General features: G+C 62.7%; 40 protein-coding genes and 2 pseudogenes. 27 read left to right on the top strand and 15 right to left on the bottom strand.

Translation table 11 applies throughout. The features are described from left to right. From WBB07_RS08520 to WBB07_RS08505, 4 genes and pseudogenes are all read right to left on the bottom strand, one after another. Nucleotides 1-196 (bottom strand): annotated as a pseudogene (locus tag WBB07_RS08520) (DUF732 domain-containing protein); the annotation flags it as partial. Nucleotides 197-434: 238 nt separating this feature from the next. After that, nucleotides 435-887, bottom strand: coding sequence for a nitroreductase family deazaflavin-dependent oxidoreductase (locus WBB07_RS08515; RefSeq protein WP_526306611.1), 453 nt, complete (start codon nt 885-887; stop codon nt 435-437). Nucleotides 888-898: 11 nt separating this feature from the next. Next, the gene (locus tag WBB07_RS08510) at nt 899-1,288 is read right to left on the bottom strand and encodes a DUF8021 domain-containing protein (protein WP_526306609.1); all 390 of its coding nucleotides are present in this window, start codon (nt 1,286-1,288) and stop codon (nt 899-901) included. Beyond that, complete coding sequence (locus tag WBB07_RS08505; RefSeq protein WP_526306607.1) at nt 1,288-2,451, bottom strand: steroid 3-ketoacyl-CoA thiolase; 1,164 nt, start codon at nt 2,449-2,451, stop codon at nt 1,288-1,290. Before WBB07_RS08505 ends, WBB07_RS08510 begins: the two co-directional genes overlap by 1 nt. Before the next feature lie 118 nt (nt 2,452-2,569). On the opposite strand from WBB07_RS08505, the gene WBB07_RS08500 reads away from it, so the two are divergent. From WBB07_RS08500 to asnB, 10 genes are all read left to right on the top strand, one after another. Beyond that, the gene (locus WBB07_RS08500) at nt 2,570-3,805 is read left to right on the top strand and encodes a cytochrome P450 (protein ID WP_526306605.1); all 1,236 of its coding nucleotides are present in this window, start codon (nt 2,570-2,572) and stop codon (nt 3,803-3,805) included. Then, the gene (locus tag WBB07_RS08495; protein WP_526306603.1) at nt 3,806-4,810 is read left to right on the top strand and encodes an acyl-CoA dehydrogenase family protein; all 1,005 of its coding nucleotides are present in this window, start codon (nt 3,806-3,808) and stop codon (nt 4,808-4,810) included. It abuts the gene before it with no gap. Further along, nucleotides 4,810-5,973, top strand: coding sequence for an acyl-CoA dehydrogenase FadE29 (gene fadE29, locus WBB07_RS08490; protein ID WP_526306601.1), 1,164 nt, complete (start codon nt 4,810-4,812; stop codon nt 5,971-5,973). The genes WBB07_RS08495 and fadE29 overlap by 1 nt, the downstream gene beginning before the upstream one ends. Next, complete coding sequence (locus WBB07_RS08485; protein ID WP_526306599.1) at nt 5,970-6,953, top strand: OB-fold domain-containing protein; 984 nt, start codon at nt 5,970-5,972, stop codon at nt 6,951-6,953. The genes fadE29 and WBB07_RS08485 overlap by 4 nt, the downstream gene beginning before the upstream one ends. Continuing rightward, nucleotides 6,950-7,354, top strand: coding sequence for a MaoC family dehydratase (locus WBB07_RS08480; protein WP_526306597.1), 405 nt, complete (start codon nt 6,950-6,952; stop codon nt 7,352-7,354). Before WBB07_RS08485 ends, WBB07_RS08480 begins: the two co-directional genes overlap by 4 nt. Then, nucleotides 7,351-8,514 carry a 17-hydroxy-3-oxo-4-pregnene-20-carboxyl-CoA lyase gene (ltp2, locus tag WBB07_RS08475; protein ID WP_526306595.1) on the top strand — a complete coding sequence of 388 codons (1,164 nt, stop codon included), beginning with the start codon at nt 7,351-7,353 and terminating at the stop codon, nt 8,512-8,514. Before WBB07_RS08480 ends, ltp2 begins: the two co-directional genes overlap by 4 nt. A gap of 429 nt (nt 8,515-8,943) precedes the next feature. Beyond that, the gene (locus WBB07_RS08470; protein ID WP_526306593.1) at nt 8,944-9,768 is read left to right on the top strand and encodes a response regulator transcription factor; all 825 of its coding nucleotides are present in this window, start codon (nt 8,944-8,946) and stop codon (nt 9,766-9,768) included. Between the two features lie 194 nt (nt 9,769-9,962). Next, nucleotides 9,963-10,634, top strand: a complete 672-nt coding sequence (locus WBB07_RS08465; protein ID WP_526306591.1) for a helix-turn-helix transcriptional regulator — start codon at nt 9,963-9,965, stop codon at nt 10,632-10,634. A 213-nt stretch (nt 10,635-10,847) separates the two neighbouring features. Continuing rightward, a complete protein-coding gene (locus WBB07_RS08460; protein ID WP_526306589.1) occupies nt 10,848-12,455 on the top strand; it encodes a sugar transferase in 1,608 nt (535 codons plus the stop codon). A gap of 170 nt (nt 12,456-12,625) precedes the next feature. After that, nucleotides 12,626-14,527 (top strand): asparagine synthase (glutamine-hydrolyzing), encoded by a 1,902-nt coding sequence (asnB, locus tag WBB07_RS08455; protein ID WP_526306588.1) that lies wholly within the window; start codon nt 12,626-12,628, stop codon nt 14,525-14,527. Here the strand turns inward: asnB and WBB07_RS08450 are convergent. From WBB07_RS08450 to WBB07_RS08425, 6 genes are read right to left on the bottom strand one after another with little or no spacing between them, the layout of a single operon-like run. Further along, nucleotides 14,516-15,583: a glycosyltransferase family 4 protein gene (locus WBB07_RS08450; protein WP_526306586.1), complete on the bottom strand. Its 1,068-nt coding sequence runs from the start codon at nt 15,581-15,583 to the stop codon at nt 14,516-14,518. The genes asnB and WBB07_RS08450 overlap by 12 nt on opposite strands. Further along, nucleotides 15,583-17,745 (bottom strand): heparinase II/III domain-containing protein, encoded by a 2,163-nt coding sequence (locus WBB07_RS08445; RefSeq protein ID WP_526306584.1) that lies wholly within the window; start codon nt 17,743-17,745, stop codon nt 15,583-15,585. The genes WBB07_RS08450 and WBB07_RS08445 overlap by 1 nt, the downstream gene beginning before the upstream one ends. Further along, a complete protein-coding gene (locus tag WBB07_RS08440) occupies nt 17,733-18,797 on the bottom strand; it encodes a glycosyltransferase family 4 protein (RefSeq protein WP_526306615.1) in 1,065 nt (354 codons plus the stop codon). Before WBB07_RS08440 ends, WBB07_RS08445 begins: the two co-directional genes overlap by 13 nt. Nucleotides 18,798-18,802: 5 nt before the next feature. After that, entirely contained in the window at nt 18,803-20,080 is a 1,278-nt protein-coding gene (locus tag WBB07_RS08435) for a hypothetical protein (RefSeq protein WP_526306582.1), read from the bottom strand. Nucleotides 20,081-20,122: 42 nt separating this feature from the next. Further along, nucleotides 20,123-21,496 carry a nucleotide sugar dehydrogenase gene (locus WBB07_RS08430; protein WP_526306580.1) on the bottom strand — a complete coding sequence of 458 codons (1,374 nt, stop codon included), beginning with the start codon at nt 21,494-21,496 and terminating at the stop codon, nt 20,123-20,125. A gap of 26 nt (nt 21,497-21,522) precedes the next feature. Further along, a complete protein-coding gene (locus tag WBB07_RS08425) occupies nt 21,523-23,064 on the bottom strand; it encodes a lipopolysaccharide biosynthesis protein (RefSeq protein ID WP_526306578.1) in 1,542 nt (513 codons plus the stop codon). Nucleotides 23,065-23,687: 623 nt separating this feature from the next. Between WBB07_RS08425 and rfbA the strand changes: the two genes are divergently transcribed. The 8 genes from rfbA (at nt 23,688) to WBB07_RS08385 (ending at nt 33,048) form a co-directional block, all read left to right on the top strand. Continuing rightward, the gene (gene rfbA / locus WBB07_RS08420) at nt 23,688-24,566 is read left to right on the top strand and encodes a glucose-1-phosphate thymidylyltransferase RfbA (RefSeq protein WP_526306613.1); all 879 of its coding nucleotides are present in this window, start codon (nt 23,688-23,690) and stop codon (nt 24,564-24,566) included. Further along, entirely contained in the window at nt 24,563-25,843 is a 1,281-nt protein-coding gene (locus tag WBB07_RS08415; RefSeq protein ID WP_526306576.1) for a glycosyltransferase family 4 protein, read from the top strand. Before rfbA ends, WBB07_RS08415 begins: the two co-directional genes overlap by 4 nt. A gap of 29 nt (nt 25,844-25,872) precedes the next feature. Continuing rightward, nucleotides 25,873-26,646 (top strand): hypothetical protein, encoded by a 774-nt coding sequence (locus WBB07_RS08410; RefSeq protein ID WP_526306574.1) that lies wholly within the window; start codon nt 25,873-25,875, stop codon nt 26,644-26,646. A 1-nt stretch (nt 26,647) separates the two neighbouring features. Beyond that, nucleotides 26,648-28,024, top strand: coding sequence for an O-antigen ligase family protein (locus WBB07_RS08405; RefSeq protein ID WP_526306572.1), 1,377 nt, complete (start codon nt 26,648-26,650; stop codon nt 28,022-28,024). Next, on the top strand, nt 28,021-28,980 hold the full coding sequence (locus WBB07_RS08400) for a hypothetical protein (protein WP_526306570.1): 960 nt from the start codon (nt 28,021-28,023) through the stop codon (nt 28,978-28,980). The genes WBB07_RS08405 and WBB07_RS08400 overlap by 4 nt, the downstream gene beginning before the upstream one ends. Before the next feature lie 118 nt (nt 28,981-29,098). Beyond that, complete coding sequence (locus tag WBB07_RS08395) at nt 29,099-30,382, top strand: hypothetical protein (protein WP_526306568.1); 1,284 nt, start codon at nt 29,099-29,101, stop codon at nt 30,380-30,382. 74 nt (nt 30,383-30,456) lie between these two features. Continuing rightward, nucleotides 30,457-31,329 (top strand): heparin lyase I family protein, encoded by an 873-nt coding sequence (locus WBB07_RS08390; protein WP_526306566.1) that lies wholly within the window; start codon nt 30,457-30,459, stop codon nt 31,327-31,329. A 96-nt stretch (nt 31,330-31,425) separates the two neighbouring features. Then, a complete protein-coding gene (locus WBB07_RS08385; protein ID WP_526306564.1) occupies nt 31,426-33,048 on the top strand; it encodes a glycosyltransferase family protein in 1,623 nt (540 codons plus the stop codon). Here the strand turns inward: WBB07_RS08385 and WBB07_RS08380 are convergent. Both WBB07_RS08380 and WBB07_RS08375 read right to left on the bottom strand, forming a co-directional pair. After that, nucleotides 32,990-33,850, bottom strand: a complete 861-nt coding sequence (locus WBB07_RS08380; RefSeq protein WP_526306562.1) for a class I SAM-dependent methyltransferase — start codon at nt 33,848-33,850, stop codon at nt 32,990-32,992. The two genes, WBB07_RS08385 and WBB07_RS08380, sit on opposite strands and share 59 nt — an antisense overlap. Before the next feature lie 106 nt (nt 33,851-33,956). Continuing rightward, complete coding sequence (locus tag WBB07_RS08375; protein WP_526306560.1) at nt 33,957-34,364, bottom strand: acyltransferase; 408 nt, start codon at nt 34,362-34,364, stop codon at nt 33,957-33,959. 253 nt (nt 34,365-34,617) lie between these two features. On the opposite strand from WBB07_RS08375, the gene WBB07_RS08370 reads away from it, so the two are divergent. The 6 genes from WBB07_RS08370 (at nt 34,618) to WBB07_RS08345 (ending at nt 41,582) form a co-directional block, all read left to right on the top strand. Continuing rightward, entirely contained in the window at nt 34,618-35,784 is a 1,167-nt protein-coding gene (locus WBB07_RS08370) for a Gfo/Idh/MocA family protein (RefSeq protein WP_526306558.1), read from the top strand. Then, on the top strand, nt 35,781-36,773 hold the full coding sequence (locus WBB07_RS08365; protein ID WP_526306556.1) for an NAD-dependent epimerase/dehydratase family protein: 993 nt from the start codon (nt 35,781-35,783) through the stop codon (nt 36,771-36,773). Before WBB07_RS08370 ends, WBB07_RS08365 begins: the two co-directional genes overlap by 4 nt. Then, nucleotides 36,770-37,900 carry a DegT/DnrJ/EryC1/StrS family aminotransferase gene (locus WBB07_RS08360; RefSeq protein ID WP_526306554.1) on the top strand — a complete coding sequence of 377 codons (1,131 nt, stop codon included), beginning with the start codon at nt 36,770-36,772 and terminating at the stop codon, nt 37,898-37,900. Before WBB07_RS08365 ends, WBB07_RS08360 begins: the two co-directional genes overlap by 4 nt. Further along, entirely contained in the window at nt 37,900-39,021 is a 1,122-nt protein-coding gene (locus tag WBB07_RS08355; RefSeq protein WP_526306552.1) for a DegT/DnrJ/EryC1/StrS family aminotransferase, read from the top strand. The genes WBB07_RS08360 and WBB07_RS08355 overlap by 1 nt, the downstream gene beginning before the upstream one ends. A 158-nt stretch (nt 39,022-39,179) precedes the next feature. Beyond that, nucleotides 39,180-39,818, top strand: a complete 639-nt coding sequence (locus WBB07_RS08350; protein ID WP_526306550.1) for a polysaccharide deacetylase family protein — start codon at nt 39,180-39,182, stop codon at nt 39,816-39,818. Nucleotides 39,819-40,574: 756 nt separating this feature from the next. Further along, nucleotides 40,575-41,582, top strand: coding sequence for a hypothetical protein (locus tag WBB07_RS08345; protein ID WP_526306548.1), 1,008 nt, complete (start codon nt 40,575-40,577; stop codon nt 41,580-41,582). A gap of 15 nt (nt 41,583-41,597) precedes the next feature. On the opposite strand, the gene chsH3 is transcribed toward WBB07_RS08345, so the two are convergent. Together chsH3 and kstD are read right to left on the bottom strand one after the other, a co-directional pair. After that, nucleotides 41,598-42,458, bottom strand: a complete 861-nt coding sequence (gene chsH3 / locus WBB07_RS08340) for an enoyl-CoA hydratase ChsH3 (protein ID WP_526306546.1) — start codon at nt 42,456-42,458, stop codon at nt 41,598-41,600. A gap of 2 nt (nt 42,459-42,460) precedes the next feature. After that, a complete protein-coding gene (kstD, locus tag WBB07_RS08335; protein ID WP_526306544.1) occupies nt 42,461-44,164 on the bottom strand; it encodes a 3-oxosteroid 1-dehydrogenase in 1,704 nt (567 codons plus the stop codon). 72 nt (nt 44,165-44,236) lie between these two features. On the opposite strand from kstD, the gene WBB07_RS08330 reads away from it, so the two are divergent. Genes WBB07_RS08330 through dmpG form a run of 3 tightly spaced genes read left to right on the top strand, consistent with a single transcriptional unit; the run spans nt 44,237 to nt 47,014 of the window. Next, nucleotides 44,237-45,022: a 2-keto-4-pentenoate hydratase gene (locus WBB07_RS08330; RefSeq protein WP_526306542.1), complete on the top strand. Its 786-nt coding sequence runs from the start codon at nt 44,237-44,239 to the stop codon at nt 45,020-45,022. 10 nt (nt 45,023-45,032) lie between these two features. Next, complete coding sequence (locus WBB07_RS08325; protein ID WP_526306540.1) at nt 45,033-45,968, top strand: acetaldehyde dehydrogenase (acetylating); 936 nt, start codon at nt 45,033-45,035, stop codon at nt 45,966-45,968. Continuing rightward, a complete protein-coding gene (gene dmpG, locus WBB07_RS08320; protein WP_526306538.1) occupies nt 45,965-47,014 on the top strand; it encodes a 4-hydroxy-2-oxovalerate aldolase in 1,050 nt (349 codons plus the stop codon). Before WBB07_RS08325 ends, dmpG begins: the two co-directional genes overlap by 4 nt. Here dmpG and WBB07_RS08315 read toward each other — a convergent pair. Continuing rightward, a pseudogene (locus tag WBB07_RS08315) lies at nt 47,011-47,346 on the bottom strand (HNH endonuclease signature motif containing protein); the annotation flags it as partial. The gene dmpG and the pseudogene WBB07_RS08315 sit on opposite strands and share 4 nt — an antisense overlap.

Genomic DNA, 47,346 nt, shown 5'->3' with positions numbered 1-47,346 from the left:
CGTCCGGGTCTTGGCCGTTGCGTAGCCGTTTGCACATGATCTTGCCGATCCAGGCGTTGTAATCCTTCTGCCCGTAGATCCCGAAACCGTGCAGCTGCTCGGCAAACGCCTCATCGGGATCGGCATGAGCCGCCGGGGCCAGGGCCAGGGAGAGGGCCGCGCCCGCGGTGAACACTCCGATCCGTACTCCACGCATCAGCGAATCCTAACGTAAACGAGCTAAGTATTCAGTGGGTCCCCAGACTCCGCCAGGGAGCTCAGGAAAGACGGCCATGGCGATGCCAAGCACGATCGCAGTTGTATGCAAGCCACCCCGACTTGTGTTCAGGCGCTGTGCATCTCGTCGCCTGTGCGGGTCGCAGCATATGCTGCCGGCGACGGGTGCGGAGCAGATTCCGGCAAGCGGTGTCGTGAATCGGAGTTGGGCGGCCAGTCTACGGGTCGCAGAGAACGATCGGGATCTTGCGGTCGGTGTAGGACCGGTAGGTCACAAAATCGGGATACATCGCGTCCAGTTTCGGCCAGTACTCGTCACGCTCGGCATCGGTGGCGTCCCGTGCCGTCAGCTCGAGGACCTCGTGTTTGGTCTGGAATTTCATTCGCGGGTCGGTCCGCAGGTTCAGATACCACATCGGGTGGGTGGCGCGACCGCCCTGGGATGCGACCAGGATGATCCGCCGTCCCTCCTGCAGGAACAGCAACGGACTCTCGCGGGCTTGGCCGGTTTTCCGGCCGGTAGTGGTCAGGATGCCGACCGGTGCGCCACGGAGAAACTTGTCACCGAGCTTGCCGCCGGTCTTCTTGAAGATCCAGGTGTTGGCCCTCGACATCCATTTGATGATGGTGCCGGTCTGCTTGGAGTTCAATGCCCGAGGTGGGGAGGCCATACTGTTCTCCGTCAACTAGTCAGGAACGGCCGGATACCGGCCCGGATGTGTTGGATCTCCGGATGCTCGGTGGTGCCGGTGGCCGGGATGCGAAACGTCTCGTCGATGTGCGCACCGACTCGCCGGCCGGCGATCCTGGGTTTGGTGACCAGGTCGAACCGGGCCCTCAGATGGTCTCCTGCCACCGTGAACTCGGGCACCGTGGTCGACTCGATCACCCGGTACTGCAGACCGCGGTTGAGGCTGCGGCGCAGGTGATTTCCGGAAAACCCAGTTTTCAGGCCGAGCTCGACACGAGTGCAGGTGGGGGCAAACGGCACGGCATCGGCCCGGTGGCTCACCAAGGCGTCGATGTATGCCTGGGCTGCGGCGATGCGCTGGGCCTCGGTGTACGAGGCCACTAGATCCGCTCGATGATGGTGCCTGTGGACAGTGCGCCGCCGGCGCACATGGTGATCAACGCCGTGCTCTTGTCGGTGCGCTCCAACTCGTGCAGGGCGGTGGTGATCAGCCGGCTGCCGGTACTGCCGACCGGATGACCCAGTGCGATGGCGCCACCGTTGACGTTCACCCGGTCCATATCGGCACCATGTACCTGCGCCCAGGACAGCACCACCGACGCAAACGCCTCGTTGATCTCCACGAGGTCGATATCGCCGATCTTCATGCCCGCCTTCTCCAGTACCCGTGCCGTGGACTGCACCGGCCCGTCGAGATGGTAGTAGGTCTCCGCGCCGACGAGTGCCTGGCTGACGATCCGGGCGCGGGGCTTGAGCCCACGGGCCTTGGCTACCTCTTCGTCCATCAGCAGCACCGCCGCTGCGCCGTCGGAGATCTGCGAGGACGTTCCCGCGGTGTGGATTCCGCCCTCGATCACCGGCTTCAGCGAAGCCAGTCCTTCGGCGGTGGTTTCGCGCAGGCCCTGGTCGCGGGTCACGATGTGGCGATCGGCGGTCGGTTGCTTCTGGTCGTCGAGCACCGGCGCCTCGATGCCGCTGATCTCCCGATCGAAGCGGCCTTCGGCCCAGGCCTGCTTGGCCTTCTGCTGTGAGGCCAAGCCGAATGCGTCGATATCGGCGCGGGTGATCCCCCGACGCTGCGCGATGCGCTCGGCCGCATCGAACTGGTTGGGCATGTCGATATCCCAGGAAGCGGCCCGGATGGCGGCGCGGTCGGGGCCGGCATTGGCGCCCAGTCCGACGCGACTCATGGCTTCCACGCCGCAGGCGATGCCGATGTCGATGGCGCCGGCGGCGATCAGCCCGGCGACCATGTGGTTGGCCTGTTGCGAGCTGCCGCATTGGCAATCGACGGTGGTTGCGCCGACCCCCTCGGGCAGGCCGGCGGTCAGCCAGGCGACCCGGGTGACGTTGTTGGACTGCTCGCCGTACTGGGTGACACAGCCACCGATCAGCTGCTCCACATCAGCCGGATCGATACCGGCCTTGTCGACCAGCGATTTCTGCACCGCGCCCAGCAGTTCGGTGGCGTGGAGCCCCGAAAGCCAGCCGTTGCGCTTTCCGATCGGGCTACGGGTGGCTTCGACGATCACAGGATTGCCCATACGATGAAGGCTAGAACACGTTTCATTAGTCTGACAAGCGAGGATGCTGCACTGCCTTTTGTCTGCGGTGAGAGCATGTTTTACTGACACTAGAGAACGTCATATTGAGGAGCCCACCGTGACGAGCATTGCCGCTGACTTCGACTTCCTGGACCCCGACGTCAACCTCGAGAGTCTTCCAGTCGAACAGCTTGCCGAGCTACGAAAAGCAGAACCAGTTCACTGGGTCGATGTACCGGGAGGTACCGGCGGTTTCGGTGACAAGGGGTACTGGTTGGTCACCAAGCACTCCGACGTCAAGGAGGTGTCCAAGCGAAACGACATCTTCGGCAGCTCGCCGGACGGCGCCATCCCGGTGTGGCCGCAGGAGATGACTCGCGACGCCATCGATCTGCAGAAGCATGTGCTCCTCAACATGGACGCACCGCTACACACCCGGCTGCGCAAGATCATCTCGCGGGGATTCACCCCGCGTGCGGTCGGCCGTCTCGAGGACGAACTGCGCACCCGTGCCCAGAACATCGCCAAGAACGCCGCTGCCGAAGGTACCGGCGACTTCGTGGAGCAGGTGTCGTGTGAACTGCCGCTGCAGGCCATCGCCGGCCTGCTCGGTGTCCCGCAGGACGACCGCGACAAGCTCTTCCGCTGGTCCAACGAGATGACCGGCGGCGAGGACCCCGAGTACGCCGACATCGATCCGGCGATGTCCTCGTTCGAGCTGATCACCTACGCCATGAAGATGGCCGAGGAGCGAGCCAAGAATCCGACCGATGACATCGTCACGACGCTGATCGAGGCCGATGTCGAGGGCGAGAAGCTCTCCGACGACGAGTTCGGGTTCTTTGTCATCATGTTGGCGGTCGCCGGTAACGAGACCACCCGCAACTCGATCACGCACGGCATGATCGCGTTCTCCGAAAACCCTGATCAGTGGGAGCTCTACAAGAAGGAGCGTCTGGAGACGGCGGCCGACGAGATCGTCCGCTGGGCCACCCCGGTGTCGGCATTCCAGCGCACTGCACTCGAGGACACCGAGCTCGGTGGGGTACAGATCAAGAAGGGGCAGCGGGTGGTGATGTCCTACCGCTCGGCGAACTTCGACGAGGAGGTGTTCGAGAATCCGCACACCTTCGACATCACCCGCAGTCCCAACCCGCACGTCGGATTCGGCGGCACCGGTGCGCACTACTGCATCGGCGCGAATCTGGCGCGGATGACCATCAATCTGATCTTCAACGCCGTCGCAGACAACATGCCCGAGCTGCGGTCCGTTGGTGAGCCGGAACGGTTGCGGTCGGGATGGCTCAACGGCATCAAACACTGGCAGGTCGACTACACCGGTAAGGGTGCCTGAATGGATTTCACGCCGGCCCCGGAGCAGTTGGCTGTCGCCGATGTGGTGACGTCGGTGCTGACGCGGGACAACACGTGGGAAGCTTTGGTGGCGGGTGGCGTTGTGGCCCTGGGTGTTCCGGATCGTCTCGGGGGTGACGGGGTCGGTTTACCTGAGATCGGGACGGCCTTGACCGAGATCGGCCGGCACGGCACCATCGGCCCGGCGCTGGCGACACTCGGGCTGGCGCTGCTACCGATTCTCGACCTGGCGTCGCAGGAACAGCAGGACCGCTATCTCAACGGTGTCGCCGACGGCGCGGTGCTCACGGCGGCCCTGAACGAACCTGGCGCGGCCCTACCCGAGCGGCCTTCGGTGAGCCTGGCCGGTGGCAGGCTCAACGGCACCAAAGTTGGTGTGCCATCTGCCGAGTCCGCCGACTGGATCCTTGTCACCGCCGACAGTGGCGTGGTTGTGGTGCCCGCCGGGGCCGCCGGGGTCGCCATCACCCGGACGCCGACCTCCATCGGCACCGAAGAGTTCGCAGTGACCTTCGCCGATGTGGTGGTGCCGGAGTCTGACGTGCTTGTCGGTGCGCAGGCGCATCGGGTGAACCAGCTGGCGTTGGCCGCGACGGGCGCGTTTGCCGCGGGCCTGGTCGCCGGCGCGCTGCGCCTCACCGCGGACTACGTGGCCAACCGTGAGCAGTTCGGGCGGCCGTTGTCGACCTTCCAGACCGTCGCGGCCCAGCTGGCTGAGGTTTACATCGTGTCCCGCACATTGGATTTGGCGTCGGTGTCGGTGATCTGGCGCTTGTCCGAGGGACTGGACGCCGACGACGACCTCGAGGTGCTGGGCTACTGGCTGACCGCGCAGGCACCGCCGATGATGCAGACGTGTCACCATCTGCACGGCGGTATGGGGATGGACATCACCTACCCGATGAATCGCTACTACTCGACTATCAAGGACCTGACCCGGCTATTGGGTGGGCCGTCACACCGTCTGGACCTGGTGGGAGCCTGATGTTCATCGACTTGACCTCCGAGCAGCGTCAGTTGCAAGCTGAGCTGCGAGAGTACTTCTCGACATTGGTGTCGGCCGACGAGGCGAAGGCCATGGAGTCGGATCGGCACAACGAGGCCTATCGCGCCATCATCAAGCGCATGGGTTCCGACGGCAAGCTCGGTGTCGGCTGGCCGAAGGAGTTCGGTGGCTTGGGATTCGGCCCCGTCGAACAGTCCATTTTTGTCAATGAAGCCGCCCGCGCGGATATCCCGCTGCCCGCGGTCACGTTGCAGACCGTGGGTCCGACGCTGCAGCTGTACGGGAACGAAGCGCAGAAGAAGAAGTTCCTGCCCGCGATCCTGGCCGGCGAGGTGCACTTCGCGATCGGCTACTCAGAACCCGAGGCCGGTACCGATCTGGCGGCGCTGCGCACCTCCGCCGTTCGTCACGGCGACGAATATGTCGTCAACGGTCAGAAAATTTGGACGACGGGCGCCCACGATGCGGACTACATCTGGTTGGCTGTGCGCACTGACCCGGAAGCTGCCAAGCACAAGGGTATTTCGATTCTGATCGTCGACACCAAAGATCCGGGCTATTCATGGACGCCCATCATCTTGTCCGACGGGGCCCACCACACCAATGCCAGTTACTACAACGATGTTCGGGTGCCCGCCGACATGTTGGTCGGTGAAGAGAACGCCGGTTGGCGGTTGATCACCACTCAGCTCAACCACGAGCGGGTGATGCTCGGTCCGGCGGGCAAGGTGGCCGGGGTGTATGACCGGGTGCTGGCCTGGGCTTCGAAGCCGGGCAGTGACGGGTCGAGGCCGATCGAGAACGGCAATGTGCGGCGGGCTCTGGGGGAGATCCATGCGATCTATCGGATCAATGAACTGCTGAACTGGCAGGTTGCCGCCGGGGGCGAGACGATCGCCGTGGCGGATGCTGCTGCCACCAAGGTATTTTCCACCGAACGCATTCAGCGAGTCGGCCGGCTGGCCGAGGAGATCGTCGGTGGCTACGGAAATCCGGCCGACCCCGGCACCGCAGAATTGTTGACCTGGTTGGACGGCCAGACCAAACGCAATCTGGTGATCACCTTCGGCGGTGGCGTCAACGAGGTGATGCGCGAGATGATCGCCGCCTCTGGTCTCAAGGTTCCGAGGGTGCCCCGGTGAATGTCGAAGACATCAGAGCTGCGGCCGAACGTGTCAAGGCCGAGGGTAAGAGCAAGCCGCGGCTGGGACGTCACCCGGTCAACCAACCGATGGTCGATCACTGGCTCGACGCGATGGGTGACAAGAACCCGATCTATGTGGATGAAGCCGAGGCCATAGCGGCCGGTCACCCGGGAGTCGTGGCGCCACCGGCGATGATCCAGGTGTGGACCATGATGGGTCTGGGCGGGGTACGCCCCGATGATGACCCGCTCGGCAAGATCCTCGGGCTGTTCGACGAGGCCGGCTACATCGGCGTCGTCGCCACCAACTGCGAGCAGACCTATCACCGCTACTTGACCCCGGGTGAACAGGTCAGTGTCGCAGCCGAACTCACCGATGTCGTCGGGCCGAAGCAGACCGCACTCGGCGAGGGCTTCTTCATCACCCAGAAGATCACCTGGTACTGCGGTGATGACCGGGAACAGCCAGTGGCTGAGATGATCTGGCGCATCATGAAATTCCGGCCGTCGGAAAAAGAAGAGATCCGAGATCCCGGGGTCCCTGAGGACCTTGATCCCGACAAGCTGATGCGGCCGTCCTCGTCGAGGGACACCAAGTTCTTCTGGGACGGCGTAGGCGCTCACGAGCTACGCATCCAGAAGCGACCCGACGGCAGTCTGCAGCATCCGCCGGTGCCTGCGGTCTGGGCGGACAAAGACCAACCCGTCGACTACGTGGTGGCCTCGGGCCGGGGCACGGTATTCAGCTACGTTGTCCACCACGCCCCGAAGGTGCCCGGCCGGACTCTGCCGTTTGTCATTGCGCTTGTCGAGCTCGAAGAGGGCGTGCGGATGCTGGGAGAGCTCCGTGGTGTCGACCCGGCCGCCGTGACGATCGGTATGCCGGTTCAGGCAACATATCTCGATTTCCCAGACAGTGAGATCAGCCCGGCTTGGACGCTGTACGCGTGGGAGCCCAGCGAGAGGGCCACGTCATGAGCGCACCCGTCGTCGAAGTCGGTACCGTCCTGCCGGAGCTCGAACTCTACGGCGATCCGACGTTCATCGTGTCGACGGCGATCGCCACCCGTGATTACCAAGATGTGCATCACGACCGGGACAAGGCGGTGGCCAAGGGTTCCAAGGACATCTTTGTCAACATCCTCACCGATACGGGTCTGGTCGGGCGGTACGTCACCGACTGGGCGGGGCCGACCGCTGTCATCAAATCGATCGGTTTGCGGCTCGGGGTGCCCTGGTATGCCTATGACACGGTGACTTTTCGGGGTGAGGTGACGGCCGTCGAAGAAGGGCTGATCACATTGAAGGTGGTGGGTAGCAACAGCCTTGGTGATCACGTCATTGCCACCGCGACATTGACCATCGGAGCAGCAGCGTGAGTGGACTGTCAGGCAAAGCGGCGATAGTCGGTATCGGCGCAACCGATTTCTCGAAGAACTCCGGTCGCAGCGAGCTGCGGCTGGCGGCCGAGGCGGTACTCGACGCGCTCGACGATGCCGGGCTAGCCCCAACCGATGTGGATGGTCTGGTGACCTTCACCATGGACTCGAATCTGGAGACCGCCGTCGCACGGGCCACTGGCGTCGGAGACTTGAAGTTCTTCAGCCAGATCGGATACGGCGGCGGTGCGGCGGCGGCGACTGTTCAGCAGGCCGCCCTGGCGGTGGCGACCGGGGTCGCTGAAGTCGTCGTCGCCTACCGTGCCTTCAACGAGCGCTCGGAGTTCCGTTTTGGTCAGGTGATGACCGGTCTGACCGTCAATGCCGACTCCCGCGGGGTGGAGTACAGCTGGTCCTATCCACACGGACTGAGCACGCCGGCTGCTTCGGTGGCGATGATCGCGCAGCGGTACATGCACGAATACGGCGCGACCAGTGCAGATTTCGGTGCGGTGTCGGTCGCTGACCGCAAGCATGCCGCAACCAACCCGAAGGCGCATTTCTACGGTAAACCGATCACCATCGAGGATCATCAGAACTCGCGGTGGATCGCCGAGCCGTTGCGACTGCTGGACTGCTGCCAAGAGACCGACGGGGGTGTGGCGATTGTTGTCACCACTGCCGAGCGTGCCAAGGACCTGAAGCACCGTCCGGCGATCATCGAGGCGGCGGCGCAGGCTGCCGGCGCCGATCAGTTCACGATGTACTCGTACTATCGCGACGAGATCGGATTGCCGGAGATGGGCCTGGTGGGGCGGCAGCTCTGGGGGCAATCGGGACTGAAGCCGACCGATATCCAAACCGCCGTCCTGTACGACCACTTCACTCCGTACACGCTGATCCAGCTCGAGGAGCTGGGATTCTGTGGGAAGGGCGAGGCCAAGGACTTCATCGCGGGGGGAGCGTTGGAGCTCGGCGGCCGACTGCCCATCAACACTCACGGCGGTCAGCTCGGAGAGGCGTACATCCACGGTATGAACGGAATCGCCGAGGGCGTGCGTCAGCTGCGCGGTAGCTCGGTGAACCAGGTCGACGGAGTTGAGCACGTGCTCGTCACCGCCGGCACCGGGGTGCCCACCTCGGGGCTGATTCTCGGCTGAGGCCGTACCGCGCAGGCCATTGCCGTACGCGTTAAATGTACCTGCACATGCAAGTACAGCAAATTTTCATCGGAAGCTGTCCAACCTGCGATGGATACCGGTGGCGGTTAGCCCAAAGGCGGACCTAGCGGTCGACGGCCACCGGTCAATCAGCCTTCCAGGTGCGTAGACAGTCTGATTTGTGAAATCCGACCAGCCGCCTAAGTAGTTTGCTTGCAGTTTGAACTCTGTTCCCCACTCGCAGTTTCGTCATCAAGTGCAGTCCTGGCAAAGATGTACAGATGTGCTGATTGTTGGCATTATGCGTGACAACGGGTCAGTGTCGTGCGCACAATGGGGTCGCATGTCTGCCACCGCATGTACGACGCGGAACTCAGGGGAGGGTGGTGAATCGAACATGCTGCGGTTCGAAAAAAACCGGAGGGTGCCATGACTGGGTACCGGTCGATGACGTCTTCGGGCGTCCAGATGCTGCCGGTGGCTGTCGGGGGATCAGCCGCCGCCCCCGAGCCGGCGAGTCCTCGATCCCATCTCGGTGCGGCAGGGGGGCCGCTGTATTCAACCGCATTGCCGGTGAATACCGAGATAGGCAATGCGGGGAACGTCGACCGGGGATTGTTACACGGTGTCAGGGTGCTGATCGTCGATGACTGCACCCTGCACCGGGACAACCTTGCGGCACTGATTGCGGCCAATGGGGCCGAGGATGTCGTGGTGGCAGGCGATCTCGAGTCCCTGACCGAAGCCCTCCGCGGCAGTGCGGTGGGCATCGTTCTGTTGAATGTCGCCACTGCCGGCAGCGCCCTTCTGCTACGAGCCGCCAAGGAGATCGCACCGCACCTCAGGGTCGTTGTCATCGGCGTCTCCGAGGACGATGAGGTGGGCATCGTCGCGTGCGCGGAGGCGGGAGCCGCGGGCTATCACACCCGCAACGAGTCGATCGAGGAACTGCTGATCCTGATATCGAAGGTCGACGCCGGTGAGTCTGCCTGTTCACCCAGGGTCTCGGGGATACTCCTTCGCAGATTGTCGACCTTGGCGGCTCAACGTCCTTTGGTGCCAGAAGAACTCGGCCTGACGGCACGGGAGACCGAGATTCTCCGGATGCTCGAGCGGGGTCTTTCGAACCGCGAGATCGCTGAACGACTCTGTATCGCGGTGCACACGGTCAAGAACCATGTGCACAGCTTGTTGAACAAGTTGGGGGTGAGCACTCGGGGGCAAGCGGCCGCGCTCGCTGATTCGTTCCGATGATTTCGGTTCATTGAACCGGCGAGAGTCCAGTCCCGCTGGGCGAAGAGTGGATGAGATGCCGAAACGACGGGATGTCACACAGCCGTTGCAGGCAAATCTGACGACGAGGGGCCCGTGCGTTGCTGATCCGATGATCCTCGGCATTGTCGGGATGTCGGGCTTGGTGCCGGTTCGTCGGTGGCGGGCAGCCTGACGTGCCGCGGCTGAGCGGTGAGCAGATCGTCATCATCGACGATTGCACCCTGTTCCGCGAGAGCCTCATCGCTGTCCTTGTGCTGAACGGCTTTCCACCACCTCGCGGCACTTGGGACCTGCCCTCTTTGGTGCAGGCGTTGGCCGATGGCGAGACCCGCATCGTGCTGGTCAACATGGCCACGCGGGGGCGGGATCTGCTTTTGAGGGCCGCGCTCGAAATGAATCGCAACCTTCGCGCGATCGTCCTCGGCGCCTCCGAACGGGACGAAAGCGCCATGATCGCTTGCGCTGAAGCCGGTGTGTTCGGGTACCACCTACGCACCGATTCGATTGTGGCCCTCATCGATCTGATTCACGCCGTAGCTGAGGGACCTCCCTCGTGTCCCCCGGGGGTTGCGGCGACCTTGCTCCGCCGGCTGCCGGCGCTCGCCGCCAAACCGCGGCAGCCCGAATCGGACCTGGCTCTCACCAATCGGGAGATCCAGATCATGAGATTGTTGGAACTAGGCCGATCCAACCGAGATATCGCAGCCCAGTTGGGTATTGCGGTCCATACGGTCAAGAATCACATCCACAATCTGCTGGCCAAGCTGGGGGTGGGTAGCCGCCGCGAAGCGGCGGCCCTGGCGAAGGCGATCCACCTGGATCACACATCCTTGCGGAAGAACTAGACCGCGGATTGGCCAAACTTGACTCTGATGGTCCATGTACGCCGAGGGTTGCGGGGGCCGATAGTAAAAGGGTGCTCCAAGAGTTAGCTCTCGATGAGGCCTATCGCCACATGGCAAACCATTCGGAGTCTTGCTGTACATCAGCTGGATGTGTTGCTGAGCACTGACTTTGGAAGTTTTGCCACTTGCGAATCTCGACCGGGGGACAGGCACATGGAGCAGAACATCCGCGTGGGCGGGGACGATGGTCCGGTGGCTCCCTTATGGGTGGTCCCGGCGGATGAGAAATTGCAGGCCGCCGCAACTGCCGGCTCTCTCGGCGCTTCGCCGACTCGCGGTCTTGAACCGTCGCCGGCGGCATCGCTTCTTAAACTGCTGCCGAACCAGGTCTTTCGAAGGAACCAGTGGCAGCGCCGATATGCGGCAAAGGTGCGATGCATCGATGTGCTGGTGGTGTTCGGCGCGGTGGGCTTGGCGCAGTACGTCAGGTTCGGGCCGGAACTGACCCTGCCCGGAACTCCTACCTATTACGCAACGGCCTTCTCTGGTGCTTTTGCCGTCGGTTGGCTGGTGGCACTCACCCTGCTGCACACCAGGTCTCCGCAAGTCATCGGATCTGGGATCGAAGAGTATCGGCGGGTGGTCGCTGCGTCGTTCTGGACATTCGGGGCGATCGCGATCATCACCCTGCTGTTGAAACTCGATATCGCCCGCGGCTACCTTGCGGTGGCGCTACCGGTCGGGACCGTTCTTCTGGTGCTGAACCGGTCGATCTGGCGAGCAGCGCTCACGCGGCACAGGGTGCAGGGCGGTTGTCAGACTGCGGTATTGGCCTTCGGGGACCGTGACGTGGTCCGGGATCTTGCCATCGAGCTCGGTCGTCATGTCACCGACGGATACCATGTCGTCGGAATCGGAATTCCTGGTTACGGTCCTCCGCGGGACGAATTCATGGATCTCAGCGGCCGCCGGGTGCCGATTGTCGGCGAAGAGACACACATGATGGCAGCAATCCGTTCCTGCGGTGCGGACACCGTCGCAATCGCCGGCACCGAGCACTTCGGGATACGTGGAATTCGTAGGCTCATCTGGGATCTGGAGTCGCTCGGTGTCGACTTGGTGGTGTCGACCGGAGCAATGGACGTCGCGTTGTCGCGGCTACGGATGTTGCCGCTGACCGGCCTGCCGTTACTGCACATCGAGAAGCCGCAGTATCGGGGCGCGATTCGTCTGCAGAAGCGGATTTTCGACATCCTGTTCGCGCTTGCCGCGCTCATGGCCACCATGCCGGTTCTGCTTCTCGCGGCGCTGGCGATAAAGCTGACCAGCCGCGGACCGCTTCTCTATTGCTCTGAGCGAATCGGAATCGACGGCCAGCCGTTCTCGATGCTGAAATTTCGCACAATGGTTGCCGATGCCGACAGGCGGCTCTCGGATCTCCTCGAGGCGAACGAGACCGACGGGCTGCTGTTCAAGATCCGTGATGATCCGCGTGTCACGCCGGTCGGTCGTGTGCTGCGGCGGTACAGCATCGACGAACTTCCGCAATTCATCAATGTTTTGAGGAACGAGATGAGTGTGGTGGGGCCGCGACCTCCGTTGCGGCGAGAAGTCGAGGCCTACGATTGTGACGTCCTGAGGCGGCTGCTTGTCAAACCGGGTGTCACTGGTTTGTGGCAGGTCAGTGGACGCTCTGACCTGTCCTGGGATGAAGCGGTGCGGCTCGACCTCTCCTATGTCGAGAACTGGTCCATGACCACCGACATCTTGATCATCGCCAAGACTGTGGGTGCGGTCCTGCGCCGCAGCGGCGCCTACTGAGTGCCGATGTCTCGGCCAGACCTGCCGACCCGGGGATGAGTGTTTGCCGCGCGTCTGCGTGGATCCGCACTTTGAATGCGTCTCGCCTCTGTGACCTCTAGTTTGGCGACTTCTGGTCGAAACGTTCAGTCCCGCTGCGGGTTTACTGTGGAAGGGCTAACCTCATGTAGGTGTGCGGGATCTGTGGTGTGGTTCAGGTCGGTGGGCAACCTCGCGAGGTGGTCCAACCCGACGTGCTCGACCGTATGACGGACGCAATGACGCACCGGGGTCCAAACGACCGCGGTACGTATCAAGCACCCGGAGTTGCGCTGGGTGCGCGTCGCCTGAGCATTGTCGACGTCGATTGCGGCCACCAGCCGTTCTCGAACGAAGATGAATCCGTCTGGGCAGTTCAGAATGGAGAACTATACAACCACAACGAGATTCGAAACCACCTCGTGCGTCGGGGGCATCGTTTTGCGAGCCGCTGTGACACGGAGATCCTCCCTCATCTGTATGAGGACGTGGGCGTGCGGTTCGCGGAGCGGCTACGCGGCAAGTTCGGCATCGCAGTCTGGGATGAACGTCGCCGCCGTGCCGTGATCGCACGTGATCGTCTCGGCGTGAAGCCGCTTTACTATGCGCATGTTGGTGACGTGGTGGTATTCGCTTCGGAGCTGAAAAGTGTTCTTGCGAGCGGCCTCATCGACATGGAACTCGACTTCGAGGCGATCGAGGCCTATCTGACGCTGGGATTCGTGCCCGCACCGATGACACCATTTGCGCATGTCAGGAAGGTGGGTGCCGGCGAGCGTTTGATCGTCGACCCCGACGGGGTTTGCGTCGATCGATACTGGAGCTTCCCGAAGCCCGTTGCGGACACGAGCTCGAGCGCAGCTGATCTGGCAGAGGGGCTGCTCGAGCAGCTCGATGAGGCAGTGCGCCTGCGGCTGATGAGCGACGTGCCTCTGGGCGCGATGCTCAGTGGCGGTCTCGATTCGAGCCTCATCGTGGCACTGATGTCCCGCCACATGACGTCGCCGGTGCGCACCTTCTCGGTCGGTTTTGCTGAGTCGGGACGCAACAATGAACTCGCCGATGCGAGGTTTGTCTCCTCGTTCTATGGGACCGAGCATCAAGAGCTCGAACTCTCCTACCGGCAGCAGGAGGTCGAGCTCAGTGACCTGGTGTGGTCATTGGACGAACCGATCGCCGACCTTTCGACGTTGGGGTTCATGGCCATCTCTCGCCTTGCCGCCCAGCACGTCACCGTCGCGCTGTCCGGGCAAGGAGCAGACGAGCTTCTCGGCGGTTACACCAAGCACCGCGCCGCGGCGCTGGCGGAGAGCTGGCAGCGCTTGCCATGCTCTGTCCGTGGCGCGGGAGAGCGGACGTTGCTTGCCGGCTCCGGACGGCTGCACCGGTTCGCGAAGACACTGGGTGCGGTGGATTCCAGCTCCCGGCTGCTCGCAATGAGTGGTTGCGTCGATGACGAGCTCCGGACGTCGCTCTACCGTGGCCCACTGGCCGAATCGGATGGCCGGGCCGCTCTGCGTGCGGTGATGGAGATTGCGAAACACACCGAGGCCCCGGCGCTCGCGGCCACTCTGCACATCGATGGTCAGCTCGCACTGCCCGATGCCCTGCTGCACTATTTTGATCGCACTTCGATGCGGCAGTCACTCGAGGTGCGCGTCCCGTTTCTCGACCATCACGTTGTCGAATACTGCGCGCGAATTCCGTCCTCGCTCAAAGTGCATCGACTACGAACGAAGCATCTCCTCAAGGAGGCGGCGCGCGGGATCGTGCCGCAGAGGATCATCGACAAGCGCAAGATCGGCTTCTTTCGCGGCGCAACGACCAGTTGGCTGCAGTCTCAAATGGACTACGCAATCTCTGACTACCTGCTGGCCCCGAACCCCCGCTACGGAGAGTTTCTCGATCGGAAAGCTGTCGAGCGGCTGGTTACCACACACCGGGACGGCAGCGCCGACGATACGAATCTCCTGGTGGCGATCCTCATGCTCGAGGTATGGCTCAACACGTTCCTGACGAGTGGGACCAATACCCGAGTGAGCTCATTCGGTTAGTTGACGGTACAACTCGGCGAACCGACACGATATGAGTTCGATATCGAACTGCTCTCGGACTCGGCGCAGCGCATTGGCTCCGTGTCGAGCTCTGGAGGCCGGGTCGGTCACGACGGCGATGAGTGCGTCGGCGAGTTCGTTCACCTCATCTGGGCGGACCAGGACTCCGCAAGCCCCATCCAGCAGTTCCGGAATACCGCCGACGTTGCTGGCGACGACACAGATGCCCTTGGCCATCGACTCGAGAATCGCCATGGGCTGACCCTCGCTTTGTGAGGGCAGTACAAGGATCTGGGCTTCGGACAACAGGTCTGGTACCACCGAACTGTCGATCCAACCGCGGATGTCGACGCTGTCCCCGATGCCGAGGGCAGCTACTGCTCTTCGCGCGCGCTCGACTTCTCCGTCGCCTGCGATTGTCAATCGGGCATGGCTGCCGCCTGCGGCAGCCATGACCTTCGCCCATGCTTCGAGCAGGGTGAACGTACCTTTGCGATCACCGACCTCTCCGAGAAATAGCACGCCTACCGGTCCAGTGGTGTAGTGGTCTACCGGTGAGTCCGGGCGTATCGCGTTCGGTACGACGACGATGTAGGCGCCTGGGGCGATTCCACGCAGTCGCTCTGCCCAGGCCTTTCCGAGTGCAATCACAATATCGGCTCGTTCCAATGTCTTTCGGATGATCACCTGAACGGGTCGGGGTGCGTTCATGAAGAACGTTTGGAATTCGGAACCGTGTACATGTAGGACGACGGGAATTCGGAACGCCGACGAGATCCAGGTCAGGATGCACTTTCGGAAGAAGCTGCCGTATGACGAGGAATGTATGTGAACTATGTCGGGGCGCCGAAGGATCAACTCGGACATGAAGCGAAGAAAGCCGAACCCGAAGGCGACGATGCGGGTCGCCACCGCACCGTTGCGATGGGTGGCGACATGGTGAATATCCCATTGCTGCCAGAGCGGGGTTTCGCGAACCTCCCGGACAAAGCTCGAAATGCCGCCTCTGGTGGCCAAACTGGTCGATACCCACAGTGCTCGCCGTTGGTCTGTCATCAGGAGCGCCCCGAAGCCGACGTGTCCATGCGGTGGAGTCGCACCGCCGCCGACTCTGCGGTGTCGATCGTGGCACTGCGGATGGTGTTCGCTTCGGTCCAGCTGGCTTCGATGCAGCCGCCCGAAGACCTGACTTGCAGATCGGATGCTTGGACACCGTCGGCGAGTGTGAGCAGGGTGGCGATCACCAGGGGTGTCTCGTCCACGCATGATGCGCCCAGCCACCAGGCGGGGGTGCGCGATTCGAGACGATCGGACCACCAACCGATGTTCTGTGCGGAGTCCGCCCTGGTCTCATCGTGGACGGTGGCCTTCGTGCCCGCGTACCGGAGTTGAAGCACTTGCCGATCACCCCGGTGAACAGTGTGTCCCCCGTCGATCCGTCTCACGTCCAGTTCCGGATGTAGCGGCCAGCACACGCGTACGTCGTGGACGCCGTCGCCGCTGACCGAGTCGATGACAAGTATCGTTCGGTCACCAGGCGCTGCTATCAGCCAACGCCGATGGATCACCTCACCATTGAGTCTTGTGTAGCCGTCGTGTTCGGCATCGACGATTCCGGCTGCGAGGTCAACTCCTCTGACCCTGGTATGTGCGTGTTTGGTCCAGAGAAACAGCCCGCCAGAGACTGATTGATCCTCGCCGTCGACGCAGACGGTTGGATGCGCGCTGGTCCCGCGCATGACCGATCTCCACTGTGAGTTGCCGTAGTAGCTCCCGGTACCGGGGTCGGAGATGAGGTCTGCTCCGTCTGAACTGATGGTGATGGCAAGAGCATCTGCGTGGCCGTGGGCTGCGACGGAGAGATACCCGAGCGGACCGACGTTCATCGTCACCCGATGCGATCCGGTACGCAACACCACAAAACCCCCGTCGGGGGCGAAGTGGTTTGTTGCGGTGGTGGTAGCCGACCCCGGGTTGGTCCGAGGCGAGTTCGTGTCCGGTGGTCGTGCTACCGCATGAAACCAATTGGCGTCCAGGTTGGCGCCCGCTGTGCCCGCTTCGAAGCGGCACCGGTCGTACTGCGAAACGATGCTGAGATGATCTCGAACCGATCGGGTCCGTTCGGGCCCGAGCCGTAACGCGAAGCCGTCGTCGCCATCGCCGTATCGAGGATCAGGATCACCTTCTCCGACAACCGCGGTCAAGTAGGTGCAGCTTCTGGAGATCGCAGCGGTGATCGGCGTCGGCGCCTGCCCGTCTCGTTGGGTCAGCATCGATGCAACGAGGTGGAGAAGCTCGGCGGTGAAGAGCTGATAGCTCAGGGATCGTTCGGCACTCGAGCCATCCGGCAGGATCTGCTTGTCCGCCTCCACGCACAGAACGCGTACTGCATCGCTTTCCCACTGCGGGGCACACGCGAGTTCCGGCAGCATCATCGCCACGGTGGCAAGGCCGGCCATCTCTCCGATGAGGTGATTGTTGGCTGAGCTGAACCGGGAACGATCTCGCCAGCACCGCCCTGCGCTGCTGGCGAGCACGCGGACGATGCGCTGGTAGCGCCGGGCCGTGAGCTCAGCCGCGTCGCGCAGCCCTTGGAGCGCGACCGCAATCGAGATGGCGCGGATTCCCGCTTCGAAGGCGCCACGCCAGGCAATGCCGCGGCCGACGGGATTCTGTTCGATCCAACTGTCGAGCTGCTCGAATGCGGCTGCACTGTAGCGACTGTCATTGGTGAAGAGCCAGGATTGGGCGAGCCAGGGCAGATGCTGCAGCCGATTGAGTTCCCATATCCATTTGACGTCGCCCGAGGCGGCGCGGTGATTGATCCGGGCTGCGGTCGCGTCGGGCCAGCGCACGTTCGCGATGGGGTCGAAGTTCCAGTCCACGGGAAGCGGTAAGCGCACCTCCGGATAGCCGAAATAGGTAAAGGCATAATTCATTACCTGATCTGCCGATCTGGTCAGTGCAAGAACTGATGCAGGCACGCGAGCTGCGATACCCGACGCGCACCGTCGGTCGAGGAGGATCGGCCGATCGATGCCTGCACGAAAACGAGCGAGTGCATGTTCCCAGTCCGACGAACCGATCGAGGACGACAGTTCGCCGAATCGGTCGTCGCCCGCGGGCACCAATCCCCGCGCCGCGTTCTCCACGCGCCACGGAAGCTCGCGCATCGGCATGGAACGCAACCGCCGCACATACCAACTCAGCTCAGCCATCTGCGCCTCGTTGCGCGGACCGGAGATGACCGGCAGACGTCGTCGAAGATGTCGAGAAGCCGGCTGGACGCCATATGAGAGTCGAAATGCGCAGCGAAGTGTTGCGCCGCCGTCTTCCCTTGGAGCTCCGCTTCGTTCGGATCAGCCAACCGGTTCAATGCATCCGAGAGTCCGGCAATGTCGTCGATTCCTGTGGTACTGGATCCGGGCGGCTGGTACTCCGGCAGAGCTCCGGCTGTCGAGGCGAGCGTCGTGACGCCGAGCTGCATGGACAGCACCTGTACCCCGCTCTGGGAAGCGCTTCGGCAGTGCACGATCGAGCCTTTGGCACACGCAAGCTCATCGATGACCTGTCGGTACTGAAAGGTCTTCTGGTCCCAGCGGGCGTGGGAGGGCAGGGGGTGGGGAATCTCTCCCGCGCCGATCACCACCAGTTCGTCGCCCTGCCACGCACTGCTTTGGGTGTGCGCTTCCCATGCGGCAAAGACCACGCGGTGGTTCTTGTACGGTCGCTGCCTGCCGACCAAGGTGAAGTTCTTCCTCTGCTCGGCGGGGACGAATTCCGGCACGAGAGCGGCGTCGAGATCACTGATCAGCGGAGCCACGTAGACCGGGGACACTGTTCCCGCGGAGAGCAATGTGTCCGCGACGTAGCTGCTGAAGACGACTGTGGCGTCGGCGTGCGCATCCCACCTGTCGAAGAACAGCCTGTTCCACCAAGGGGCGGTGTGCGTTCCATCGTGTGGCTTGTCGTCGTGGATCATCCTGACGCGCGGCGCAAGCTCAGCCAGCGGACGCCACCTCGGGTCACGCAGGAGTTCGGTGACGACGACGTCGGGGCGGAAGGATCGGGCGCGTCGGTAGGCGCCGAGCGCAGGCAGCCAGCCGGCAGTGGGGACCGGGCGACCCAGGAGTACCGTCTCGTACGGGCGGGCTCGGTCGGACTCTGGGAAAAGGTCAGACGTGACGAGCATGACCTCGGCGCCGAGCTTCCTCAGGTTCTCGGCGTGCACACGTGCGATTGGCCGAAACCACGGCGACAGCCACAGGATCCGCATCAGGTGCTACCCACCGGCGAGGTGCGGAGCAGGTCGTCCACGGATGCCCTCGTTGTGAGGAGGGTTCTTCTGCGCTGAAGGTTGAAAAGTCGTGCAAAAGCCTTTTCGCGCTGTGTCATTCCGGGAATCAAGATCGTTGGCGTCTTCTCGGGCAGGCTCGAAGGCCACCACCATGGCCGCCGGAGCAACCGGATCGATGCGGGTAACGCAATCGGTAAGGCGCCTAGTGGCTGCAATGACATGACGGTCACCGCGAAACCGTTTCTGGCCAGCGCCGATGCAATGCTGATCCTCTCGGCGACCATGGCAGAGTCGCAGCCGCCGTCGACCGTCAGGAGCACACCGGGCGCGGTAGCCGTTCGGGAGCGGCTGCGCAGGAAACGCTTGATTCCTTCGCTCAGCGACACGATCGCGAGGTAGCACTCGGCGGAACGCCTTCCGTACCGGTACTCCAGTTGCAAAGCCACGCTGGCGCGAAGTAGATCATCGGATCGACTCCTGGCCACTGGGTCCCCGGCCACCGTGCCGTTTGCGCTGTGGACAACCGCCACTTCGTTGGCGAGCCGCACTCGCCATCCTGATTCGATTGCGCGTCTTTGCCAATCGGCTTCCTCTCCGTACAAATAGAACTCTTCGTCGAAGCACCCCAGTGAGTCCCAAGCTTGCCGGCTGATCGCCAGACATGCTCCGGTCAGATACCCCTGCACATCCGTTGGCTGCTTGCGGTAGAGGTCGGACAGAGCTGTTCCCCGGAGACGCTGCGACACCCCGATCGGGCCACCAAGGGCATTGAGCGGGGTGAGTCTGCGATGTGCCACGTCCCAGGGCAACTGGTCGCGTGAGAGTAACGCCGGCCGCCCGCCCGCACCTGAACATGACGTCATCGGTGCGGCCGCCGCGTTCAGTGGCTCGTTGAGCGCCGCACGTGTCAACGTCAAGGGTGTGGTGAGTATCGCGTCCGGGTTCAGGAGCAGGAAGTCCTGGTCGGGCACCATCGCTGCGAGCCTGTTCACCGCTGCGGCGAATCCGATGTTCTCGGAGCCGAGATACCAGTTGGGGCCGGTGACCCGGCTCGCAAGGCGACGCACATCCGTGAACCCGGGCCCGGAGTTGTCCCAGACGTGTACATCGTGACCGGGAAGGTGCGTCTCCACTGACCTGATACATGCCTCGAGCCTGTCCACGGACCGGTAGGCCACGATGAGCACCGCGAGAGCGCGCACCTTCCGGATCGGGTGACCTGGTGCCGGCTCACCGGATCTGTCAGCGCTGTCCACTGGCACCCCTTCCGCTGTGTGATCGATTGGACAAGAACACCGCTACCAGCCGATACCTCGGTAGTTGGCAGTTGCCCGACGCGCCTGGGCGTCGGGCAATCTGACCAAGTCGATGATCGTCAGGTGCTCGGCGATCTGGCTGACCGCCGCCACGACCGACGGTTCCTTCGACCCGACGATGAACACCTCTCCGTGCTCCAGAACGTCTTGAGTGTCGCCGGTGAGCAGGTGGCCGATGTGAGGTAGCCGGTCCTCGATGTAGGCCCGGTTGGCTCCGATCAGGCGCGACAGAGTCACGCTGTTGTCGTAGATCTTGACGTCGTAGCCCTTCCCGATGAGGCGCTCGGCCAGTTCCACCATCGGACTCTCGCGTAGGTCATCGGTACCTTGTTTGAAAGAGAGTCCGAACATCCCGATCCGGCGCCTTCCCAGAGAGATCACCAGATCGACAACACGGCGCAGATGGGCCTCGTTGGAGTTCAGGACATTTGCCAGGACGGGGACCTCGAGATCATTGCGTCGGGCGGTGTGCACCAGGGCGCGAACATCTTTGGGTAAGCAGGATCCGCCGAAGGCAAATCCTGGTCGCAGATAGGCAGCGCTGATGTTCAGCTTGGTGTCCGATATGAAGATATCCGTGACCACGTGCGAGTCAAGCCCCAGTCTTTCGCAGAGCGCACCGATCTCGTTTGCATAGGACACTTTGAGCGCATGGAAGCTGTTGTCGACGTATTTGGTCATTTCCGCGATGCCGATCGGCACCCGGAAACGCGGACCGTCAAGCCCGTCGTAGAGCTTCATCACCTCGGTCCCGCTGCGTTCGTCGCTTTGTCCGATCACCGTTTTCGGAGGGTGCAGAAAGTCCTTGACACTGCTTCCCTCCCTGAGGAACTCGGGGTTCACGCAAACCCCGAAGTCCGTCCCGGCCTTCTTTCCGGACGTCCGCTCCAGGATCGGTATCAGGACTTCCTCGCAGGTGCCGGGAGTCATCGTGCTTCGGTAGACAACAACATGCCATGCGGATTTCAGCGACAGCGCGGTACCGATCTGCTCACTCACCCGCTCGAGGTAGGTGGTGGACAGGCCGCCATTGGTCGATGACGGTGTGCCGACGCACACCAGCGTGATGTCGCTGGCCAGCACCGCCCCCTCGGTGTCCGCGGTCACGGTCAGTCGGCCACTGGCAACAACGTCAGCGGTCAGCTCAGCGATCTGCTCCTCTACCAGTGGTGCCTGGCCGTTCCGCAACAGTTCCAGCTTGATGGGATCGACGTCGACGCCGATGACGCAGTGCTGCCGCGATGCAAAACAAGCTGCGGAAACGGCGCCGACGTAGCCGAGTCCGATCACACAGAGCTTCAAATGTTGTGCCCGTTGAGGTTTCGCGGACGGGCCCTTCGTGGTGCTTGTCGTCATGTCGCTTGCTTTCTGATGCGGTTGTGTCATCGGGTGCTGGGCGTCACTGGTGATGTCAGGGTCGGTGGTTTGTGTGCGGGTCCGGAGAAGCGGGGAAGGTAGTCCAGACGCCAGCCGAGCGCCAGGTAGACAGTGCAGAACACCAGGCTCGACAACACGAACGGTGTGATCGCATCGCCGCGACCGTCGGGAGAGGCCAGCACACTTATCGGAGCCGCCAACGCGGTAGCGAGGATGGCGACCGCAAACGGCCCTGCGATGGCTCGCAGGAAGTCCCCCATCGGAATGCGTAGGCGTGTCTGCAGGAACCACACCCCGGCAAGGTTTCCGACGATGATCCAGCCTGCGTACGCGGCGACCAGACCGCTGAAGCCGAACATGTTGGCCAGCGGAAACGCGACGAGGACAGAAACGGCGGCATAGAAGGCACCCTCCGCACCCATCAAACCCGCGCGGCCGACGGCGTAAAGGGCAGCGCCGCATACGGCGGACGAGACATTCAATGCAACTCCGAACGCCAGAGCGCAGACAATGGCGACCACTGATGGGTGCTGTTCGCCCAGCCAGAGTGGTACGGCCGAGAATGCCGTTGCGGCAAGAAGGAACGGCAAGAAGATCGCCACTGCTGCATTCCGTCGCGTCAATCGGGAGTACTGGCTACGTATTCCGTCCATCCCTGAGGTGGCATACATCCGCGTGAGGTGCGTGTTGATGGCAACCGCGGCGGCGCCGCCGAATGCCTGGACCCCTTGGATCAATCGGATCCCGAGTTCGTACGCGCCGGCCGCGGCAGGGCCGATCAAGATCCCTGCGATCAGCTTGCCGGATTGATAGAGAACGACGTCGGCGGCGCCGGCCACCTGGCTCTTCACGCCGAATCCGATGATTTCACGCGCCAGATGCAACCGCGGTCGGCCGATGGTGATCCGGCCTTCGTCGATCGTGATCACGATGGCCACCGCACACAGACCGATGGCTGCGCCGGCAGTGGTCCCGAGGGCAAAGCTGCGCAGGGACGAGGCGGAGGCGAGTGCGACGACACCGCCCAGAACCTGCGCCGCTCCCAACATCGCCAATCCGATATTCGGTGGAAGTTGGCGTCCCCTCCCGAAGGATGCGGCGGCCAGGATCCGGGCCAAGAGCCCGCACACCAGGATGGCCGTCGAGCAGAGCAACAGATAGCGGGTCAGCGCTACATCTCCTGTGCGAAAAAGAGTTTCGATGGTGCCGGCGCCCAGAAAGGCGGCTGCGCACAGTGTGGCTCCCAGTCCGACCGCCAGACTGATGCAGATTCCGACGACAGTGCGGTCCTTGTCGGATTCACCGCGCGCGTGAAAGAGCGAGACATATCGGTTGGCCGCGCGCGACGCGCCGAGATCAAGTAACGCTGCGTACTGTGCCATCGCACCGGTCATCGCCCAGATGCCGAACTCGTGCAACCCGAGTTGGCTCACAATGTAGGGAGTGGCAAGAAGATTCGCGCCGTACCCGGCGATCAGCGGCAAGATCTGGGCAGTGGCACCGACTTTGAGCGACTGAACTCTACCGGCCTTTTGTGAACTATTCATCGGAACGACCCATGCCCGGGCCGGGCCCTCCGAGCCGGTCGTGAACGTGGGTGGTAGCGACCATATTCGGTTTAGCTGATGAGAAAGTCACGTCGGGTGCCGATCTTGTCTGTAGCCGTGTTCAGGATCAGGCGGGCGGGTCGGCGCCCAGTTCGTGGGCGGGGCCGGTTGGCTCTTCCTGGCAGGGAGTGAACCTCCCCCTGGGTCGCTCTGCGAGGTGAGTTCCCCGAGTGCTCCAGTCAGTATGTGTAGTTTTGCCATAATCCGCAATAGATGTGTATTTCTGAGCATTTACTGGGAATGAAGAACCTGTGAGCTGGGCATATGGGAATCCGCTGGGTTACTTGCGAGATCAACCAGTTTGTTGCTCGTTTTGTTGTGGCGTGACTCTATGCGTGTTACTTTTACCGCAGTTGGGTCGGCTCAGGGGGAGGCGGCGGCGCGGCGGGCATCAGGGTCGCGTCGCCGGCTTGGGTCGCGATGGTCGCCACGGCGGGGGCGGAGTTCCGGCGTGGCGGATCTGGCCGCGCACGCCTAACCAAGGGCTCCGCTGGCAAACCATTTCAGGTGGCGGCAGTGCAGGTGGAGGCTCAGTGGTCATGGATGAACCCCGAACTCCAGGCATGCGCGGAATCATCCTGGCCGGTGGGACCGGTTCTCGCTTGTATCCCATAACGGCCGGAACCAGTAAGCAACTGTTGCCGGTGTACGACAAACCGATGATCTATTACCCTCTGTCCACACTCATGTTGGCGGGCATTCGCGACATTCTGGTCATCACCACCCCTGGCGACGCCGCTGCGTTTCGGCGGCTCTTGAGTGACGGTTCGCAGTTCGGCATCCGGATCAGCTATGCAGTCCAGCCGGTACCGGATGGACTGGCCACGGCATTCGTCGTCGGGCGTGAGCACATCGGCGACGATGCGGTGGCATTGGTGTTGGGAGACAACATCTTCTATGGCCCGTCGCTCGGTTCGAGACTCAGTCGGTTCGGTGACATCGACGGCGGCGGCATTTTTGCCTACCGCGTGTCGGATGCAGGTGCGTACGGGGTGGTCGAGTTCGATGAGGGGGGTCGCGCAGTATCCATCGAGGAGAAGCCGAAACGCCCCAAATCGCAGTATGCGGTCACGGGGCTCTATTTCTACGACAACGAGGTAATCGACATCGCGGCCGCACTCGAGCCGTCGGACCGTGGCGAGTACGAGATCACCGATGTCAACCGTGCGTATCTGGAGAGGGGAAAGCTCGCGGTCGAGGTGTTGCCGCGAGGGACGGCCTGGCTCGACACCGGGACGTTCGATTCATTGCTCGACGCCGGCTCGTATGTCCGGACGATCGAGCAGCGCCAGGGCTTCAAGATCGGTGTGCCGGAAGAGGTTGCATGGCGATCGGGCCTCATCGCCGACGACGAACTACGGGTGCGGGGTGAGCTCCTGTACACATCGGGTTACGGGAAATACCTGCTCGACCTACTCGACCGGACCGAGGAATTGTCGTGACCGTCGAGCGATTCACCAGTCCCCAGCCGTCGATGGACGCTGAGCAGACGGTACCGCCCCACGTCCTGATTCTCGTCGAGAATCTCTCGGTCCCTTTCGACCGCCGAGTCTGGCAAGAGAGCAAAGCGCTGCTGGACGCCGGCCATCGGGTCACGGTGATCTCTCCGATGGGAGAAAGACAGGACCAGGAGGCAGACGTGACAATCGAAGGTGTTCGCGTGCTGCGTTATCCGCTGAAGGCAGCCTCCGGCGGACCGATCGGCTATCTCCGTGAGTATTCGGTGGCGCTTTGGCAAACCATGCGACTGGCCGTCCGGACCACTCGTGAATCCACTGTGCATGTCGTTCATGCATGCAATCCTCCGGATCTTCTGTTTGTCGTCGCACTGGCGCTGCGGACCCGGGGTGCCCGGTTCGTTTTCGATCATCACGACCTGGTGCCAGAACTCTTTCAATCCAGGTTTCCGGGCGGCGGCCGGGCACTCTACTGGGGCACCCGCATCCTGGAGCGGCTGACCTTTGCGACAGCCGATGCCGTGATCGCTACGAACGAAAGCTATCGCTCGATCGCCATCGAGCGGGGAAAAGTGAAACCAGAACGGGTGGCAGTGGTGCGCAGCGCGCCTGATCTCGCGCGATTCGTGCGGCGTGAACCTGACCCAGAACTTCGTCGTGGTAGGCCGTTCCTCACGGCCTATGTGGGTGTGATGGGGCCGCAGGACGGAGTCGATTATGCACTTCGCGCACTTGCCCACCTACGCCACCAACTCGGCCGCCTGGATGTGTACAGCATCTTCATGGGCGCCGGCGATGCCTTCGATGACATGGTGGCCTTGAGCGAAGAGCTGGGTCTGTCCGACGTCGTGGAGTTCACCGGGCGCGTGCCGGATGAGTTTGTTCAACGGTGTCTGTCAACCGCCGACGTCTGCCTGTCTCCGGATCCGCCGAACCCGTTGAACAACGTCTCCACGATGAACAAGGTTGTCGAGTACATGGCGATGGCGCGACCGATCGTGTCCTTCGAGTTGGTGGAAGCACGCTTCTCCGCGGGCGATGCCGCGGTCTACGTGGACGGAACCGATGTGGCGGGATTCGCCTCTGCCATCAGCCGATTGCTCGATGACCAGCAGGAGCGTGATCGGATGGGGCGCATCGGCCGCGAGCGCGTGGAACGCGAGCTCTCCTGGGAGGCATCGCGTAGGCATCTCGTCGATTTCTACGCCGAGGTCGTCGGGACCGAGGCCGTCCGTCGGAGGTCCGATGACTCGCAATCCTGATGCCCCCGGCACGAGTATTGAGGAGAACGATGATCGTTGATGTCTGGCGGAGATTGATTCGACAACCGCTGGTACTGGTACTCCTTCTTGTCATACTCGTCATGGCCGGTTTGGCGGGACACAGCGGATGGGTTCGTGCCGGGGGACAGGTGGAGAGCCGGTCTGCGGTGGTGATCGTCCCGCCCTGGAGTCTGGAAGACGAACGTTTTCCGAATCCGATGCTCAACTTGGGGGAGAGAGCGACGGGGCTTGCGAGCGCTCTGGTGGTGGCGCTTCAGCAGCGAAGTGACGTTGCAGACTCGGTTTTGGGAACTGGGGCGAGCAGCTACGAGTTGACCAACATCGGTAGTGATGTCCGAGATCCGAGCCGTTCCGCCATCATCTTCATCACCGTGACAGGTCCGAACGAGGGCGCGGCTCACGCCGGTGCCGCGACGATCATCGACCAGTCCCGCGCGGTACTCAAAGACATGCAGGAGCAGGCCGGTACCGGAGCGTCTACCTATATGGCTTCCCTGCAGGTGATTTCGCAACCCCAGGAGACCACCACTTTCGCGCTTCGCCAGGTGCGGAGTGCGGCTGCCCTGGCGGCGGCCGTGCTCATCGCAGGGATACTGCTGCTCTGGGCTGTTGAATCGATGCTCGAGCGCAGAGCACGCGCACGTGATGAGGCGGCAGGGCGCCGCGAAGGTCAGCCTTCGAGCCCTGCAGGGTGGAACGGCCATCTCGAGGAACTGAACGGCGACTTCAGGCATCTGACCCCGGACCATCGAGATCTTCCCGAGAACCTCTTCCGAGACTGATGTGCTACCGCAACGCAGGCGCACCCTGGGGCCGGACTCGGACATCGTCGCGGCGCGCGGCGATACGGGCTCGTGGATCATCGCCACCGCTGCGTTCTTGTTGGTTTCCTTGAGGCAGACGTATGTGATTCCAGGAATTCCGCTCGGGCTGGGTCCTGGCCGCTTTGTCCTGTTCGCGTGCGCAGGCTGGTTCATCTTCACCCGTCTGACCGGACACCGGTCCGGGTATCGGCTCGGTGCTGCGGGACCGGTCGTTGCGGTGTTCTTCACAGCCACGTTGACGGCTTATGGCATAGGAATGACGCGGGCGTCGGTGCCGGTCAGACCCGCTGACACCGATCTTGTCGTCGAGATCATGTTGGTTCTCACCGCCTACTTCTTCTTCACTGCGGTTCACGACCACGCCGGACTCCGGCGAATCGTCAAGGCTTTGGTTGCAGGAGCCGTCGTGAGCGCCGTCTTTGCGATAGTTGCGCATTTCACCGGTTCGGAGTTGGCCGCAGTGCTCAAACCGCCCGGTCTGGTCGAGAAGGGTGAGATCCTCAACACCGACCTCTTCCGTGGTGATGTGGTGAGACCGCAGGGTAGCGCTGACCATCCGCTCGAACTGGCTGCGGTGTTGGCGATGATTTTCCCTCTCGCAGTTGGTCTTACCTACAGCCTGCGCGCCGGAGGGCAACGGTGGCGGCCATGGGCGGTGGCGGCCGCGATCGTCCTGGGCGGCGTCGCCGTCAGCGTTTCCCGCTCAGCGCTGGCAGGTCTGTTTGCCACCTTCGTCTTCATGGCGCTGTACTGGCCGATTCGGAGAACTCTCCTCATGTTCGCCAGCGGTGTCGTGCTCGCGGCATTGGTATTCGCTGTCAATCCCCCGTTGTTCAAGGCATATTCGGTGACACTCGGAATGGGCTGGGCCGACCCGTCGGCGCAGTACCGAGTCGCGGCAGCCCGTTACATAATGTCGCACTTCTCGTTGTTCGGGTCCTACGCAGCAGGCGCCGGGACCAGTGGGTTCGTCATCTTCGACAATCAGTACCTACATCATCTTTCAGGTGCCGGGATTGTTGGACTTGTTTCCTATGTAGTGCTCTTGGCAACGGCATTCCTGCTGGCGTTCCGCGCCTACCGGTACACGCGAACACTGCCCGGTTCATCGGGAGCCGCTGCGGATCTCTATCTCGGTTTGGCTGCTTCGTTTGTCACATTTGCCTGCATCAATGTGTTTCTCGATGTGGGTGGATTCGTGCAGATCTGGACGACGATGTGGCTGTTGATCGCCACCGCTGCCGTTGCGTTCAGGATCTCTCGAGAGCAGGTGACTTACTTGGTCAGGCCGCCGCCACCGGCCCGAGCGGACCCTGTTGGGGGCCACCTACCATGACGCGGAGATTTCGCTGGGGACTTGCCGTCTCGGTCGGAGTCCTGACGGCATTCCTCGCCTATGCCGCCGGGGGCGGCGACATGGGCTGGCCTATTCAAGCGGCCCGCGACATCATCGCCGGACGTGACCCGTACGCCCAACCACTCGTAGATGAAACCGGTCAGCTGTGGCCGACGAACCCGGTGACCACCATAATGCTGTTTCTTCCGCTGGCTTGGGCGCCCGACACGGTGCTCGCGGCCATTGTGTTCGGTGGGATCTCTGGGCTGCTGGCCTTCGGCCTGACCCGGGAGGGTGCATTGTGGCCACTGCTGACCTTCGCCTCTCCGGCCTACATCAGCTGCCTGATCAATGCACAGTGGGCGCCCCTGGTACTTGCAACCTTCTATCTGCCGAACCTGCTCCCGCTGGCATTGGTGAAGCCCAGCATCGCATTGCCGGTTCTCCTGACGAGGCTGAACCTGAAGCGCGGCCTCGGGTGTGTGGCCATCGTCGTGGTGTCATTCATCCTGTGTCCGTGGTGGTGGCCGGCGGACTGGCTCAGTCCCTCGATGACGGTCTACACGGGATTCACGCCCATTCTCACGGTGCCTGGCTTTCTTGTCCTGCTTGCGCTTGTTCGCTGGCGCGACAAGCGCGCCTGGATTCTCGTCCTGGCCGCCTTGGTTCCCCAGCGGATACCCTATGACCAGCTGTTGCTCTGGTTGATCCCGCAGAACGCCAAGCGTTCCTTGATTCTCAGTGCATCCCTGGTGATCGCCTATGGGGTACGCAAGACAACAAACTGGGACACCGAGACCCTCATCGTTGTCTTCGGCTACTTGGTCTGCCTCGCGTTTGTTGTCTGGCCTCCCGCATCGGAAGGCAAAGTGGAAACAGAAAAGCGGATGGGCCGACAGCGCCTTCGGTTTGCCCGGCCCTCTCGAAAGCCGATGTCAGCCCCGGATTCCAGATAGAGACAGAGGAGGGATGGTGCCAACGGTCAGAACGAACAGAACCAAAGCCGCGCTGGCGGTTTTCATTCCTCACCGACAAAAGCGAACCGAACTCAACTTCTGTTCAGTAGGGGACCGGATGACATCGGACGGACAAGTCCGGCCCGGGCACCGCAGGATCGCACCGGCGTTGGCGGCGCTCACGGTGTGCACCCTGTCGGCGCTGGTGGCTTCTTCGCGCATCATGGTGACCTCGGGCGGGATCGATCAGCGTCACTACCATTGGGTCACGGTCCAATACTTCCGAGACACTTTTCCGCGGATCGATATCGTCAATGTGGACACCGCGACTGCGCCGCTTTACCACCTGGTCCTGGCGGCGGTATCCGGGCCTTTCGATCTCACGGAGCATCAAACGCAGTTCGTTGCCTCGCTCTTTGCCGCGGACCTTGCGGCGCTTGCCGTTTGGTTTGCGATGTCCACTGTGAGTACGCTATTCGGCGTACTTGCGGTCGCACCGCTTCTACTTTCGCCATATTTTTGGCAGTCCGGTTTGTGGATGCTCAACGATGCGGCTGCGCTGTTTTTCGGATTGGCTGCGCTGATCCTGGTCGTTCGCCGTGATCCGGGAAATGTATTGTCGCAATTCGGAGTTGGTCTCCTCTTGGCGGCCGCAGTTGCCACCAGGCAAACGTATGTCTGGGCCGTGGTGCCATGCGTCGCGGTTACGGGGTCCTCGATGAATGGATCGGCCACCGCAGCCAAGATGGGGGCGATCTGCAGAGTTGCGGCCCCCGCGTTTTTCGTGCTCGCTGTACTTGCAACTGCCTGGCACGGTCTCACACCCCCAGGGTTCCGTGAGATGAATGCAGCGAATCGCAGCCCCGTATCACTGTCCTACTGTTTTGCGGTCGCCGCCATGTTCTTTGTGCCCATCGTGATCGGTGTTGTCGGTCGGCCCGTCCGGAGGACCCTGGCTCCGCTGGTGCTGGGGACCCTGGCGGCTGTCCCCGCCATCGTGTTTCCCAGTGTCGCAACCGTTCCACCGGACAACACCCGATACGGTGGCCTGATCTGGATGCTGGTTGCACACGGACCATCGTATGGAGATCGCTCAATAGTGCTGGCAATACTCGCGTTCATCGGCGCGTGGTCGGTGTGTCACGTCCTCATGACACTGGACCAGCCGACGAAAACTCTTGCTGGTACGGCGTTGGTGGCGTTGGCCGTCTGCCTGAGTGCCGGCGGTCAGCTGTACCAGAAGTATTTTGAACTACCGGTTGCAGCGATCGCGATGATGACGATAGTCGCCCTTGCGCAAGGGGGTTTGATCAAACGCAACTGGCCGCTGATTGCCTTGATTCTTCTACAGGCCACCCTCACAATGGGAATTGTTTTGGTGCCATTGGTGGCAGCGCGCTGATGGACAAGTCGAAGTGGGATACATCCTTACGGACTATCGGTACTCTTCAAGGTTTGACGACAGCTGGAAGTGCGATGAGATCAAAATGGTTGTCCTTCGGCCGCGGATTCGGCGTCGCGGTGCTCACAGCGGCTCTGGTCGCCAGTGTGACGGGTTGCGCTGGACCACACACCACCCCAGTTGCCTCAGCAGCCGCCCCGACCTTTGTCGGCGACTTCGAAACGGGCAATTTCAACCAGTGGCCCGTCTGCCAGGACGTCGCGGTGGGAAGTGTGACCTGCTCGAAGTTGGACGGGAGTGGCTATGGCATGCGGGTGGAGGATCAAATCGTCCGGCAGGGCAGGTTCGCGGCCCGATTCGAGCTCCGTCATGGGGATGTTCCTACGGGTATCTGCTGCGGCGCGAGGGCTGAAGTGAGTGGGGACGCGGCCGTCCAAGCCGGCGAGGGTGACGAGCGGTGGTACCAGTGGAGCACGAGATTCGGCGAAGAGTTCCCGAGCGGGGTCGGATGGAGTGTTCTTTCGCAGTGGCATGCCGACGCTGACGGATCGCCGCCGGTAGCAATTCTGGCCAACGTAACTGCCGATCGATGGGGAATCGTCCTGACCAAGTGGGACTCGCCCAACGATCAAGACCCGCCGAAGTTTGCGCCGTGGAGCGCGCCGGTGGTCCGTGGGGTCTGGAATGACATCAAAATGCATGTCAAATGGTCGGCCCGCGACGATATCGGCTTCATCGAGCTCTGGATCAACGGGGCCCCACAGGTCTTCACCGATGCGCCATGTTCCCAGCAGACCCGATGTGCGACCAGGACATTGATGCCGGGCGGCGGTGGTGTCTACTTCAAGCAGGGCTATTACCGCGACAGTTCCATCGCTGCGACCGGCGTCGTCTACCATGACGGCTTCTCGGCAGCCAACGCCGAGGATAGCCTGGTTCCGCTCTAGGCCTGGGCGGTCGCCAAAACGGACCTGACATACCGGTGATCGGGCAGAGGTGAAATCGAAGTGTCGCGAACAACATTGACAGCCGAGGCTGACGATATGATACAGGCGAACTTTGCTGTTCTGCGAGCGCTGGTTGCGGATGCTGAAAATGCCTGCAAGGCAGGCAATCTAGAGCAATCGACAGCTCTCGCATCAGCGGCTGCCAGCTTTGCCTGGTACAACCACGCCGGCGTATTCAGTGACGCCGCCTTGGAGCGGCTTGTTGTGGACCTGGGCGGTCGTGTTCCGGACGCCCGTTCAGCGCGGTTCAGATCGTCCTCGGGCAGCCACGAGAGGGTTGTGCTCCACATCGCTACCGAGCTGTATCCCACGGGTGGGCACACCCAGATGCTCGCAAGATGGATATCGGACGACAGTCGATCAGCGCACCGCGTGGTCGTTACTCGTCAAGGCGGACAGCCGATTCCCGCCAAAGTGTCGGCGCTGCTGGGCGCTGCGCCGGTCTGTCTGGACGGGCGGTACCGAGGTGATCTGCGCCGTGCGGCAGCGCTGCGGCGGCACATTCAGGATGCCGACATTGTCGTCGTACACGCACACCCGGATGATATCCAACCCGCACTTGCCCTCGTCGGGTCTGCCAAGCCGTGCATAGTTGTCAACCACGCAAGTCACGTGTTTTGGTCCGGTACTTCCATCGCGCGGACGGTACTGCATTTACGACGTAGCGCGGAAGAGTTGTCGATACAGCGACGGGGGCTGCCGTCCGACGGCGGATTTGTGGCGAATCGTCCGTTGGTCTTTCCGGCGTCGAGCCTGACGCGAGCAGATGCGCGCGCTCATTTTGGGCTCACGGACACGCACATCGTGATCGCAACAGCGGCATCGGGTAACAAGTATCAGCCCCTTGATGACGGCGACAGCCTGGTCGAGCTCCTCACACAGGCCGTGAACGCTGATCAGAACCTGGTTGTCCTCGCGGCCGGCCCACCGGCGGAAGGCCAGTGGCTGACGGCACACGAGGCCACCGGCGGCCGAATTTGCGCCCTTGGCCCGCTGCCCGACGTGGCAGGTCTCTTTGCGGCGGCGGACATCTACGTCGATTCCTTCCCGTTTGCCTCGATCACCTCATTGCTGGAAGCCGGCGCTCATGGTGTGCCACTGGTCAGCTACCGCGGTCATGGTCCCGGTTGTGAAGTCCTGGGTGCCGACCCGCCGGCAATCGAAGATGACGTCTTCTATCCGAACACCGCTGATGAGTTCCGCCAAGTGGTCAGTGCACTCGCCGCAAGCGCCGAACTCCGGCACTCTCGAGGAGAGACGCTGCGCGCCAAGGTTGCCGCGACGCACAGCAGTACTGCGTGGCAAGAAGTGGTCGACTCTCTGTATGAATTTGCGCAGCGGCCAGGAGCTGCACAAGGCATTGTGGGCACCTGCGACCAGGCCCCGCAGTCGGGCCCGTTGGATCGCACCGTTGCCCAGATACAGCAGCGGACAGGACAAGCTCAAGGAGTCGACGCGGTGTACCGGGAGGTTTTGAGCCACATGCCACTTCGGGAGCGAGTCCGCACCTGGCGGCGTCTGAAGCGTTCTGGAACTGCCGTTCGGCCTCCCGAACTGCTGCGGGATGTCGATCTCGCCCGACTGCGGCAGATACGCGGTTCTATTCGGGCTTTCGGAGCCCGTGCAGGAAGTCCAGTCCGCGCTTCTTCGCGCGCTTGAGTGGCAACGCGGCAGCGTCGACTGCCGTTGCGAGCTTGTATGTCGGGCGTGTGGGATCCACTGCGAGGTAACAGCATGTCAGATCGGCCAGCGTGTGCGTGCGCACAAAGCCGGCTACTCGAAGGCGATGGTCCAGCAGCTTCGGGTCGTTGTGCAGATGCCAGAGGCTGCCGTGATCGTCCCTCTCGCGAACGTCGAAGTTGGCCAACATGTACCCGCCCGGCCTGATGGCGCGATGAAGATCGCGGGCCGTTGCATCGAAATCGGGAACGTGGACAAGCGTGTCCAGCGCGGTGATGAAATCGTATGCGTTGGAGGGCAAGTTCTCGGTGGTGAGATCGATTCGGTTGGCCTGGTCGCCGTGCGCGTCCAGGCGCCAGGTGGCGTAGTCCAGAAGCGTCCCCGAGATGTCGGCCATCGTTGTGGTGAAACCAGAGCGGAAGAAAAGCTGTGCTGTGGTACCCGTGCCGGAGCCGAAATCGAGATGGTCGCGGCCCGTGGTGTTCTGGAGTGCAAAACGTACCGCCGCCACAGATGCGGGGAAGACGTGGCCGGACTCCTGAAGGTAGGCATACCAGGTCAGGTCGAACGCCCATGACTTCACGCGTCGGTAGAAGTCCTGCAAGCCTTCCTCCGTGGAACGGTCGGCAGACTTCCATTCCTGGACACTCCAGTCTTCCCAGTGGAGACAGCGTTTGAGACATTCCTCGGGTGAGGCGCCGTGGTAGTCGGCCAACTCTCTGAGACTGGAGGATCTGACATCGAGGTCGCCGATCCTGAGCGCGGAGCGGTAGGTCTCCATCTCTGGACTTCCGAAAGCCTCTGTCCAATCGGGGTGCCACGAACTCGGATCAGGCGAGACTTCGGCTGGATCCTTGTGTATTCCCTGTGAGGACCAGGTGGCCTGCTTAGACACTGTGTTCTCCGTTTCTGTGGGCCAGGCCCGTGGATGTCTCGTGATAGCTGAGTCCGCAAGTGCAGGTGAGATCAGGTGGGAGGCGGTGGCCGCATTCGCAGGCCCACCCGATGTTTCGGCCGGGGTTACCGACCATGAAGGCATGCGGCGGCACATCCTTGGTCACGACAGTTCCAGCACCGACGAAGGCGTAGCGGCCGATCGTTGTCCCGCAAACCACAACGGTTCCCGCGCCCAGTGTCACGCCTCGCTGCACAAGCGTTCTGGCTAACTCGCCACCGCGGCGCTTGACGTACGCCCGTGGATAGGGGTCGTTGGTGAAGATGACGCCGGGACCGAGGAAGGCGTCGTCCTCGACGGTAACGCCCTCGAACAACAGCACTCGGTTCTTGATCGTCACTCGGTCACCGATGACAACTCCATCTTCTATGTACGCGTGGTCGCAAACATTGCAGCTATTGCCTAACCTGGCGCCGGCCATGACGTGAGCGAACGCCCAGATTCTGGTTCCGGGGCCGATGTTGTTGCTTTCGCAAATTCCAAGAGGGTGAACAAATACATCAATCGCGGCTGGTTGACACATCCGACCTCCCTGGCTGTGCCACCGAATAGTACCTGTTGAACGGCTCTTTGCAACCCGAAATGAGCGGCGTATGCTCCTCGAAGATTCAGCGCAACATCGCGTGGTGGTGCAGAACCAGCGAATTAGCGGTCATCGCGCACTGATGAGGGGGATCGTCAGAATGAAACGTACGTTTCGAATTGCCATTATCGGTGCTGGCTACTGGGGTCCCAAGCTCGCCCGGAACTTCCAGGGTTCATCGGAGTGGGATCTCGTCGCAGTATGCGATCTGGATGAGCACCGTGCTCGCAGCGTCGTGGGGGCGCGGTCGACGGTGGAGGTGGAGACATCTGTCGAGCGGCTGTTGACGCGTGACGACATCGACGCCGTCGCGATCGCGACGCCCGCGGCCAGCCACGCCCCGCTGGCTCTTGCGGCCTTCGATGCGGGAAAGCACGTTCTTGTCGAGAAGCCGTTGGCGCCGACCACGGCGGAGGCGGCAGCGATGATCGAGGCCGGTGAAGCTGCGGGCCTGACGCTCATGGTCGATCACACGTACTGCTACACGCCCGCGGTCGAGTACATCCACGGCATTCTCGCGAAAGGCATTCTCGGGCACGTTCTTTACGTCGACTCGACACGCATCAATCTAGGCCTGGTCCAACCGGACGTCGATGTCTTCTGGGACTTGGCGCCTCACGACCTCGCCATCCTCGACTACACGCTGCCCGGCGGTCTGGTTCCCGATCAGGTATCCGCAACGGGAGCCGATCCGCTCGGCTCGGGCAAGGCGTGCGTCGGATACGCGACGATGCCGCTGCCCAACAGAGGTGTAGCTCACGTGAATGTCAACTGGATGTCGCCGACGAAGATCAGGCGGATGGTCATCGGTGGCAGCCACCGCACCCTCGTTTGGGACGATCTGAATCCTCAGCAACGGGTCGCGATTCACGACCGGGGGATCGACCTCGCGGCGAGCCGCGATATGGGTGATACGGACAAGCGTCGGAAGTCCGCGGTGTCATACAGATTGGGCGATATCACCGTGCCGGCGTTGCCGGAGACGGAAGCGTTGTCATCGATGGTGGCCGAATTCGCCTCGGCAATCAGGGAACAGCGGCCACCCCGAACCGACGGTGCGGCTGGGTTGAGGGTGCTGTCAGTGCTCGAGGCCATCTCGGCCAGCCTCGCGGCGCACGGCAAGCCGGTGAGCCCGGAGGCGCCAGAAATATTGATGCTGAATGAGGTTGGCGTATGAGTCAGTTGACGGGCGCAACCGTATTGGTCACCGGCGGTGCCGGGACCATCGGCTCGACCATCGTCGATCAGTTGCTCGACGTCGGAGTCGGGCGTGTCAGGATCCTGGACAATCTGACCCGCGGCCGGCGGGAGAACCTCACCCTGGCTCTCGAGGATCCGCGGGTGGAGCTTGTCATCGGTGATCTGCGTGACGTCGACCTGGTGCATGACATGACCAAGGGCAGCGAAGTCGTGTTTCATCAAGCGGCGATAAGGATCACGCAGTGCGCCGAAGAGCCGAGACTGGCGTTGGAGGTCCTCGTCAACGGCACCTTCAACGTGTTGGAGGCTGCCGCTAGCAGTGGCGTCGACAAAGTAGTCGCTGCTTCGTCGGCATCGGTATACGGTATGGCCGAACACTTCCCGACCGATGAGCGTCACCACCATCACAACAACGACACCTTCTACGGAGCCGCGAAGAGCTTCAACGAAGGCATGTTGCGCAGTTTCCATGCGATGTACGGTCTGCGATACATCGCTCTTCGGTACTTCAACGTCTACGGACCTCGAATGGATGTCCACGGTTTTTACACCGAGGTGCTGGTCCGCTGGATGGAGCGCATCGCAGACGGTGCCGCCCCGTTGATCTTCGGTGATGGTGACCAGACCATGGATTTCATCTACACCGAGGACATCGCCCGTGCCAACCTCCTCGCCGCTCAAAGTGAGATCACCGAGGGCGTGTACAACATCGCGAGCCAGACGGAAACCAGCCTGAACGGCCTTGCCGAAGCACTGCTGACTGTCATGCACTCGGATCTGCCGATCGAGTACCTGCCGCCGCGCGCCGTCAACAGCGTTGTGCGGCGACTCGCGGACACCACGGCCGCGCAGCGTGATCTGGGATTCTGCGCCGCCGTTCCCTTGGAGACCGGCCTGGCCCGGCTTGTCCAATGGTGGGAACCCCAACGCGACCAGATCGCCGCCGGCCGAGGAGTGGTCGCTTGAACCGCATCAACGTGATGAAGCCCTGGCTGGGGGTTGAGGAAGTTGCCGCGCTGAGCTCGGTGATCGCGTCCGGGTGGATTGCCCAAGGGCCGCGGGTGGCCGAGTTCGAATCCGAGTTCGCACGCACAATGAGGGCCGAACATGCAGTTGCGCTGTCCAACTGCACTACGGCTCTGCATATTTCGCTGGTTCTTGCGGGAATCGGACCGGGCGATGACGTCGTCGTTCCCTCGTTGTCGTTCATCGCGACAGCCAATGCCGTGGTGTACACGGGAGCCCGGCCGGTGTTCGCCGATGTCGACGCCGCCACTGGCAATGTCACGGCGGATACCATTTCGGCGGCATTGACCCCGGCAACGCGTGCCATCATCGCCGTCGACCAAGGCGGCGTGCCGGTTGATCTGGTGTCGATCAGGCACGTGTGTGACCGGCTGGGGATCGTGGTCATCGAGGACGCCGCCTGTGGCGCGGGGTCACGGTATCGCGGTGAGCCCGTCGGCGTGCGCGCCGACATCACGGTCTGGTCGTTTCACCCACGCAAGATCCTGACCACCGGCGAAGGTGGGATGCTGACTACCGACGATGCCGCCTGGGCGGATCGGGCACGCCTGCTGAGGGAGCATGGCATGAGTGTCGGCGCTGCCGAGCGCCACCGCAGCATTCTGCCTCCGGCAGAGCAGTTCCTGGAAGTCGGTTACAACTACCGGATGACTGATCTGCAAGCCGCGGTCGGTCTTGTTCAACTGAGCAAGCTGGACAAGGTCATCGGTCGTCGGCGTGAGTTGGCCGCCGTCTATCAACGCAGTCTCGGTGAGGTGGCCGGGCTCCGCTGCGTCACCGACCCCGTCGATGGCGAGTCCAACTATCAATCGTTTTGGGTTGAGGTCGGCGCCGACTATCCGCTCGAACGCGAGCAACTTCTGGAAAAGCTGGCCGCTGCCGAGATTTCAGCGCGCCGTGGCATCATGGCAGCTCACCGGCAGCCGGCGTATTCGGGCCGTGACTGCGGTGGGGCCGCGCTGCAGATAACGGAGCACCTCACCGACCACACGTTGATTCTGCCTCTGTACCACGAGCTGACTGATGCGCAGCAGCAGCGCGTCATCGACGTACTGGTGCAGTGTTGATGTCGATGCGAGTGCCGCTGGTTGATCTCGCTGCGCAGCAGCGCGAGATCGCCGACGAGGTCGAACCGCAGCTCCTGGAGATATTCGCCAGCGGAGCCTTCATCGGGGGTCCTGCGGTGGCCGAGTTCGAACGCGACTATGCCCAGTTCGTCGGTGTTGATCACGTCGTGGCCGTGGCCAACGGAACAGACGCGCTCGAGCTTGCGTTGCGGGCCACGGGGGTCAAGCCATCCGATGAGGTGATCATGCCGGCGAACACCTTCATTGCGACTGCGGAAGCGGTGAGCCGCATGGGTGCGGTTCCGGTGTTTGTCGATGTCGACGCCGACCAACTCTTGATGGATCCGTTGCGCGTGGAAGACGCGATCACAGCACGTACCAAGGCAATCGTGCCCGTGCACCTCTTCGGGCAAACCGCGCCGATGGAACAGCTGACGAAGCTGTCGGAAGAGTACGCGGTGCCGATCATCGAGGACGCCGCACAGGCTCAGGGAGCACAACGAGCGGGGCGTTCGGCGGGCGGATTCGGAGTCGCCGCGGCGACGAGCTTCTATCCCGGCAAGAATCTCGGCGCGGCCGGAGACGCCGGAGCCGTGCTGACCAACGACGCGGCGCTCGCCGGCAGAGTTCGCAAGATCGCGGCGCATGGCAGTGATCGCAAGTACGTCCACGATGTGGTGGGGTTCAACTCTCGGTTGGATGCGGTGCAGGCTGTGGTGCTCATTGCGAAGCTCCGGCGGCTTGCGGAATGGAACAGATTGCGCCGCAATGCCGCGGTGCGTTACACCGAGATGCTCAGCGACGTTCCCGGTCTGCGGTTGCCGAAGCCGGACCCGGTGAATGCGGACGTCTGGCATCTCTTTGTCATCCAGCTGGAAGAACGGGATCGTGTCCTTGCAGACCTGAACGCGGCTGAGATCGGTGCCGGTGTCCACTATCCAACACCGGTCCATCTCACCGCCGCCTACGCACATCTCGGATATCGGCGCGGATCCTTCCCCGTCGCAGAGACGGCTGCAGGGCGCATTCTGTCACTGCCGTTGTATCCGCACATCAGCCTGGAGCAGCAGCGGTACGTCGTGGAGACACTCGTCTCCCGACTGGCCGGGGTGTCCAAGTGAGTTACGTCAGACGCGCCGCGCGCAAGGTCCGGGATCAGCGCAAGTACGTAGCCACCGCTCGGGTGTTCGGTGAGCGCAATGTTCGGGCTGTCACCCACAATTCGCCCGCTGCGCAACGGCCTCGAATCCTTGCTTATCACTCTGTCGGGACCCCCTTCATGCGCGACAACGATGTCGCTCCCGAACGTTTCCGGAGACATCTCGAATCCGCCCTCGAAGCCGGGTATGTATTCGTGCCGGCAACCGAGATCGCTGACGGACACGCTCCCTCGAACGCGTTGGCCATCACCTTCGACGACGGCATCCGCAGTGCCGCCACGACAGCTGCGCCGATCCTGCGCGAGCTCGGAATCCCGTGGACGCTGTTTGTCGTCAGCGATTGGGTTGACGGCGCCGCACGTGAGTGGGCCGGCGACATAATGATGGGTTGGAAGGAAGTCGAACATCTTGCTTCCCAAGGGGTTGTCATCGGCAGTCATTCACTGTCGCACCCGAACTTCTCCGATATCGACGGTGGGCAGACCGTGCGGGAATTGAAGGAGTCGCGGCGGGTCATCGAGTCGCGACTGGGAATCGAGATCGATGAGTTCGCAATCCCGTTTGGCCAATCGCACGATTGGACCGAGACTGCCGCAGTAGCTGCAGCCGATGCCGGCTATACCCACGTCTACGCGCAGGCCGAGGACACTCGCTACCCGGGAACGTTTGCGCGTACGTTCATCACGCGTTGGGACAACGATCGGGTATTCCGGTCGGCGCTTTCGGGTGCGTTCGACAAGTGGGAAGAGTGGTACTGAACAGTGCCACCTCCAAAACGGCCCCTGCGGCGTCAATTTCAGCAATGCATGCAAGGCTGCGAATGTCCGATCCTGGACGGTAGCCATTCAGGCGGCTACCCGACAGCGTCGCTGCGCCGGGACGTCGCTTCTCGGTCGGGCGTGGCCGGTTCGTCAACGAGGTGAACAAACCCCTCGAACCTACCCTGACTCGAATGAAAAAGCCCTTGTGAAGCCCTTTTTTATGACGTGTCCGCTGACGTTCGACCTGGCGGCCAGGTGCCGGTGATCGGGACCGGGGTCGGTAGCGGCCGGCTGGGTGGAGGTCGCTGTTCGCGGGGCTCACGCGAGGGATAGTTGCGTTCGCCATAAGTCGAAAAACCTCGGTTGACAGTGGATTCAGCAAAGTCTTAGGCTATTTCGACGCGGCATGACGCTAGCAAGGAGACGGCGATGACTGACCAGGCTCATCTCCGACAATTGCCCGTAGCTGGATCGGATGTGAACAATGCGACGCACGCGGGCGGTAGACCGTCGGTTGCTCGTCGAGACTGTCTGATCTTCCTTTCCGCGGTGGTCGCGGTAAACGCGTGGGCACTCTTCCCGGGACCTGTCGAGTCGGGTGGTTACCAAGCACTGCCCGACGCAACAGGCGTCGCCGCCGAGATCGAAACTGCGCTGAGTATGGGTGCAAGCGGTCCGGTCCAGGCGTTCAGTTCGGCGAACATCGAACTCGCGCAGTTCATGAACATGGCAGTCAGGTCGTGGACGGGTGCAGTGTCGAACCTGGGTGTGGCAGTGGGCTCGGGCTTGTCAGGCGCGTGGTACGAGGTGCCGCTCAAGACAAAGCTGCAGGGTTTGTTCGCCCTGCTGATGTCGGAAACCGACGAGGCCGCACGCACCGCCCTTCTGACGAAGCTGCAAGTTCTGCTGAGTCTGCCGGATGCGGCGCTGCAGCAGGTGCTTCAACATCCAGATCTTCTGGATTTCAACAGAATGCTGGACGCAGCCCTTCTCGGGCAGGCCGATCTCGGCTGGATCGAGAATCAGCTGGGTGAAGTAGATGTCGTACCTGTGACCACGACCATCCACCGAATTGATGTTCGCGGTAAGCCGGCGTTCTTGCTCGACTCGACCGCCACGGCGCAAGCCAACAGCGGTGGGCCGTCTGAGCCGGTACTGAAGGCACTGCCGGCGACGCCGTCGGAGTCTCCTCCTGCCCCGATGATGGTGTCACAAGCTGCAGTTGCGCCTGGGGTGACAACGCTTGCGGCGCCCGTGACCGCTGAAGCGCAGCTGAGTCAGCTCTCGGTTGGTGTGTCTGAGGTCGGTCCGGCACCGGCACCGGCGGCAGTGGCGGCGCCAAGCCCGGTGTCGGCGCCGACGCTCGCGCCCACCCCCACTCTTGCCGTGGCGCCGGCGCCGGTAGCAGTGGCGTCTGCGGTCCCCACGGTCTCCAGTTCGGAAGCTCCGAGTGAGCCCTCAGGGGCTCGACTATCGACGCAGTCCGGCGTGATCGAAAGCACCAGTGGCGTGGAAACCGAGGCAAAGCGCCCGGAGTCAACTGTCAGTAATTCACCAGCAAGCGAGAGTCTTTCGCATTCCACAACGCCGAGTGCCGGCAAGGATGACTCGGGCGCTTCGGGCAGCAGTGGTTCTACCGGCAGCGTCGGCTCTTCGGGCAGCAGTGGTTCTTCGAACAGCGAGTCGAAAAATGATGGGTCCAGCTCGTCGGGCGGCAGTTCGAACGACGGTGGTTCGTCCGGCGGATCTGCAAGCCCGTGATCTGGGCAAGCTACTTCACGCTTTCACCATCTCCACATCGCTGAGCACTGCGGCCCCGTCCCGTGACGGCGCTGCCACATTCGCGACGAAGCGACCGTCCTCGTCCCATACCCGGGCGATCAAAGTCTCGCCTGGGAAGACCACCCCGGCGAATTTGGCGCTGTAGGACCCGACTGCCGCGGCGTCACCATCGAACAACGCGTCTGTCAACGCCTTGCAGGTCATCCCGTAGGTGCACAGGCCGTGCAGGATCGGCTTGGGAAATCCTGCCGCAGAAGCGAAGTCCGGATCGGAGTGCAGCGGATTGCGGTCACCGCAGAGCCGGTAGAGCAGTGCCTGCTGCGGCAGGGTGACGATGGGGATCTCGAGGTCAGGTGCCCGGTCCGGGACGGTCGAACTGCCGGATGGGCCACGGTCACCGCCGAATCCGCCCTCACCACGGGCGAATATGGAACGTCTCTGCGTCCACAACAGCTTGCCGTCCGGGGCGGTCACTGTGGTCTCCGACCAGATGACCGCCGCCTTGCCCTTGTCCCAGATGTCCGTGAACCGAGTGACGGCGATACCGGTTCCCGAAGGTGGGATCGGAGCGGGTGCGGTGATGCCTTCACTTCCGTGAAGCACCTTCGACAGCTCGATGTCGATCCCGGGGAAGTTCACCGTCGGCGGCTTGGTCATGTGGAAGCTTTGCGCGACACTGCCGAACGTCGGCAGCACCTGCGGGGTCTCGTCAACCAGATAGCGCAGCTCCCGCGGGGAGAGCGGATCGGCGCCGGCCCCGAGTCCGAGGTGATACAGCTGGACATCGCTGCTGCCCCAAGAGAATTCGGCGGGCGGAAGCTCGGCGCCGAGGGCTCGATCGAGATCGATAGGCATGGTCAGGCACCTGCCTTGGCGGCGTCGGCAATGTGCAGGGCCGCGAGGTAACCGAATGTCATGGCGGGTCCGATGGTGCCACCGGGGCCGGGGTAGGTGTGGCCCATCACCGGTGCGCTGGCATTGCCGGCGACGTAGAGGCCGCTGATCACCGTGCCGTCGTCGCGCAATGCCCTGCCGTGGATGTCGGTGACAACACCGCCCTTGGTGCCCAGGTCGCCGGGCACCATCTTGGCGGCATAGAACGGTCCCATCTTGATCTCGCCGAGGTTGGGGTTCGGTTTGTTGGTGGGATCTCCGTAGTAGCGGTCGTAGGCGCTTTCACCGCGGTGGAAGTCCTGGTCGCTGCCGGAGCGGGCGAAGCCGTTGAACCGGTTGATGGTTTCGGCGAAGGCGGCCGCGGGCAATCCGGCCTTCTCACCCAGCTCGGCCAGCGTGGCCGCCGTGATGATCACACCTGATTCCAGCCATTTGTTGGGGATGCGTTGTCCCGGCTGCAGTCCGGCGAAGATGTAACGGTCCCGGTACTGCTGGTCGAAGATCAGCCAGGCCGGGATGTTCTCTCCCGGGCCGGGGCCCTGTCCGAATTCACCGCCGTACATGTGGTGGCAGGCCTCGACGTAGGGCATGGATTCGTTCATGAATCGCTTGCCCGCCATGTTGACGATGATCGAGCCCGGCGAGTTGCGTTCCGACAGCGCAAACCACGGCGCGTCGACAAGCGGCACCGTCGGCCCCCACCAGGCGTCCTCCATGACATCGAGGGTGGCGCCCAGCTTTTCGGCCGCCAGGATGCCGTCACCGGTGTTGGCCTTTGCCCCCACGGTCCACTCGGTGGTGATCGGTGCGCGCTGGTACTTGATCCGCATCTGCTCGTTGTGCTCGAAGCCGCCGCTACCGAGGATCACCCCGCGTCGGGCCCGGATCAGGCGCGGTTCCGCCGACTCGGGTGCATCGGCATCGCGGACGTAGATGCCCCGCACCGCACCGTCCTCGACATAGAGATCGGTGAATGCGGTGTTGAGTTGTACCGGCACTCCGGCCTGCTGCAACCCGACCCGCAGTGGGGCGATCAAGGCGCGCCCCATGCCGACGAGGTTCTTGCCGGTGGCCTTGGCCCACACGGTCCGGGCGCCCACCTTGAGGCTGCGCAGCACGCCGCGTGGATGACGTTTGAGCTGGTTGAGGCGCACATAGTCCTGCTGCATCACCACCACGTTCAGTGGCACCTTGCCGTACGGCGGCTCCAGTCCGGGAAGATCGGCCCCGAGCTTCTTGGCGTCGAAGGGTTTCGGTTCCACCGAACGACCACTTGCTTTTCCACCCGCGGCCTCGGGGTAGTAATCGGAGTACCCCGGCACCCAGCACAGCTTCAGGGGGGAGTGTTCCGCCACGAACCGGAGCATCTCGGGGCCGCGCTGCAGATAGGTGTCGATCCGCTCTGCCGGGACCACGTCGCCGATGATCGCGTGCAGATACGTGCGGGCCGCTTCGGCGGTGTCGGAGACACCCGCCTTCTTGAGCACGTGGTTGTTCGGAATCCAGACTCCGCCACCCGACCGCGCAGTGGAACCACCATAGTGCGGAGCCTTCTCAACGATTAATGTTGATAGCCCCTGGTGAGCGGCGGTGAGGGCAGCGACCATGCCGGCGCCGCCGCTCCCCACCACCACCACGTCGAATGCAGTGCACTCCTGACCAGTCATGTAGAACACGTTATAGAATTGCCCGGGCTGCGGACAACTGCCCCGGTCAAACAAGTGAGGGGAATTCACGAGATGCTGGGCGAAGAGACCCGTGCGAAGCTGGCCGCCGACTTGGCCGAAGCCGAGCGCAGCCGGGTGCCGATCGATCCGTTGACCGCAGTCAATCCCGATATCGACGTGGTGGACGCGTACGAGATCCAGCTGATCAACATCCGCCAACGGGTGGCCGAGGGTGCCCGGGTGATCGGGCACAAGGTCGGGCTCTCCAGCGAGGCCATGCAGAAGATGATGAACGTCGACGAGCCCGACTACGGCCATCTGCTCGAAGACATGGCGGTGTTCCAGGATCGCCCGGTTCTGGCGTCGAAGTACCTCTACCCACGCGTGGAGGTGGAGGTCGGATTCATCCTGGCCGACGATCTGCCCGGTGCCGGGTGCACCGAAGACGATGTGCTTGCCGCGACAGCGGCGTTCGTCCCGTCGATCGAGTTGATCGACACCCGGATCAAGGACTGGAAGATCAAACTCTGCGACACCATCGCCGACAATGCGTCCTCGGCCGGCTGGGTGCTCGGCACGGAACGGGTGTCGCCCAAGGACATTGACATCAGGAACATCGATGCCGTGCTGCGTTGCAACGGTGAGGTGATCGCCGAAGGGCGCAGCGACGCGGTGCTGGGCAATCCGGTCACCGCGGTGGCGTGGCTGGCGCGCAAGGTGGACAGCTTCGGTGTCCGTCTCAAGGCGGGCGACGTGGTTCTTCCCGGGTCTTGTACCCGGGCGATAGATGCACACCCCGGCGATCATTTTGTCGCCGATTTCACCGGTTTGGGTTCAGTAGAGCTGTCATTCGAATAGCGAGGGTTTCATGCCGCAGAAGCTGCAGGTTGCGATTGTCGGGTCGGGAAACATCAGTACCGACCTGTTGTACAAGTTGTTGCGCTCGGACTGGCTCGAGCCGCGCTGGATGGTAGGTATCGACCCCGACAGCGAGGGGTTGGCGCGAGCTCGCAAACTGGGGCTGGAGACCACCCACGAAGGGGTGGACTGGCTGCTTGCCCAGAACGAGAAGCCGGACATGGTATTCGAGGCCACCAGCGCCTACGTCCACCGTGATGCGGCGCCACGTTATGCCGAGGCCGGGATCCGCGCGATCGACCTCACCCCGGCGGCGGTGGGCCCAGGGGTGATCCCGCCGGCCAACCTGCGCGAACACCTGAACGCCCCGAACGTCAACATGGTGACCTGCGGTGGCCAGGCGACGATTCCGATCGTGCACGCGGTGTCTCGCGTCGTGGAGGTGCCCTACGGCGAGATCGTGGCGTCGGTGTCGTCGGCCTCGGCCGGCCCCGGCACCCGCGCCAATATCGACGAGTTCACCAAGACGACCAGCGCGGGTGTGCAGAACATCGGCGGCGCCCGGCGCGGTAAGGCGATCATCATCCTCAACCCGGCCGATCCGCCGATGATCATGCGCGACACCATCTTCTGCGCTATCCCCGAGGATGCCGATCGTGACGCCATCGCGGCATCCATTCGGGATGTGGTGGCCGAGGTGCAAACCTATGTGCCGGGCTATCGGTTGCTCAACGAACCGCAGTTCGACGACCCGTCGATCAACTCCGGAGGGCAGGCCCTGGTCACCACGTTCATCGAGGTGGAGGGCGCCGGCGATTATCTGCCGCCGTATGCCGGAAACCTGGACATCATGACTGCCGCAGCCACAAAGGTCGGCGAGGAGATCGCCAAGGACGGCCTGAACGCCGCGCGCGAAGAGCAGACAGTTTCAGGAGGCCAGGCATGAGCACCGACCAGATCTACTTCGACCCGATGTGGGACATCCGGATGACGGACACGTCGCTGCGCGACGGGTCGCACCACAAGCGACACCAATTCACCAAGGACGAGGTCGGTTCCATCGTCGCGGCCCTGGACACCGCCGGAGTGCCCGTCATCGAGGTCACCCACGGTGACGGGCTCGGTGGATCCAGCTTCAACTACGGGTTCTCCAAAACTCCGGAGCAGGAGCTGATCAAGCTCGCGGCCGAGACCGCCAAGAACTCCAAGATCGCCTTCCTGATGTTGCCCGGGGTGGGCACCAAGGAGGACATCAAGGAGGCGCAGAACAACGGCGGATCAATCTGCCGGATCGCCACGCATTGCACCGAAGCCGACGTCTCCATCCAACATTTCGGGCTGGCCCGTGAGCTCGGACTGGAGACGGTCGGCTTCCTGATGATGAGCCACACCATTTCGCCGGAGAAGCTGGCCGCCCAGGCCCGCATCATGGCCGATGCCGGTTGCCAGTGCGTGTATGTCGTCGACTCGGCGGGCGCGCTGGTCCTGGAAGGCGTGGCCGACCGGGTGTCGGCTCTGGTCGCCGAGCTCGGTGACGACGCGCAGGTCGGTTTCCACGGCCACGAGAACCTCGGGTTGGGTGTTGCGAACTCGATCGAAGCGGTGCGCGCTGGTGCCAAGCAGATCGACGGTTCCTGCCGCCGCTTCGGTGCGGGTGCCGGAAATGCCCCGGTGGAGGCGCTGATCGGAGTGTTCGACAAGATCGGTGTCAAGACCGGCATCGACTTCTTCGACATTGCTGATGCCGCCGAAGAAGTGGTGGCTCCGGCGATGCCGCAGGAATGCCTGTTGGATCGCAACGCCCTGATCATGGGCTATTCCGGGGTGTACTCGAGCTTCCTCAAGCACGCCATCCGCCAGTCCGAGCGTTATGGGGTGCCGGCGCACAAGCTGCTGCACCGCGCGGGGCAGCGCAAGCTCATCGGTGGTCAGGAAGACCAGCTGATCGACATCGCGCTGGAGATCAAACGCGAAATGGACGCGGCCAGCTAGAAGGGTGGTGCGTCCTCGTCGGGTCCGTCGTCGGGTCTGGGTGGGGGTGGTTGCCAGTCGGCGGGGATGTGTTCGTCTTCGAGAGGGTCGTTGATCCAGGGGCACCATCGGCTGGTGCTGGTGTGGCCGCCGTTGAGGACGAGGTGGGTGCGGCGGAAGTTGTTGCGCCACTGGCGGAGTTCGATTTTGTGGGTGCGGGCGCGGCTGAGCTGTCGGGTTTCGGTGTTGGCGGCGCGTTTGGCGGCCATGCCGGCGCGGGTGGCGGCGGTGCGTGTGGCTTTGGTGAGGCGGTGGTTGGTGCGTCGCGGGGTGGGGCTGGCGGCGGCGATGTC

The organism is Mycobacterium sp. (assembly GCF_049647605.1).
Lineage (GTDB): Bacteria > Actinomycetota > Actinomycetes > Mycobacteriales > Mycobacteriaceae > Mycobacterium.
The sequence above is the reverse complement of the archived record's forward strand: the minus strand, read 5'-3'. Positions and strand labels throughout refer to the sequence as shown.

What these genes read in the sequence shown, in the direction of transcription:
- WBB07_RS08380 (WP_526306562.1), bottom strand. Translation starts at nt 33,850, where the DNA reads ATGGAGACCTACCGCTCCGCGCTCAGGATCGGCGACCTCGATGTCAGA.
- WBB07_RS08495 (WP_526306603.1), top strand. Translation starts at nt 3,806, where the DNA reads ATGGATTTCACGCCGGCCCCGGAGCAGTTGGCTGTCGCCGATGTGGTG.
- WBB07_RS08400 (WP_526306570.1), top strand. Translation starts at nt 28,021, where the DNA reads ATGACGCGGAGATTTCGCTGGGGACTTGCCGTCTCGGTCGGAGTCCTG.
- fadE29 (WP_526306601.1), top strand. Translation starts at nt 4,810, where the DNA reads ATGTTCATCGACTTGACCTCCGAGCAGCGTCAGTTGCAAGCTGAGCTG.
- WBB07_RS08330 (WP_526306542.1), top strand. Translation starts at nt 44,237, where the DNA reads ATGCTGGGCGAAGAGACCCGTGCGAAGCTGGCCGCCGACTTGGCCGAA.
- WBB07_RS08515 (WP_526306611.1), bottom strand. Translation starts at nt 887, where the DNA reads ATGGCCTCCCCACCTCGGGCATTGAACTCCAAGCAGACCGGCACCATC.
- WBB07_RS08370 (WP_526306558.1), top strand. Translation starts at nt 34,618, where the DNA reads ATGCTCCTCGAAGATTCAGCGCAACATCGCGTGGTGGTGCAGAACCAG.
- WBB07_RS08450 (WP_526306586.1), bottom strand. Translation starts at nt 15,583, where the DNA reads ATGACAGACCAACGGCGAGCACTGTGGGTATCGACCAGTTTGGCCACC.
- dmpG (WP_526306538.1), top strand. Translation starts at nt 45,965, where the DNA reads ATGAGCACCGACCAGATCTACTTCGACCCGATGTGGGACATCCGGATG.
- WBB07_RS08470 (WP_526306593.1), top strand. Translation starts at nt 8,944, where the DNA reads ATGACTGGGTACCGGTCGATGACGTCTTCGGGCGTCCAGATGCTGCCG.
- WBB07_RS08325 (WP_526306540.1), top strand. Translation starts at nt 45,033, where the DNA reads ATGCCGCAGAAGCTGCAGGTTGCGATTGTCGGGTCGGGAAACATCAGT.
- WBB07_RS08480 (WP_526306597.1), top strand. Translation starts at nt 6,950, where the DNA reads ATGAGCGCACCCGTCGTCGAAGTCGGTACCGTCCTGCCGGAGCTCGAA.
- WBB07_RS08505 (WP_526306607.1), bottom strand. Translation starts at nt 2,451, where the DNA reads ATGGGCAATCCTGTGATCGTCGAAGCCACCCGTAGCCCGATCGGAAAG.
- WBB07_RS08385 (WP_526306564.1), top strand. Translation starts at nt 31,426, where the DNA reads ATGATACAGGCGAACTTTGCTGTTCTGCGAGCGCTGGTTGCGGATGCT.
- kstD (WP_526306544.1), bottom strand. Translation starts at nt 44,164, where the DNA reads ATGACTGGTCAGGAGTGCACTGCATTCGACGTGGTGGTGGTGGGGAGC.
- WBB07_RS08425 (WP_526306578.1), bottom strand. Translation starts at nt 23,064, where the DNA reads ATGAATAGTTCACAAAAGGCCGGTAGAGTTCAGTCGCTCAAAGTCGGT.
- WBB07_RS08365 (WP_526306556.1), top strand. Translation starts at nt 35,781, where the DNA reads ATGAGTCAGTTGACGGGCGCAACCGTATTGGTCACCGGCGGTGCCGGG.
- WBB07_RS08350 (WP_526306550.1), top strand. Translation starts at nt 39,180, where the DNA reads ATGCGCGACAACGATGTCGCTCCCGAACGTTTCCGGAGACATCTCGAA.
- WBB07_RS08410 (WP_526306574.1), top strand. Translation starts at nt 25,873, where the DNA reads ATGATCGTTGATGTCTGGCGGAGATTGATTCGACAACCGCTGGTACTG.
- chsH3 (WP_526306546.1), bottom strand. Translation starts at nt 42,458, where the DNA reads ATGCCTATCGATCTCGATCGAGCCCTCGGCGCCGAGCTTCCGCCCGCC.
- WBB07_RS08390 (WP_526306566.1), top strand. Translation starts at nt 30,457, where the DNA reads ATGAGATCAAAATGGTTGTCCTTCGGCCGCGGATTCGGCGTCGCGGTG.
- WBB07_RS08355 (WP_526306552.1), top strand. Translation starts at nt 37,900, where the DNA reads ATGTCGATGCGAGTGCCGCTGGTTGATCTCGCTGCGCAGCAGCGCGAG.
- WBB07_RS08460 (WP_526306589.1), top strand. Translation starts at nt 10,848, where the DNA reads ATGGAGCAGAACATCCGCGTGGGCGGGGACGATGGTCCGGTGGCTCCC.
- rfbA (WP_526306613.1), top strand. Translation starts at nt 23,688, where the DNA reads ATGCGCGGAATCATCCTGGCCGGTGGGACCGGTTCTCGCTTGTATCCC.
- WBB07_RS08430 (WP_526306580.1), bottom strand. Translation starts at nt 21,496, where the DNA reads ATGACGACAAGCACCACGAAGGGCCCGTCCGCGAAACCTCAACGGGCA.
- WBB07_RS08445 (WP_526306584.1), bottom strand. Translation starts at nt 17,745, where the DNA reads ATGGCTGAGCTGAGTTGGTATGTGCGGCGGTTGCGTTCCATGCCGATG.
- WBB07_RS08395 (WP_526306568.1), top strand. Translation starts at nt 29,099, where the DNA reads ATGACATCGGACGGACAAGTCCGGCCCGGGCACCGCAGGATCGCACCG.